At 52.0% G+C, this 50,854-nt stretch carries 80 protein-coding genes, 1 tRNA gene and 1 pseudogene (1 of these 82 cut by a window edge); 40 read left to right on the top strand and 42 right to left on the bottom strand.

Annotation, left to right across the window (positions count from 1 at the left end; translation table 11 throughout):
- The 5 genes from LBW88_RS21085 to tesA all read right to left on the bottom strand — a co-directional run.
- Positions 1–322 carry the 5' portion of an NfeD family protein gene (locus LBW88_RS21085; protein WP_224934250.1) on the bottom strand. 137 nt of this gene lie to the left of the window's left edge, so the window shows 322 of its 459 coding nt (coding positions 1–322); its start codon is at positions 320–322; the stop codon falls past the left edge of the window.
- Complete coding sequence (locus LBW88_RS21080) at positions 322–1,236, bottom strand: SPFH domain-containing protein (protein ID WP_224934097.1); 915 nt, start codon at positions 1,234–1,236, stop codon at positions 322–324. Before LBW88_RS21080 ends, LBW88_RS21085 begins: the two co-directional genes overlap by 1 nt.
- A 63-nt stretch (positions 1,237–1,299) precedes the next feature.
- Positions 1,300–2,154, bottom strand: coding sequence for a thioredoxin family protein (locus LBW88_RS21075; RefSeq protein ID WP_224934096.1), 855 nt, complete (start codon positions 2,152–2,154; stop codon positions 1,300–1,302).
- A gap of 79 nt (positions 2,155–2,233) precedes the next feature.
- Entirely contained in the window at positions 2,234–3,007 is a 774-nt protein-coding gene (locus LBW88_RS21070; protein WP_224934095.1) for an SDR family oxidoreductase, read from the bottom strand.
- A 31-nt stretch (positions 3,008–3,038) separates the two neighbouring features.
- On the bottom strand, positions 3,039–3,665 hold the full coding sequence (gene tesA / locus LBW88_RS21065) for a multifunctional acyl-CoA thioesterase I/protease I/lysophospholipase L1 (RefSeq protein WP_224934094.1): 627 nt from the start codon (positions 3,663–3,665) through the stop codon (positions 3,039–3,041).
- Between tesA and ybbA the strand changes: the two genes are divergently transcribed.
- Together ybbA and ybbP are read left to right on the top strand one after the other, a co-directional pair.
- Positions 3,633–4,319, top strand: coding sequence for a putative ABC transporter ATP-binding protein YbbA (ybbA, locus tag LBW88_RS21060; RefSeq protein WP_224934093.1), 687 nt, complete (start codon positions 3,633–3,635; stop codon positions 4,317–4,319). The genes tesA and ybbA overlap by 33 nt on opposite strands.
- On the top strand, positions 4,316–6,733 hold the full coding sequence (gene ybbP, locus LBW88_RS21055) for a putative ABC transporter permease subunit YbbP (RefSeq protein ID WP_224934092.1): 2,418 nt from the start codon (positions 4,316–4,318) through the stop codon (positions 6,731–6,733). Before ybbA ends, ybbP begins: the two co-directional genes overlap by 4 nt.
- A 142-nt stretch (positions 6,734–6,875) precedes the next feature.
- On the opposite strand, the gene purK is transcribed toward ybbP, so the two are convergent.
- The 4 genes from purK to ppiB form a co-directional block, all read right to left on the bottom strand.
- Positions 6,876–7,940 (bottom strand): 5-(carboxyamino)imidazole ribonucleotide synthase, encoded by a 1,065-nt coding sequence (gene purK, locus LBW88_RS21050; RefSeq protein WP_224934091.1) that lies wholly within the window; start codon positions 7,938–7,940, stop codon positions 6,876–6,878.
- The gene (gene purE, locus LBW88_RS21045; RefSeq protein WP_038648460.1) at positions 7,937–8,446 is read right to left on the bottom strand and encodes a 5-(carboxyamino)imidazole ribonucleotide mutase; all 510 of its coding nucleotides are present in this window, start codon (positions 8,444–8,446) and stop codon (positions 7,937–7,939) included. Before purE ends, purK begins: the two co-directional genes overlap by 4 nt.
- 201 nt (positions 8,447–8,647) lie before the next feature.
- Positions 8,648–9,364 carry a UDP-2,3-diacylglucosamine diphosphatase gene (lpxH, locus tag LBW88_RS21040; protein ID WP_224934090.1) on the bottom strand — a complete coding sequence of 239 codons (717 nt, stop codon included), beginning with the start codon at positions 9,362–9,364 and terminating at the stop codon, positions 8,648–8,650.
- The gene (gene ppiB / locus LBW88_RS21035) at positions 9,364–9,858 is read right to left on the bottom strand and encodes a peptidylprolyl isomerase B (RefSeq protein WP_200679674.1); all 495 of its coding nucleotides are present in this window, start codon (positions 9,856–9,858) and stop codon (positions 9,364–9,366) included. The genes lpxH and ppiB overlap by 1 nt, the downstream gene beginning before the upstream one ends.
- A gap of 218 nt (positions 9,859–10,076) precedes the next feature.
- On the opposite strand from ppiB, the gene cysS reads away from it, so the two are divergent.
- A complete protein-coding gene (gene cysS, locus LBW88_RS21030; RefSeq protein ID WP_224934089.1) occupies positions 10,077–11,462 on the top strand; it encodes a cysteine--tRNA ligase in 1,386 nt (461 codons plus the stop codon).
- Between the two features lie 179 nt (positions 11,463–11,641).
- Here the strand turns inward: cysS and ybcJ are convergent, their stop codons facing one another.
- Entirely contained in the window at positions 11,642–11,854 is a 213-nt protein-coding gene (gene ybcJ, locus LBW88_RS21025) for a ribosome-associated protein YbcJ (RefSeq protein ID WP_224934088.1), read from the bottom strand.
- Positions 11,854–12,720 (bottom strand): bifunctional methylenetetrahydrofolate dehydrogenase/methenyltetrahydrofolate cyclohydrolase FolD, encoded by an 867-nt coding sequence (gene folD, locus LBW88_RS21020; protein WP_034828233.1) that lies wholly within the window; start codon positions 12,718–12,720, stop codon positions 11,854–11,856. The genes ybcJ and folD overlap by 1 nt, the downstream gene beginning before the upstream one ends.
- 176 nt (positions 12,721–12,896) lie before the next feature.
- Between folD and LBW88_RS21015 the strand changes: the two genes are divergently transcribed.
- Positions 12,897–13,400 (top strand): DUF1198 family protein, encoded by a 504-nt coding sequence (locus LBW88_RS21015; protein ID WP_224934087.1) that lies wholly within the window; start codon positions 12,897–12,899, stop codon positions 13,398–13,400.
- A gap of 168 nt (positions 13,401–13,568) precedes the next feature.
- Positions 13,569–13,645, top strand: a tRNA-Arg gene (locus LBW88_RS21010).
- A gap of 15 nt (positions 13,646–13,660) precedes the next feature.
- On the opposite strand, the gene LBW88_RS21005 is transcribed toward LBW88_RS21010, so the two are convergent.
- From LBW88_RS21005 to LBW88_RS20910, 20 genes and pseudogenes are all read right to left on the bottom strand, one after another.
- The gene (locus tag LBW88_RS21005) at positions 13,661–14,824 is read right to left on the bottom strand and encodes an integrase (protein WP_224934086.1); all 1,164 of its coding nucleotides are present in this window, start codon (positions 14,822–14,824) and stop codon (positions 13,661–13,663) included.
- Positions 14,825–14,958: 134 nt separating this feature from the next.
- Positions 14,959–15,030, bottom strand: a pseudogene (locus LBW88_RS21000) (helix-turn-helix domain-containing protein); the annotation flags it as partial.
- 191 nt (positions 15,031–15,221) lie between these two features.
- Positions 15,222–15,599, bottom strand: coding sequence for a hypothetical protein (locus LBW88_RS20995; protein WP_224934085.1), 378 nt, complete (start codon positions 15,597–15,599; stop codon positions 15,222–15,224).
- A 49-nt stretch (positions 15,600–15,648) separates the two neighbouring features.
- On the bottom strand, positions 15,649–16,383 hold the full coding sequence (locus LBW88_RS20990; RefSeq protein WP_224934084.1) for a DNA-methyltransferase: 735 nt from the start codon (positions 16,381–16,383) through the stop codon (positions 15,649–15,651).
- Positions 16,380–16,592: a hypothetical protein gene (locus LBW88_RS20985; RefSeq protein ID WP_224934083.1), complete on the bottom strand. Its 213-nt coding sequence runs from the start codon at positions 16,590–16,592 to the stop codon at positions 16,380–16,382. The genes LBW88_RS20990 and LBW88_RS20985 overlap by 4 nt, the downstream gene beginning before the upstream one ends.
- Before the next feature lie 54 nt (positions 16,593–16,646).
- Entirely contained in the window at positions 16,647–16,925 is a 279-nt protein-coding gene (locus LBW88_RS20980; protein WP_224934082.1) for a hypothetical protein, read from the bottom strand.
- Positions 16,918–17,415: a hypothetical protein gene (locus LBW88_RS20975; RefSeq protein ID WP_224934081.1), complete on the bottom strand. Its 498-nt coding sequence runs from the start codon at positions 17,413–17,415 to the stop codon at positions 16,918–16,920. Before LBW88_RS20975 ends, LBW88_RS20980 begins: the two co-directional genes overlap by 8 nt.
- A 9-nt stretch (positions 17,416–17,424) precedes the next feature.
- Positions 17,425–17,814: a zinc-finger-containing protein gene (locus LBW88_RS20970; RefSeq protein ID WP_224934080.1), complete on the bottom strand. Its 390-nt coding sequence runs from the start codon at positions 17,812–17,814 to the stop codon at positions 17,425–17,427.
- A 2-nt stretch (positions 17,815–17,816) separates the two neighbouring features.
- Entirely contained in the window at positions 17,817–18,134 is a 318-nt protein-coding gene (locus tag LBW88_RS20965) for a hypothetical protein (RefSeq protein ID WP_224934079.1), read from the bottom strand.
- 26 nt (positions 18,135–18,160) lie between these two features.
- Positions 18,161–18,631, bottom strand: a complete 471-nt coding sequence (locus LBW88_RS20960) for a single-stranded DNA-binding protein (protein ID WP_224934078.1) — start codon at positions 18,629–18,631, stop codon at positions 18,161–18,163.
- Entirely contained in the window at positions 18,631–19,503 is an 873-nt protein-coding gene (locus LBW88_RS20955) for an ATP-binding protein (protein WP_224934077.1), read from the bottom strand. Before LBW88_RS20955 ends, LBW88_RS20960 begins: the two co-directional genes overlap by 1 nt.
- Positions 19,504–19,517: 14 nt before the next feature.
- A complete protein-coding gene (locus LBW88_RS20950) occupies positions 19,518–19,673 on the bottom strand; it encodes a hypothetical protein (RefSeq protein WP_224934076.1) in 156 nt (51 codons plus the stop codon).
- A gap of 273 nt (positions 19,674–19,946) precedes the next feature.
- Entirely contained in the window at positions 19,947–20,099 is a 153-nt protein-coding gene (locus LBW88_RS20945) for a protease FtsH-inhibitory lysogeny factor CIII (protein ID WP_414004105.1), read from the bottom strand.
- A 148-nt stretch (positions 20,100–20,247) separates the two neighbouring features.
- Entirely contained in the window at positions 20,248–20,400 is a 153-nt protein-coding gene (locus LBW88_RS20940) for a hypothetical protein (RefSeq protein WP_224934075.1), read from the bottom strand.
- Positions 20,401–20,412: 12 nt separating this feature from the next.
- Positions 20,413–20,700 (bottom strand): hypothetical protein, encoded by a 288-nt coding sequence (locus LBW88_RS20935; RefSeq protein WP_224934074.1) that lies wholly within the window; start codon positions 20,698–20,700, stop codon positions 20,413–20,415.
- A gap of 63 nt (positions 20,701–20,763) precedes the next feature.
- Positions 20,764–21,081, bottom strand: a complete 318-nt coding sequence (locus LBW88_RS20930; RefSeq protein WP_224934073.1) for a hypothetical protein — start codon at positions 21,079–21,081, stop codon at positions 20,764–20,766.
- Between the two features lie 47 nt (positions 21,082–21,128).
- Positions 21,129–21,395: a hypothetical protein gene (locus tag LBW88_RS20925; RefSeq protein WP_224934072.1), complete on the bottom strand. Its 267-nt coding sequence runs from the start codon at positions 21,393–21,395 to the stop codon at positions 21,129–21,131.
- A 136-nt stretch (positions 21,396–21,531) separates the two neighbouring features.
- A complete protein-coding gene (locus tag LBW88_RS20920) occupies positions 21,532–21,897 on the bottom strand; it encodes a DUF2528 family protein (RefSeq protein ID WP_224934071.1) in 366 nt (121 codons plus the stop codon).
- A gap of 2 nt (positions 21,898–21,899) precedes the next feature.
- Positions 21,900–22,145: a hypothetical protein gene (locus LBW88_RS20915; RefSeq protein ID WP_224934070.1), complete on the bottom strand. Its 246-nt coding sequence runs from the start codon at positions 22,143–22,145 to the stop codon at positions 21,900–21,902.
- Between the two features lie 7 nt (positions 22,146–22,152).
- Positions 22,153–22,476, bottom strand: coding sequence for an antitermination protein N (locus LBW88_RS20910; RefSeq protein WP_224934069.1), 324 nt, complete (start codon positions 22,474–22,476; stop codon positions 22,153–22,155).
- Positions 22,477–22,902: 426 nt separating this feature from the next.
- Here LBW88_RS20910 and LBW88_RS20905 point away from each other — a divergent pair, with 426 nt between their 5' ends.
- On the top strand, positions 22,903–23,109 hold the full coding sequence (locus tag LBW88_RS20905) for a hypothetical protein (RefSeq protein ID WP_224934068.1): 207 nt from the start codon (positions 22,903–22,905) through the stop codon (positions 23,107–23,109).
- Between the two features lie 46 nt (positions 23,110–23,155).
- Here the strand turns inward: LBW88_RS20905 and LBW88_RS20900 are convergent, their stop codons facing one another.
- From LBW88_RS20900 to LBW88_RS20885, 4 genes are all read right to left on the bottom strand, one after another.
- Positions 23,156–23,536: a hypothetical protein gene (locus LBW88_RS20900; protein WP_224934067.1), complete on the bottom strand. Its 381-nt coding sequence runs from the start codon at positions 23,534–23,536 to the stop codon at positions 23,156–23,158.
- Positions 23,533–24,060, bottom strand: coding sequence for a type II toxin-antitoxin system MqsA family antitoxin (locus LBW88_RS20895; protein WP_224934066.1), 528 nt, complete (start codon positions 24,058–24,060; stop codon positions 23,533–23,535). Before LBW88_RS20895 ends, LBW88_RS20900 begins: the two co-directional genes overlap by 4 nt.
- 477 nt (positions 24,061–24,537) lie before the next feature.
- On the bottom strand, positions 24,538–24,696 hold the full coding sequence (locus tag LBW88_RS20890; RefSeq protein WP_224934065.1) for a hypothetical protein: 159 nt from the start codon (positions 24,694–24,696) through the stop codon (positions 24,538–24,540).
- 40 nt (positions 24,697–24,736) lie between these two features.
- Positions 24,737–25,420 carry a LexA family protein gene (locus tag LBW88_RS20885; RefSeq protein ID WP_224934064.1) on the bottom strand — a complete coding sequence of 228 codons (684 nt, stop codon included), beginning with the start codon at positions 25,418–25,420 and terminating at the stop codon, positions 24,737–24,739.
- Positions 25,421–25,532: 112 nt separating this feature from the next.
- Between LBW88_RS20885 and LBW88_RS20880 the strand changes: the two genes are divergently transcribed.
- From LBW88_RS20880 to LBW88_RS20860, 5 genes are all read left to right on the top strand, one after another.
- The gene (locus tag LBW88_RS20880; RefSeq protein ID WP_100700138.1) at positions 25,533–25,766 is read left to right on the top strand and encodes a transcriptional regulator; all 234 of its coding nucleotides are present in this window, start codon (positions 25,533–25,535) and stop codon (positions 25,764–25,766) included.
- 134 nt (positions 25,767–25,900) lie between these two features.
- Positions 25,901–26,170, top strand: a complete 270-nt coding sequence (locus LBW88_RS20875; RefSeq protein WP_224934063.1) for a CII family transcriptional regulator — start codon at positions 25,901–25,903, stop codon at positions 26,168–26,170.
- Positions 26,171–26,204: 34 nt separating this feature from the next.
- Entirely contained in the window at positions 26,205–26,912 is a 708-nt protein-coding gene (locus LBW88_RS20870) for a GIY-YIG nuclease family protein (RefSeq protein WP_224934062.1), read from the top strand.
- Positions 26,913–26,924: 12 nt separating this feature from the next.
- Positions 26,925–27,674, top strand: coding sequence for a helix-turn-helix domain-containing protein (locus tag LBW88_RS20865; RefSeq protein ID WP_224934061.1), 750 nt, complete (start codon positions 26,925–26,927; stop codon positions 27,672–27,674).
- Positions 27,671–28,366 (top strand): replication protein P, encoded by a 696-nt coding sequence (locus tag LBW88_RS20860; RefSeq protein ID WP_224934060.1) that lies wholly within the window; start codon positions 27,671–27,673, stop codon positions 28,364–28,366. Before LBW88_RS20865 ends, LBW88_RS20860 begins: the two co-directional genes overlap by 4 nt.
- A 232-nt stretch (positions 28,367–28,598) precedes the next feature.
- On the opposite strand, the gene LBW88_RS20855 is transcribed toward LBW88_RS20860, so the two are convergent.
- Both LBW88_RS20855 and LBW88_RS20850 read right to left on the bottom strand, forming a co-directional pair.
- Complete coding sequence (locus LBW88_RS20855; RefSeq protein WP_224934059.1) at positions 28,599–29,084, bottom strand: NUDIX hydrolase; 486 nt, start codon at positions 29,082–29,084, stop codon at positions 28,599–28,601.
- The gene (locus LBW88_RS20850) at positions 29,077–29,694 is read right to left on the bottom strand and encodes a hypothetical protein (protein ID WP_224934058.1); all 618 of its coding nucleotides are present in this window, start codon (positions 29,692–29,694) and stop codon (positions 29,077–29,079) included. The genes LBW88_RS20855 and LBW88_RS20850 overlap by 8 nt, the downstream gene beginning before the upstream one ends.
- Before the next feature lie 119 nt (positions 29,695–29,813).
- On the opposite strand from LBW88_RS20850, the gene LBW88_RS20845 reads away from it, so the two are divergent.
- The 6 genes from LBW88_RS20845 to LBW88_RS20820 all read left to right on the top strand — a co-directional run bounded on the left by LBW88_RS20845 (position 29,814) and on the right by LBW88_RS20820 (position 32,317).
- The gene (locus tag LBW88_RS20845; RefSeq protein WP_224934057.1) at positions 29,814–30,269 is read left to right on the top strand and encodes a YbcN family protein; all 456 of its coding nucleotides are present in this window, start codon (positions 29,814–29,816) and stop codon (positions 30,267–30,269) included.
- The gene (locus tag LBW88_RS20840; protein WP_224934056.1) at positions 30,262–30,468 is read left to right on the top strand and encodes a hypothetical protein; all 207 of its coding nucleotides are present in this window, start codon (positions 30,262–30,264) and stop codon (positions 30,466–30,468) included. Before LBW88_RS20845 ends, LBW88_RS20840 begins: the two co-directional genes overlap by 8 nt.
- Positions 30,469–30,652: 184 nt before the next feature.
- The gene (locus LBW88_RS26655) at positions 30,653–30,937 is read left to right on the top strand and encodes a protein NinF (RefSeq protein WP_414004104.1); all 285 of its coding nucleotides are present in this window, start codon (positions 30,653–30,655) and stop codon (positions 30,935–30,937) included.
- Entirely contained in the window at positions 30,930–31,220 is a 291-nt protein-coding gene (locus LBW88_RS20830) for a DUF1364 domain-containing protein (protein ID WP_224934054.1), read from the top strand. Before LBW88_RS26655 ends, LBW88_RS20830 begins: the two co-directional genes overlap by 8 nt.
- Positions 31,217–31,582 carry a RusA family crossover junction endodeoxyribonuclease gene (locus LBW88_RS20825; protein ID WP_224934053.1) on the top strand — a complete coding sequence of 122 codons (366 nt, stop codon included), beginning with the start codon at positions 31,217–31,219 and terminating at the stop codon, positions 31,580–31,582. The genes LBW88_RS20830 and LBW88_RS20825 overlap by 4 nt, the downstream gene beginning before the upstream one ends.
- Positions 31,583–31,693: 111 nt before the next feature.
- Positions 31,694–32,317: a hypothetical protein gene (locus LBW88_RS20820; protein WP_224934052.1), complete on the top strand. Its 624-nt coding sequence runs from the start codon at positions 31,694–31,696 to the stop codon at positions 32,315–32,317.
- A gap of 156 nt (positions 32,318–32,473) precedes the next feature.
- Here the strand turns inward: LBW88_RS20820 and LBW88_RS20815 are convergent, their stop codons facing one another.
- Positions 32,474–32,863 carry a hypothetical protein gene (locus tag LBW88_RS20815; RefSeq protein ID WP_224934051.1) on the bottom strand — a complete coding sequence of 130 codons (390 nt, stop codon included), beginning with the start codon at positions 32,861–32,863 and terminating at the stop codon, positions 32,474–32,476.
- 245 nt (positions 32,864–33,108) lie between these two features.
- Between LBW88_RS20815 and LBW88_RS20810 the strand changes: the two genes are divergently transcribed.
- The 3 genes from LBW88_RS20810 to LBW88_RS26520 are packed head-to-tail and all read left to right on the top strand — an operon-like array spanning position 33,109 to position 34,310.
- On the top strand, positions 33,109–33,351 hold the full coding sequence (locus tag LBW88_RS20810; RefSeq protein WP_224934050.1) for a phage holin: 243 nt from the start codon (positions 33,109–33,111) through the stop codon (positions 33,349–33,351).
- A 4-nt stretch (positions 33,352–33,355) separates the two neighbouring features.
- Positions 33,356–33,859 (top strand): lysozyme, encoded by a 504-nt coding sequence (locus LBW88_RS20805; protein ID WP_320442542.1) that lies wholly within the window; start codon positions 33,356–33,358, stop codon positions 33,857–33,859.
- Positions 33,849–34,310: a lysis protein gene (locus LBW88_RS26520; RefSeq protein ID WP_265112782.1), complete on the top strand. Its 462-nt coding sequence runs from the start codon at positions 33,849–33,851 to the stop codon at positions 34,308–34,310. The genes LBW88_RS20805 and LBW88_RS26520 overlap by 11 nt, the downstream gene beginning before the upstream one ends.
- A gap of 23 nt (positions 34,311–34,333) precedes the next feature.
- On the opposite strand, the gene LBW88_RS20790 is transcribed toward LBW88_RS26520, so the two are convergent.
- A complete protein-coding gene (locus LBW88_RS20790; protein ID WP_224934049.1) occupies positions 34,334–34,687 on the bottom strand; it encodes an Rrf2 family transcriptional regulator in 354 nt (117 codons plus the stop codon).
- Between the two features lie 291 nt (positions 34,688–34,978).
- On the opposite strand from LBW88_RS20790, the gene LBW88_RS26650 reads away from it, so the two are divergent.
- From LBW88_RS26650 to LBW88_RS20705, 17 genes are all read left to right on the top strand, one after another.
- Positions 34,979–35,140 (top strand): YnfU family zinc-binding protein, encoded by a 162-nt coding sequence (locus tag LBW88_RS26650; protein ID WP_224934048.1) that lies wholly within the window; start codon positions 34,979–34,981, stop codon positions 35,138–35,140.
- A 51-nt stretch (positions 35,141–35,191) separates the two neighbouring features.
- The gene (locus tag LBW88_RS20780; protein ID WP_224934047.1) at positions 35,192–35,827 is read left to right on the top strand and encodes a putative metallopeptidase; all 636 of its coding nucleotides are present in this window, start codon (positions 35,192–35,194) and stop codon (positions 35,825–35,827) included.
- 30 nt (positions 35,828–35,857) lie between these two features.
- The gene (locus LBW88_RS20775) at positions 35,858–36,325 is read left to right on the top strand and encodes a DUF2280 domain-containing protein (RefSeq protein ID WP_224934046.1); all 468 of its coding nucleotides are present in this window, start codon (positions 35,858–35,860) and stop codon (positions 36,323–36,325) included.
- A complete protein-coding gene (locus tag LBW88_RS20770) occupies positions 36,309–37,604 on the top strand; it encodes a PBSX family phage terminase large subunit (RefSeq protein ID WP_224934045.1) in 1,296 nt (431 codons plus the stop codon). Before LBW88_RS20775 ends, LBW88_RS20770 begins: the two co-directional genes overlap by 17 nt.
- A gap of 9 nt (positions 37,605–37,613) precedes the next feature.
- Positions 37,614–39,092: a DUF1073 domain-containing protein gene (locus LBW88_RS20765; protein WP_224934044.1), complete on the top strand. Its 1,479-nt coding sequence runs from the start codon at positions 37,614–37,616 to the stop codon at positions 39,090–39,092.
- Positions 39,013–39,975: a phage minor head protein gene (locus LBW88_RS20760; RefSeq protein WP_414004103.1), complete on the top strand. Its 963-nt coding sequence runs from the start codon at positions 39,013–39,015 to the stop codon at positions 39,973–39,975. The genes LBW88_RS20765 and LBW88_RS20760 overlap by 80 nt, the downstream gene beginning before the upstream one ends.
- Before the next feature lie 113 nt (positions 39,976–40,088).
- Positions 40,089–40,466, top strand: a complete 378-nt coding sequence (locus tag LBW88_RS20755) for a hypothetical protein (protein ID WP_224934042.1) — start codon at positions 40,089–40,091, stop codon at positions 40,464–40,466.
- Positions 40,467–40,523: 57 nt separating this feature from the next.
- A complete protein-coding gene (locus LBW88_RS20750; protein ID WP_224934041.1) occupies positions 40,524–41,711 on the top strand; it encodes a DUF2213 domain-containing protein in 1,188 nt (395 codons plus the stop codon).
- A 3-nt stretch (positions 41,712–41,714) separates the two neighbouring features.
- Positions 41,715–42,155, top strand: coding sequence for a hypothetical protein (locus LBW88_RS20745; protein ID WP_224934040.1), 441 nt, complete (start codon positions 41,715–41,717; stop codon positions 42,153–42,155).
- A gap of 10 nt (positions 42,156–42,165) precedes the next feature.
- On the top strand, positions 42,166–43,242 hold the full coding sequence (locus LBW88_RS20740; protein ID WP_224934039.1) for a major capsid protein: 1,077 nt from the start codon (positions 42,166–42,168) through the stop codon (positions 43,240–43,242).
- 10 nt (positions 43,243–43,252) lie between these two features.
- Positions 43,253–43,654 carry a hypothetical protein gene (locus LBW88_RS20735; RefSeq protein ID WP_224934038.1) on the top strand — a complete coding sequence of 134 codons (402 nt, stop codon included), beginning with the start codon at positions 43,253–43,255 and terminating at the stop codon, positions 43,652–43,654.
- A 2-nt stretch (positions 43,655–43,656) separates the two neighbouring features.
- Positions 43,657–44,034 carry a hypothetical protein gene (locus LBW88_RS20730; RefSeq protein WP_224934037.1) on the top strand — a complete coding sequence of 126 codons (378 nt, stop codon included), beginning with the start codon at positions 43,657–43,659 and terminating at the stop codon, positions 44,032–44,034.
- A 169-nt stretch (positions 44,035–44,203) separates the two neighbouring features.
- On the top strand, positions 44,204–44,551 hold the full coding sequence (locus LBW88_RS20725; protein WP_224934036.1) for a hypothetical protein: 348 nt from the start codon (positions 44,204–44,206) through the stop codon (positions 44,549–44,551).
- Positions 44,552–44,553: 2 nt separating this feature from the next.
- Entirely contained in the window at positions 44,554–44,922 is a 369-nt protein-coding gene (locus LBW88_RS20720; RefSeq protein ID WP_224934035.1) for an HK97 gp10 family phage protein, read from the top strand.
- A complete protein-coding gene (locus tag LBW88_RS20715; RefSeq protein WP_224934034.1) occupies positions 44,919–45,305 on the top strand; it encodes a hypothetical protein in 387 nt (128 codons plus the stop codon). Before LBW88_RS20720 ends, LBW88_RS20715 begins: the two co-directional genes overlap by 4 nt.
- Positions 45,306–45,326: 21 nt before the next feature.
- Positions 45,327–46,070, top strand: a complete 744-nt coding sequence (locus tag LBW88_RS20710; protein WP_224934033.1) for an Ig-like domain-containing protein — start codon at positions 45,327–45,329, stop codon at positions 46,068–46,070.
- Positions 46,071–46,119: 49 nt separating this feature from the next.
- Complete coding sequence (locus tag LBW88_RS20705; protein ID WP_224934032.1) at positions 46,120–46,791, top strand: DUF6246 family protein; 672 nt, start codon at positions 46,120–46,122, stop codon at positions 46,789–46,791.
- 322 nt (positions 46,792–47,113) lie between these two features.
- Here LBW88_RS20705 and LBW88_RS20700 read toward each other — a convergent pair whose 3' ends face one another.
- Positions 47,114–47,692: a hypothetical protein gene (locus LBW88_RS20700; protein ID WP_224934031.1), complete on the bottom strand. Its 579-nt coding sequence runs from the start codon at positions 47,690–47,692 to the stop codon at positions 47,114–47,116.
- Between the two features lie 234 nt (positions 47,693–47,926).
- Between LBW88_RS20700 and LBW88_RS20695 the strand changes: the two genes are divergently transcribed.
- The gene (locus LBW88_RS20695) at positions 47,927–48,448 is read left to right on the top strand and encodes a hypothetical protein (RefSeq protein ID WP_224934030.1); all 522 of its coding nucleotides are present in this window, start codon (positions 47,927–47,929) and stop codon (positions 48,446–48,448) included.
- A gap of 51 nt (positions 48,449–48,499) precedes the next feature.
- Here the strand turns inward: LBW88_RS20695 and LBW88_RS20690 are convergent, their stop codons facing one another.
- Positions 48,500–48,940 carry an Arc family DNA-binding protein gene (locus LBW88_RS20690; RefSeq protein WP_224934029.1) on the bottom strand — a complete coding sequence of 147 codons (441 nt, stop codon included), beginning with the start codon at positions 48,938–48,940 and terminating at the stop codon, positions 48,500–48,502.
- Between the two features lie 122 nt (positions 48,941–49,062).
- Between LBW88_RS20690 and LBW88_RS20685 the strand changes: the two genes are divergently transcribed.
- Positions 49,063–49,230 carry an Arc family DNA binding domain-containing protein gene (locus LBW88_RS20685; protein ID WP_224934028.1) on the top strand — a complete coding sequence of 56 codons (168 nt, stop codon included), beginning with the start codon at positions 49,063–49,065 and terminating at the stop codon, positions 49,228–49,230.
- A gap of 70 nt (positions 49,231–49,300) precedes the next feature.
- Positions 49,301–50,167, top strand: coding sequence for a Bro-N domain-containing protein (locus LBW88_RS20680; protein ID WP_224934027.1), 867 nt, complete (start codon positions 49,301–49,303; stop codon positions 50,165–50,167).
- 99 nt (positions 50,168–50,266) lie between these two features.
- Here LBW88_RS20680 and LBW88_RS20675 read toward each other — a convergent pair.
- Positions 50,267–50,854: IS3 family transposase (locus LBW88_RS20675; protein WP_224934026.1), on the bottom strand; the 588-nt coding region annotated here is incomplete at its 5' end.

Genomic DNA, 50,854 nt, shown 5'->3' with positions numbered 1-50,854 from the left:
CATCTTTGAGCGTGGAATCCAGGGTCAGGTGCATCCCGATCATCTGCGATCCGCGTTGATTCAGGGTGTTGGGCTGCTGAGAAACCTCACGGTAGCGCATCCAGCGATACCAGAAGTAGACGCACAGCAACGTCAACGCAGCGAACAGCATGCCCTGATGCGTCCACGAGAACGGGAAGCACCACTCAATCAGGCCGACCAGCACCGCCGCTAAACCACTCCACAGCAGATAACCGCTGGTGCCGAGCATTTCAGCGGCCAGCAACAGGCCGCCCAGCGTCAGCCAGAACCAGTGTGGATGGGCAATCAGTTCCATCAGGATCACGGTTTACGCTCCTGACGGCTCTCCTTCAGCAATTCACCGATACCGGCAATGGAACCCAGCAAACTGCTGGCATCCAGCGGCATCATCACCACTTTGCTGTTATGAGATTCACCGATTTTCTGCAGCGCATCGGTATATTTCTGCGCCACAAAGTAGTTCACCGCCTGAATGTCGCCGGCGGCAATCGCCTCCGACACGGCACGCGTGGCGTTGGCTTCCGCCTGCGCCTGGCGTTCACGCGCTTCGGCCTGCAGGAAGGCGGAGGTTCGCTCACCTTCGGCTTTCAGAATCTGCGACTGCTTATCCCCTTCGGCGCGAAGAATCGCGGCCTGACGCACGCCTTCTGCGGTAAGGATGTCGGCACGCTTGGTACGTTCGGCTTTCATCTGCGCGTTCATCGCCGCGATCAGTTCCTGCGGCGGGCGAACATCGCGAATTTCGATACGGGTGATTTTGACGCCCCACGGATTGGTGGCTTCATCGACGATGTGCAGTAAGCGGGTGTTGATGTTATCGCGCTGCGACAGCATCTCATCTAATTCCATGCTACCGAGTACCGTACGGATGTTGGTCATGGTCAGATTGAGAATCGACAGCTCAAGATTGCTGACTTCATAGGCCGCGCGCGCAGGATCAACCACCTGGATAAAACACACGGCATCAATGGTGACGTTAGCGTTATCTTTGGAGATGATTTCTTGCGAGGGAATATCTAGGACTTGTTCCATCATATTGATCTTGCGACCAACACGATCCATGAAGGGGACGATCAAACTCAGGCCTGGCGGTAGGGTTTTGGTGTAACGACCAAAACGTTCCACCGTCCACTGATAGCCTTGTGGCACGATTTTTACACCAGCCCACACCGTAACGAGCGCGAGCACGATAATGACGGGAATCACAGTCAACATATAACCTCCTGGTTGTCAGATTGTCGGGCCGAGTCGTTCGGCCCGTTTCACGCGCGGTACCGATCAGTACAGCAGCGAGTACAGCTGGCGGCGATAGCGGGTGGCGAGGGGATCACCGGTACCCAGCGCAGCCAAAATCTCCTGGAACATTTTACGTACCTGACCTTCGCCGGCACTGAGATCGTTCTTCAGGAAGCTGAACAGCAGATCCAACGCTTCTTCGTTACGGCCCACCTGATGCAGCTGTAAAGCAAGTTTAGCAGCCAGTTCCGCATTCGCGGGCTCGCTGGCCAGCTGTTCCTGCAGTTGTTGAATTTCAGGGGTATCCGCAGCTTGTTTCAGCAGATCAATTTGCGACACCAGACTCTGATAGCGAGTGTCCTGATCCTGCAATGGCACCACCGCCAGCACGGCTTCCGCTTCTTCGCTGCGGCTCAGGGTGATCAGCACCTCTGCCAACAGGAAACCAATTTCACTGTTCTGGTTGCTCAGCGCCCAGGCATCTTTCAGTAACGGCAGCGCATCCAGTGGTTTGCCTTCTTCCATCAGCTGCATTGCCTGATGGGTTTTAATCTCTTCTTCACGCGGCAGCACTTTTTGCAGCAGTGCGCGAATCGCTTCTTCCGGCTGCGGGCCCTGGAAGCCATCTACCGGCTGCCCGTTCTGGAACAGATACACGGTTGGAATCGAGCGCAGACCAAACTGCGATGCCACCATCTGCTCTTTATCACAATCCAGTTTGGCCAAAATGAACTGACCCGCGTACTCCTGCGCCAGACGCTCCAGCACCGGCGTCAGCTCCTGACAGTGTTGGCTGCGATCGGACCAGAAATAGAACAGCACCGGCATCTGCGTGGATTGTTCCAGCGTCTGGTGCAGGTTGGATTCGTTGATGTCGATAATCAAAGCGTGTGACATGAATACGTCTCTTTGCAGAAAGTGTGTTGAGAATATGGGGGCAAGCTGCCCCGCTTCAAGTTCAAATCTAGCTTGTCGATCAGTTGCTGCGCAAGATGCGATCCAGCATCCAGCCCGGTAACAGGCGTTTCAGCAGGCTCATCATCCATGCGACCAGCGTCACTGGATAGCGCAGGCGCGGATGTTTGCTTTCCAGCGCGTGGCGCAACTTGGGCAATATCGCTTCCGGCGGCAGGGTGAAGCGCGCGGCAATGCCCGGATTACGCACCGGTTTGTCCTGCTCGCCCTGATGCACATTGTCGGTGAAGCGCGTGGCAATCGGGCCTGGCTCGATCAAACTCACGCGCACGCCGGCATCGCGCACTTCCATGCGCAGCGCATCGCTCCAGGCTTCCAGCGCCCATTTGCTGGCGGCATAGGCGCCGCGTCCGGGCGTGGAGATCAGGCCCAGCACCGAGCTGGTATTGATAATACGCCCATTACCGCTGGCTTGCAGGGCAGGCAGCAGGCGCATCGTCAGTTGGTGCGTACCAAAGAGATTGGTGGAGAACTGTTTTTCCAGCTGCGCACGCGAGACGCTGCTCAGCGGGCCGTACTGACCAAAGCCGCCGTTGTTAAACAAACCGTGCAGGCGATGCTCGCACAATTCCAGAATGCGGTCGGCGGCGGCATCTACGCTTTCCGCATCATCAAGATCGAGCTGGACGCCAGTAAAGCCCAGCGCCTCCATGCGCGCCACATCATCCGCGCGACGGCAGGCGGCAATCACGCGATAGCCGCGGGATTGCAGATCGTTGGCGGCCGCTAAACCGATGCCGCTGGAGCAGCCAGTGATTACGATTGTTTTTTGCATTTCTTTACCTGTTAAAAATCACACGCCTGCTTTAATTCTGCTTTACTAGCGGAGCCAGTTCGTTGGCCATCAGATTGGCGATAAACGGCTGCGCATCCGGATTGGGGTGAATACCGTCCTGCTGCATCCATTCCGGCTTCAGATAGACCTGCTCCATAAAGAAGGGCACCAGAGGAATGTTGTACTGCTGTGCCAGCTGCGGATAGATCGCGCTAAACGCCTCGGTATAACGACGTCCATAATTAGCGGGTAAACGAATTTGCATCAGCAGCGGCTGCGCTTTGGCGGCTTTGACTTCGTCGATCACTTTACTCAGATCCTGCGCGATATTGGCAGGCGGGAAGCCGCGTAAGCCATCGTTACCGCCCAATTCGATTAACACCCAACGGGGTTGATGCTGTTTTAATAGGCCAGGCAAACGCGCCAGCCCTTGTCCGGCGGTATCTCCGCTGATGCTGGCGTTAATAATCTGGGGCTGCTGTTGCCAGGTTTTATTGAGCAGGCTGGGCCATGCCGCAGTGGCGGACATGCGATACCCGGCGCTCAGGCTGTCGCCCAGCACCAGCAAGGTATCGGCGGCGGCGATGCGGGACACCAGCAGAAGCAATAACAACAGGAAGGGATAATGCCAGCGGAAAACATTGTTGCAGTTCATCATCTTACTAAGTCCGTCGGTCAGGGAGAGCATCAGCTGACCATCCTTACCGGAGTTGAGCTGGTTGTCAAACCAGCTGAGACCATCGCGCTGATTGGCGAATCGGGTTCCGGCAAATCCACATTGCTGGGCATTCTGGCCGGGCTGGACGATGGCAGCAGCGGCGAGGTCAATCTGCTCGGTCAGCCGCTGCATAATATGAACGAAGAGCAACGTGCCGCGTTGCGCGCGCGGGAAGTGGGCTTTGTGTTCCAGTCCTTTATGCTGGTGCCGACGCTCAACGCGCTGGAGAACGTGCAGCTGCCCGCCTTGCTGCGCGGTGACAGCGATCGTGACAGCCGCGCGCAATCAGTCGATCTGCTGACTCAGCTCGGTTTAAAAGATCGTCTGCATCATCTGCCCGCGCAGCTTTCCGGCGGGGAACAACAGCGTGTGGCACTGGCGCGTGCGTTTAGCGGCCGTCCTGGTTTGCTGTTCGCCGATGAACCGACCGGCAACCTGGATCGCAAAACTGGCGATCGCATCGCCGACTTACTTTTCTCCCTCAACCGCGATTTCGCCACCACGCTGGTTCTGGTGACGCACGATGAGCAACTGGCGGCGCGCTGTGATCGTCGGCTGCGACTGCGCGACGGCAAGCTGTGGGAGGAGACATGATTTGGCGCTGGTTCTGGCGTGAATGGCGCTCGCCGTCGCTGCTGATTGTCTGGCTGGCGCTGACGCTGGCGGTGGCCTGCGTGCTGGCGCTGGGCTCGATCAGCGATCGCATGGAAAAAGGGCTGAGTCAGCAGAGCCGTGATTTTATGGCAGGCGATCGCACCCTGCGCAGCAGTGCGCCCGCGCCGGAAGCCTGGTTGAACAAAGCACGCGATGAAGGGCTCTCGGTCAGTCGTCAGCTCAGTTTTATGACCATGACCTTCGCCGATCAAACGCCGCAGCTGGCGGATGTAAAAGCGGTGGACGATGCCTATCCGATGTTCGGCACTTTGCAGACCGATCCGCCGGGATTAAAACCGCAGGCGGGCACGGTGCTGGCCGCGCCGCGACTGCTGGCGCTGCTTAACCTCAAAGTCGGCGACAACGTCGATGTGGGTGACACCACGCTGCGTATTGCCGGTGAAGTGATACAGGAGCCGGATGGCGGCTTTAATCCGTTCCAGACCGCGCCACGCCTGCTGATGAACCTCGCGGATGTCGATAAAACCGGTGCCATTCAGCCCGGTAGCCGACTCAGCTGGCGCTACAAGTTCTCCGGCGATCCGGCTCCGCTGGCGCGTTATGACAGCTGGATCCAGCCGCAGTTAAAAGCCGGTGAGCGCTGGATCAGCGTCGAAAACTCCGAAGATGCGCTGGGTCGCTCGATGCAGCGCGCCCAGCAATTCCTCCTGTTATCAGCACTGCTGACGCTGATGCTGGCGATTGCTGCCGTGGCAGTGGCGATGAGCCATTACTGCCGCAGCCGCTACGATCTGGTTGCAGTGCTGAAAACCCTGGGCGCGACGCGCAACGCCTTGCAACGGCTGATCATCGGCCAGTGGCTGGCGGTGCTGCTGCTGGCGGCCATCGCAGGCAGCGTGCTGGGGCAGGGGATTGAGATCATCCTGCTGGCGATGCTCAAACCGGTGCTGCCCGCCGCGTTACCTGCCGCCAGCTTCTGGCCGTGGCTGTGGGCGATTGGCGCGATGTTTGTGATTTCGCTGCTGGTGGGATTACGCCCGTATCGCCTGCTGATGGCGACTCAGCCGCTGCGTGTGCTCCGGCGCGATGCGGTGGCGAACGTCTGGCCGCTGCGGTTTTATCTGCCTGCGATGGCGCTGGTGGTGGTTGGCCTGCTGGCATTATTGATGGGTGGCAGCAAAATGCTGTGGGCGCTGCTGGCGGGCGTGGTAATGCTGGCGCTGCTGTTGTCACTGCTCGGCTGGGGCACGCTGTTGCTGCTGCGTAAGCTGGTGGTGCGCAATCTGGCGATGCGTCTGGCAATCAACCGTCTGCTAAGACAGCCGGTGATGACGCTGAGCCAGCTGGCGGCATTTTCGCTCTCTTTCATGCTGCTGGCATTACTGCTGGTGATGCGCGGCGATCTGCTGGATCGCTGGCAGCAGCAGTTGCCGCCGGATGCGCCGAACTACTTCCTGCTCAACATGACGCAGGAACAGGTGCCGCAGGTGCGCGACTTCCTCAATCAGCATCAGGTTAAACCGGAATCCTACTATCCGATTGTGCGTGCGCGTCTTACCGAATTGAACGGCAAAGAAGCCGATCCGAAGATGGATAACGCGCTGAACCGCGAACTCAATCTGACGTGGCAATCGGAGCGACCGGATCACAATCCGCTGCTGGCCGGAAGCTGGCCGCCGAAAGCCGGTGAAGTGTCGATGGAAGTGGAGCTGGCGGATCGCCTTGGACTGAAGCTCGGCGATACCCTGACCTTCAGCGGTGATACCCAGCAGTTCAGCGCCAAAGTCACCAGCCTGCGCAAAGTGGATTGGGAGAGTCTGCGGCCGAATTTCTTCTTTATCTTCCCGCCAGGCGCGCTGGACCAACAGCCGCAAACCTGGCTGACCAGCTTCCGCATGGACAGCAATCCGGCGCTGTTGGCCCAGCTCAATCGTGCCTTCCCGACGCTGAGCTTGCTGGATGTCGGCAGCATGCTGAAACAGATCGGTCTGGTACTGGCGCAGGTAAGTCAGGCACTGGAGATCATGGTGGTATTGGTGACGGCCTGCGGTGTACTGCTGCTGCTGGCACAGATTCAGGTCGGTATGCGACAGCGCAGGCAAGAGCTGGTGGTGTATCGCACGCTGGGTGCGAGTAAACGCCTGCTGCGCGGCACGCTGTGGTGCGAGTTTGCCTTGCTTGGCGTGGTGTCAGGGATCGCGGCGGCACTGGGCGCAGAAGCGGCGCTGTGGGGATTACAGCGTAAGATCTTCGATTTCCCGTGGGAGCCAGACTGGACGCTGTGGATTGCGTTGCCTATTTGCGGCGCACTGCTGTTGTCACTGTGCGGCGGCTGGCTGGGCGTGCGACTGCTGAAAGGGAAGGCGCTGTTTAAGCGGTTTGAAGCGGCTTGAAGGTAATGGGCGGCATGAATGCCGCCCCTACGATGGCATCGAATCTGCAGGGGAGTCAAAGGCAGCATTATTTCGTAGGGGACGCATTTATGCGCCCCTGGAAAACAACACAAATTTAAGGCCGCTTGCGCGGCCTTTTCATTCAAAGCTTCTCAACGGCCCAGGCAATTCCGCTGGCATACTCTTCCGGCAGCAGCGGCACCAGCGCGTTCAGCGCCGCCGCAAGGCGTGCCTGATCGCTGTCGGTGAGATTCAAGTGCCCCACCTTACGGCCCGGACGCACTTCTTTGTCATACCAGTGCAGATGCACCAGCGGCTGTTGCAGCCAGGCAACATTCACGTCGGTGCCAATCAGGTTCACCATCACCGATGGCGCAAACACCACCGGCTTCGGCAGCGCCAGACCCAGCACCGCACGCAGATGCAGCTCAAACTGGCTGATGGACGCGCCGTTCTGCGTCCAGTGACCGCTGTTGTGCACGCGCGGCGCCAGTTCGTTGATCAGCAGGCCTTCTGGCGTGATGAAACACTCCATCGCCATCACACCCACGTATTTCAGCTCATGCATGATCGCGCTGAGCATCGCTTCCGCCTGCTGCTGTTGCGCAGCATCGGCCTGTGGGAACGCCACGCTGGTGCGCAGAATGCCGTCCTGATGCAGGTTATGCGTCAGCGGATAGAACACCGTGGTGCCATCCTGACCGCGCGCACCGACCAGCGACACTTCACCGCTGAAGTTGATGCCCTGCTCAACGATGCATTCGCCGTAGCACTCATCCGGCAGCGAATCGGTCTCGTTGGCGCGCAAACGCCACTGACCGCGACCGTCATAACCGCCGGTGCGACGTTTCACAATCGCCAGCTCACCCAGCGAGCTGAACACCTGCGGCCAATCAGCTTTATCTGCCAGCAGCTGCCATGGCGCCGTTGCCAGGTTCAGCTGATCGAGCAGCTGTTTCTGCGTCAGGCGATCGGCCAGACGCGGGAAGATATCGCGGTTCACAAATGCTGGGTGCAACGCCAGCTCGCGCGTTAACGCGGTTTCCGGCCAGCGCTCGATCTCTGCGGTGATCACACTTTCGGCGATCGGCAGGGCAGAAGGTTCGGCATCCAGACCCACCGGATACACCGCGATGCCCAGCGGTTCACCCGCCTGGCGCAGCATACGGCCTAACTGACCGTTGCCGAGTACGCAAACCGGTTTCATGCATCCACCCGCGGATCTGGGTTGTTCAGCACTTCATCAGTCTGGGTTTGACGCCAGGTGGCGAGACGCGCCGCCAGCTCTTTGTCATGCACCGCCAGAATCTGTGCCGCCAACAGCGCCGCGTTAGCCGCACCGGCTTTACCGATCGCCAATGTGCCTACTGGAATACCGCGCGGCATCTGCACGATGGAGTAGAGGCTATCCACACCGCTCAGCGCGGCGCTTTGTACTGGCACGCCCAGCACCGGCACCAGCGTTTTGGCAGCAATCATGCCCGGCAGATGCGCAGCACCGCCAGCACCCGCGATGATCACGTGGAAACCGTTATCTGCGGCAGTTTCGGCAAAGCTGAACAGTTTGTCTGGCGTACGGTGAGCAGAGACCACTTCAACGTGGAACGGAACATCCAGGCTGTTAAGAATTTCCTCGGCGAACTGCATGGTAGCCCAGTCACTTTTAGAACCCATGACGATGGCGATACGAGCCGGGGTGGCGTTGGATGACATGCGGTCAACTCCTGTGAATAGTCAAACGAACCTGGCCGGGCGGGCAGGTAAAGAAGGGCACAGAGAATAGCATGAGAAGAGAGCAAGGAAAACGGTTGCGTAGCCGGAATACGGGCAATGATGCGTCAGGATGGTCAGATGATGAATCTTCATCCCGCTGAGTGTCGAGCCCGGTTGCGCCCGACTATTTAGGATTCGATTTTAAAACGGAAATTCGATCAGCTGCACGCCATCGGCATCGACCTGAATCATCGAGCCATTTTCATGCCAGGCACCGAGCACCACGCGCTGGGCGCTTTCACCTTGCACAATCAGCTCATGCACCGCCGGACGGTGAGTATGCCCGTGAATCAGAATCCGCACCTGCTGGCGCGTCATCGTATCGATCACGGCTTGCTGATTAACATCCATGATGCTCATCGACTTGTGCTGGTTGGCTTGCTTGCTGTCGGCGCGCATACGTGCGGCAATGCGCATGCGAATCCGCAACGGCAGGGCGAGGAACAGACGCTGCAACCAGCGCTGATGCACTTTGGCGCGGAAGCGTAGATAGCCTTCATCGTCAGTACATAAAGTATCGCCGTGCATGATCAGCACGCGATGGCCGTACAGGCTGAGCACTTGCTCTTCCGGCAGCAACGTCATACCGCTTTCACGCGCAAAGCGTTTACCGAGCAGGAAGTCTCGATTGCCATGGATAAAGAATTTGGGGATCGGCAGGGCTTTCAGTGCCGCGGCGATTTCGCGATGCAGCGGATTGGGATCGTCATCACCAATCCAGGCTTCAAACAGATCGCCGAGGATGTAAAGCGCATCGCAATCACGCGCTTCACCCTGCAAAAAATGCAGAAAACCGGCAGTAATTGCCGGTTCTTCTGTGCACAGATGCAAATCTGCGATAAACAGCGTGCGCGACATTACTCGCTAACAGTCACTTTCTGGATGACAACGTCGTCAACCGGAACGTCCTGATGCATGCCGCTGCGGCCAGTTTTCACCGCTTTGATTTTCTCAACCACGTCCATGCCTTCAACCACTTCAGCGAACACGCAGTAACCCCAGCCCTGCAGGCTTTCGTCACGGAAGTTCAGGAAGTCGTTGTCTGCTACGTTAATGAAGAACTGTGCAGTCGCTGAGTGTGGCGCCTGAGTACGGGCCATTGCCAGCGTACCTTTGGTGTTCTTCAGACCGTTGTTGGCTTCGTTACGAATGTCTTCTTTGGTGTCTTTCTGCTTCATGCCAGGCTCGAAACCGCCGCCCTGAACCATGAAACCGTTGATAACACGGTGGAAGATGGTGTTGTCGTAGAAACCTTCACGGCAGTAGTCCAGGAAGTTTTTCACGGTAGCCGGCGCTTTGTCATCGAAGGTTTTGATTACGATGTCGCCATGGTTCGTCTGGAAAGTGACCATTATATTCGTCCTGTTACGGGTGTCGTCAGTATCAACTGCCGCGCCTGCTAAGCGGCGGGGCATTTTTGTAGACGCCTCTTATATCACAAATTCCGATGGCTCGTCAGTAAGGCAGCCACAGAAGGTAAGCGAGCGATGCACAACTGAGAAAAATACGGCACAATACCCAGCTACGCCGGAAAGGCGTATCCCGCAAACGTAAATAACGGAATCGTTCAATGCTGAAGATCTATAACACCCTGAGCCGTCAGAAAGAGGAATTCAAACCGATCCACGCTGGTCAGATCGGCATGTACGTCTGTGGAATTACGGTTTATGACCTTTGTCATATCGGTCATGGGCGTACCTTCGTTGCATTTGATGTGGTGTCACGTTATCTGCGCTATGTGGGCTATCAGCTCAAATATGTGCGTAACATTACCGATATTGAAGACAAGATCATCAATCGTGCCAACGAGAACGGTGAGAGCATCGAAACGCTGACCAACCGTATGATCGCTGAAATGCACAAAGATTTTGACGCATTGGGCATTCTACCGCCGGATCTGGAGCCGCGTGCCACGCGCCATATCCCTGAAATCATCGAACTGGTCGAGCGTTTAATCGAGCGTAAGCACGCTTATGTGGCGGACAACGGCGACGTGATGTTCGATGTGCTGAGTGACAAAGGTTACGGCGTGCTGTCACGTCAGGATCTTACTCAGCTGCAGGCGGGCGCGCGCGTTGAAATCACCGAAATCAAACGCAACCCGATGGACTTCGTGTTGTGGAAAATGTCCAAACCTAACGAGCCCGCGTGGAATTCGCCGTGGGGCAACGGTCGTCCGGGCTGGCACATCGAGTGTTCTGCGATGAACTGCAAACAGCTCGGCAACCACTTCGATATCCACGGCGGCGGATCGGATCTGATGTTCCCGCACCATGAAAACGAAGTGGCGCAGTCAACCTGTGCGCACGATGGCGAGTACGTCAACTACTGGATGCACTCCGGTATGGTGATGATCGACCGCGAGAAGATGTCGAAATCGCTCGGCAACTTCTTCACCGTGCGTGACGTGCTTAAGCATTACGATGCCGAAACCGTGCGTTACTTCCTGATGTCGGGCCACTATCGCAGCCAGCTTAACTATGGCGAAGATAACCTTAATCAGGCACGTGCGGCACTGGAGCGTCTTTACACCGCGCTGCGTCATACCGATGCCAGCGCCACGCCAGCAGGCGGCGAAGAGTTTGAAGCGCGCTTCCGTACCGCAATGGATGACGACTTCAACACGCCGGAAGCTTACTCGGCATTCTTCGACATGGCGCGTGAAGTCAATCGCCTGAAAACCGAAGATAAAGCGGCTGCAGATGCGCTGGCTGCGAAACTGCGTCAGTTGGCGAACGTGCTCGGCATCCTGCAACAGGATCCAGAGCAGTTCCTGCAGAGCAGTGCGCAGGTGAATGATGACGAAGTGGCGGAAATCGAGCATTGGGTCAAAGCGCGTTCTGATGCGCGTGCCGCAAAAGATTGGGCACAGGCGGATATTGCGCGTGACAAGCTGAACGAGCTGGGCGTGATTGTGGAAGATGGTCCGCAGGGTTCGAGCTGGCGTCGTAAGTAATATCGTCGGGTGCGCGTTTATCGGCACCCAGACCGAAAATTGTAGGGTACGCATTTATGCGTACCTGGATTCACCAGCCGCAGATTGTAGGGTACGCAATCATGCGTATCTCATTTTCCAGGCTGCACAATAGCAAAAGGGGCGAACCACAGTTCGCCCCTTTTTCTTTGCCTGAACGCTTAAGCTACAACGGTAATTTTAAAACCGGCGAACTCAACTGTCTGGCCTGCCACAATCTTGCAGCGCTTACGCGTTTCGATTGCGCCATCAACACGCACTTCGCCATCCGCGATGGCCACTTTTGCCTGCGCACCGCTCTGTACCCAACCTTCAAGTTTCAGCAGGTCACACAAATCAACGTGAGCATGTTCGCCCAAAGAAAAACTGGCCATTATGCCTCCTCCACGTCGTGATACTCTTCGCACGCGACTAATGTATTTTGAATCAGGGTTGCGACAGTCATTGGACCGACGCCACCGGGAACCGGGGTGATATAAGACGCACGCTCAGAAGCACTCGCGAAATCCACATCGCCCACCACTTTACCGCTCTCCAGACGATTGATGCCAACATCAATCACCACCGCGCCTGGCTTGATCCAGTCACCCGGAATAAAGCCCGGTTTACCAACCGCCACCACCAGCAGATCGGCATGCTCAACGTGATGACGCAAATCTTTGGTGAAACGGTGCGTAACGGTGGTGGTGCAGCCCGCCAGCAGCAGCTCCATGCTCATCGGACGACCAACGATATTGGATGCGCCAACCACCACGGCGTTCAGGCCGTAGGTATCGATATTGTAGCGCTCCAGCAGCGTGACGATGCCGCGTGGCGTACAAGGACGCAGCTTTGGCGCACGCTGGCACAGACGACCGATGTTGTACGGATGGAAGCCATCGACATCTTTGTCCGGCACGATACGTTCCAGCACTTTGACATTATCGATGCCGGCTGGCAGCGGCAGCTGAACCAGAATACCGTCGATTTCGCTGTCATTGTTCAGCGTATCGATCAGTTCCAGCAGTTCGGCTTCGCTGGTGGTCGCAGGCAGATCGTAAGAGCGGGAGATAAAGCCCACTTCATCACAGGCGCGACGTTTGCTGGCGACATAGATCTGCGAAGCGGGGTTCTCACCCACCAACACCACTGCCAAACCTGGTGCACGTTTACCGGCTGCCAGACGCTGCTGTACTTTTTCGGCAACCTCAAGGCGCACCTGCTGCGCAATCGTTTTACCGTCAATAATTTTTGCTGCCATCAGAGAGGAAATCCATCTGTAGAGAGTTAAATCGGGGATTGGCGCCTATTCTGTCAGAAGCGCGTCCGGCTGTCAGGTAGAGATTCATTTCGCCCGTGCGTTTCACGACTTTCCGCAGTGACGTGAGACCGCCTTAGCGCGTATTATGTCCCTCAGGAAATTATGTGGATGCCGTGATGATTTGGTTAATACTCGCCACGCTGGCGGTGGTGTTTGTTGTAGGGTTTCAACTGCTGACGGCCGGTTCGCGCCATGCTGCGCAAGGGCTGAGTAAAAGGCTGCAACTGCCGCCGGTGCATGTCGAATCGATGCTGTCGCTGATGGGTAAGGATGCGGCGAAAGAGTTCACCGATTATATCGCGGGCGATAATGAAACCCATCTGGCTAACGGCGCAGCGGTGATGCTGATCTGGCAGGTGTTGATTGTCGATGGCAGCGACGAGAACGCAGTGCGCTGGCATGGGATTTTGACCAAAGCTGGATTTTCCGGGCTGATTTCGCGGCAGCAGCTGTTGTTAGCGTTGGGATTTCTGCGGCAGCTGGAGCCGGAGAGTGCGGAGCTGCATGCGTTGCGTGAGCAGTATAATGCGCGGTTTACCCAGCAGGGGATCGAGCTGGAAGGGGAGGCTGGCGAGGTGAGTAACCTGGTGTCGATGAGTGAGTGGCGTAAGCGGCATTGAGGGTAGGGGAGTGTTGGGCATGGGTATTGAGGACGGATGGCGCGCGATATGGGGCGTACTGCTCGGTCTTCAGGACGAATTGTTCAATGATTCAACACTCTGGAGCCGCAGGGCGGCAAAAACGTTGACGCGAGAGCGTGCAAACGTATAATCCGACGCAACCACTATGCGCCCTTAGCTCAGCTGGATAGAGCACCGGCCTTCTAAGCCGTAGGTCACAGGTTCGAATCCTGTAGGGCGTGCCAAGCTAAATCAACGAGTTACCTATCTCGCTCCACTTTCAAATTTTCCCCATGGGACATATTTGGGACACGACTGCCAAAAATCGCATCAATTTGCCTCGCATGCTCCGTTAAATGATTCGGTGCAAGGTGAGCATAACGCTGCACCATTTCGATACTTTCCCAGCCGCCCATTTCCTGCAATGCCGACAATGGCACTCCGGCCTGAATAAGCCAGCTCGCCCATGTGTGTCTCAGGTCGTGGAAACGGAAATCCTCAATGCCTGCCCGTTTTAACGCTGCCCGCCATGCCGTATTGGAATCCACCCGTGTTTTACGCACGGTCGCCGTTGTGGTTCCGTCACTTCTCTTCGCTGATTCGGTGTGAACGAATACCCAGTTGTGATGCCGGCCAATCTGTTTGCGCAGAACGGTCTCGGCTGTGCCATTCAGGGCAACGCCAATTGCTCTGCCTGACTTGCTATCCTCCGGGTAAATCCATGCCACCTTCCTCTGCAGGTCTATCTGCTGCCATTTCAGGTCAACGATGTTAGAGCGGCGAAGGCCTGTTGCCAGCGCAAACTCTACGGTAGACTTGAGGGGTTCGGGGCATTCATCAATCAGTCGCTGAGCTTCAGCGGGTTCGAGCCAACGCACCCGCTTATTTCTTTCCTGTGGCACCTTTATGACAGGTGACTTCTCGATCCACTTCCAGTCACGTTCTGCGGCGCGCATCAGCGCCTTCATCAGCGCAAGGTGCTTGGCCTTGGTCGACGTGGAAACTGCCACCGGCTTATAGGCACCGAGATCCATTCCCTTCTTCGCCATCGTGGCCGCACGCTGGTTCCAGCGTTCCTCTGATTTACGGTTGGTCATTTTGCTGACGGCCGCATAAATCTTCGCTTCGCTGATGTCCTTCAGCAATACCCCTTCAAAATGCATGAGCCAGAATCCGATCCGGCCCTTGTCAGCATCGATAGACTTCTTGTGCGCCTTCTCTTCAAACCAGCGCATACAGGCTTCTTCAAACGTCACATCAGGGAAATCCCCGAGACGCTCTATTCGCCACAACTCAGCCTTTCGGCGGTCGTGTAGCTCCTGCGCTTGCTTTCTGTCCTCTGTGCCAAGAGATTCTTTAATGCGCTTGCCGCCTGGCGTCGTGTAGCTCCCGTACCAGACGGAGCCCCTGCGGAAGATCGACATGTTGATTTCTCCTCATGTGCATCTGCCACGCTCACGGCGACAGTGTGCATTGGATTATTGAGTGCGGCAATACATGCCTGACGCGTGAGTAGGTAGGGTGACTTGGGTTTGGACGGGTCTTTGCGCGTTGCCGCCAGCCTGCCGGTTTTAATCCACTGCTGGCAGGTTGGTCGGGAAATACCTAGGAACGCGCACGCCTCATCCATAGAAAGTGAATAGCTTTCCATTGGCTCTCCGGATGTTGGTATATGACAACAAATAGGGTTAATCGGGTGGGATGTGGCTATATGGCAACATTACTTAGGTTCAGGCCATAGCCAGGCGATGATGATTAAAGCAATTAGGGCAACCCACTGAAGCAGGTCGCCGAGCGTTATGGGTTCGTCGCAGGTGGTGGTCATCCTTCGAACACATGGCTTTTAGGTGCGCCGCGGTATCGTGGTTTTGGTGGATACTTTGGTTTGGCAATGACATTTGCCAATATCAGGTCCCAATTGGCCTTATTGTTTGGAATCCACTTTCCACCTTCGCCATCAAACCAACCAGGCTTGATATCCACTGCTAGCGGCTCTATCAGTTCGCATGGAACGGCTAGCGTGTGATGCCCGGTGTTGTAGTAACCAAGATGCTTCATGACATCTGAGTGTTTATAACGCCCAGAATTTTCGATGCGCCCACGGTACCCGCTATTGTTTGGCCCCCACAGCGTGATGTATGGCTCTCGCCGCTCAGTCCATTTAACTGAAACTACGAAATATTGCTTCTCTTCAGACATAACAACTCCTCACGCAGAGCGCGATAAAGGTTAATTGGGCGAGGGGGGGTTAGGCTGCTGAAACTGCTAGGTTGCGGTACCCGGTGCGATCACATGCCACCTGGTAAATGGTTGGGTCTTTCTCAACACCTATGAAGTTACGCCCTGATTGCTTGCAAGCCACTCCAGCGGTACCGCTACCCATAGTGAAATCCAGGACTGTTTCCCCGGGGTTGCTGTAGGTTTCAATCAGGTACCGTAGCAATGCTACTGGCTTTTGAGTTGGATGGTAATTTCCCTTTTGCTTGTCGCTCGAGAAGAACTGAACATCGCGCGGGTACCGCGAAGTTGAATCATATTCCGTCAGGGTGTAAGCCTTTCCGTAGCATTCTGAATTGACCGACTTCCGCTTACTAGTGCGGCGCTCATGCCCGTGAGTGAATTGTGGGTTGTATGTTGGCTGACGGCGGTAGAAAACCTCAATGTTCTCATGAGCCCGAAGCGGCTGCTTTTTGGAATTAAGGAACCCGGTGGCGTTACCTTTCTCCCAAATCCACTCGCTGCGCCAGTGCTTAAGGTTGCTGGCGACAAGAACGCTTGTGAACGGCTGAGCGGAGAAGATGACGATCGCCGCGTTTTCCTTGGCAACCCGATAAAGCTCTGACCACATGCGCTCGAGGTCGAGAACCGAATCCCATTTGCATTCCGTGGTACCGTATGGAACGTCAGCGCAAACAAGGTCGATACTACCAGTCGCTATGGTGGGCAGAACATCAAAGCAGTCTCCGCAATGGAGTTGAATCATGCCACCCTCCGGTGCCGCTGCGCCCACAACTCCTTGCCATGATCCTCGCAGCATTCCTTACTGCAATAGCTTGCCCCTTCAGGTGATGGCTCGCCGCAATCGCCATTTCGACAAATTTCCGATCGTGGCGCGGGTATCGGGCGATTCTTCACAGCCAAATCGTTGTTGAAGCTTTCGAGGCCTGCTGCTTCATCTGCCATGTCAGACATTTTCATTCTCCACAAAAGAAAAAACCGCTTTCGCGGATATCGGTAGGTGAGCACTCAAGTGGTGCTGTCGGTGGGCTTGCGGTAGAGCGGTATCCATACGCATGATTGCTTTCTGACTTCCTCAATCACGGAGTTTTTAAGCATTGCGCCGGTGGTTTGATGAATCCACGCGATTGGCTGTGTGAATGGTTTACGCAGTGTAAGCAACTCCGTAATTGCACTGGCAGCGTCGCCCATAAGGCGGTGGTTTTCAGCATCAAAAACGGCATCGTAATCTTGCTGCCAGCATTCAAGGTCATGCTGAATCTTTCTTAGGCGCTCATCGCTAATCATCGCTGCCACCTTTAGCTGCATCGGTGCGAAGTTGGCTGGCGAAATCCTCAGCCTGTTTTGTGGTTCCGTTCCAGCCGCCATTGCGACTTGAAATCCATGCTTCAATGCCTTCAGCGCGAATCTCATTGACCATGGCATCAGTAGCTGGGGTTTTTACATCCATATTTAGAGGGTAGTCAGCATCGATCTCTTCAAGGATGAATTCTCCCAACCGCTTGCGACTCTCTTTCATTGTCACGTTCTCCGCCACCACCAACTCCAGCTTCGAGCGCGACTCACGGGAATCATCACGCATAGCCAGCATCAGTGCTTCACTGGCTTCCAGCTTTTGCTGCAAGTCTGCAATCTGCATATCACGCCAGCCGAGTTCAGCGGCGATATCTCCCTTGCCGTGCAATTTCTCTCCTGTCATAGCCATAACGTGGCGCATGTAATAACCGCCCGCCTCATCCAGTGCCATCGCATCGCGCTCAGCATATTGCTTGCTCATACTTTCCCCTTATTCGCCAACCGGCCACAGGCCAGCCCGCTCATTGCATACGCGCACCACTTCAGCGCATTGCTCAACATTGAACATGCCGATGTGGCAATCTTTGAATGGCAAATTTAGGCGCTTGCTCAGCCACTCATATGCACCTCTTCTGCTCTTGCTCCCTGACTTCCATATCGGGTCGAACACTGCGTGTGCAGCGCTCTTGGCCTTGCGTAGTTCAGCATTGGCAAGCCTCCCAAGTGGCACAGCATTAGAGCGTTTATGGCAACCAACCCAGGCTGAACATGGCGAGCATTTCCAGAACTGAAGCCCGAACAAATCCGGACGATGCGGGTACATTTCCTTTCCGCTGACAAGCACGGCATCCTTTCCGCAGTAATCGCAAATAACTGCCATGTTCACTCCTGTCGTGTCGCACCAAAGCGACCTCGTATCGTGTTCGTAAAGTCGCGCCAGTCTTCCAGCGGCTCGGTGACGTAAATAACTGGCAGCAACGGTCGGCGTGATATAGCGTCATTCCATTTAAACTCCAACCGCCCAATGTAGAGCGAAGCCCTTCGCTCAGGTGTCAGCAGTTGAGGGTGATCCTTTCCCTCTTTGCTTGCTGATAAGGCCGCCATGACACCTTCCAGCACTTCCTTTTGGCGGCGCGCTCTCTCGCTGTCAGCTGAATTCAGGCGTGCGAAATACGCCGGTTGTACCGGTGATGAAGTCATGGTGGTGGCCTTATTGGTTGGTTAAATCAGAATGGGATGTCGTCGTCAAAGTCCATAGGCGGCTCGTTATTCGCCTGTGGAGTAGATTGCCCACCCTGTCGCTGCTGCTGCGATTGCTGCTGTCGGTTTCCCGTTCCACCTTCCTGTTTTCCACCCAGCATCTGCATGGTGCCGCCAACATTGACGACAACCTCAGTGGTGTATTTCTCCTGCCCACTTTGGTCTTGCCACTTGCGAGTTTTTAGCTGTCCTTCGATGTAAACCTGAGAGCCTTTACGCAGATACTCACCAGCGACTTCAGCCAGCTTTCCAAACAGCACCACGCGGTGCCATTCAGTTATCTCTTTCTTCTGTCCGCTGGCCTTATCGGTCCAACTCTCCGACGTTGCCAGAGTGATATTTGTGACCGCACCACCGTTGTTCGGCATATAGCGAACTTCTGGATTCTGCCCCAAATTCCCAACAAGGATGACTTTGTTTACTCCACGACTAGCCATTACGCTGCCTCACTTTTGTTATCAAAATCTGATTTGCGCAGGTCGTATATTTCCTTAGCCTTCGCCTGATATTCACTGCCGCGCAGCGTGCGCCATGCTTCCTCAAACAGTGCCTTCAACGATTCCATGTCCGCTGCGGTATGCGCCGCCTCAGTAAATACCTTCAGCGATTCTTCCAGTGGGTTTGCTCCTGACTCCAACCAGTTAAGCAATTGCTTTCCTGTCTCTTCACCGAGCACCACCGGATCTGCGTTACTGAATAGCTTCGTCCTGTCTTTGCTGGCGATCGCATGGTGCGTCTCATGCCCGATATCGAGAACGGTAGTGAATTCATATTCGACGCCGTCACGCTGCTCTGATTTCATGCCAAGCTTCGCCACTTTCTTGCGTCCATTCTCTTCAACCTGTGCTGTTTCTGTCTTGCTTCGCATGGTGGCGATGATGTGCATTGGAGAACGAAGAATTGCGTCCAGGAACAGGCGATGACGCGGGTTAATTTCACTCCACGCCGACCAGGAGTTGCCGCGAAATTTCGCTTTGGCAATCGTGTCTACTAACTCCAGGCAACCGCCTACGCCGCTCCACTCATGCGTGATACTGTCCAGAACCAGCGTGTCATAACCAGCTTGTTCAGCCGCGATAATTGCTTCAATGAATCGCTCAGGTGCGAATGGTGGCTCTAACTCCAGAACGTCAAAATCAGCAACGTCAGAATAGAGAGAGGCGCTACCTTTCTCGGTATCGAGCACCGCAATCCTCCCGCCAATCCCTTTGGCTACCAGCAATGCGCTGTAGGTTTTCCCTGAACCACTCGGCCCGGTAAGTGCCAGCCGTAGCTTGGCTTTCTTTCTCATGGCTTTTTCAAATTTCATCTCACACCTCAGTGTTAGTTATGGGCGCACCATTGGATGCGGTCTTGTTGTTGCTCCGTGCGGAAGTCTGCAATCGCATCCTTTGCGGCTTGCTCGTAAGTCATAGGGGCAGCCAGTTCACCAAGCATTCCCTGCACAAAATCTTTCCAGATGGCTTCTTCTTCGCTCATGCTGCTGCCTTTGAATGAAGGATTGTGATGTGACGGCGCGTGTCTGCTGCCATCTGATTAAGGTGCGCCGCTGATTCGCGATCGCCATTACTGCGACTCTCTTTTGCCAGCACCAGGTAATGCCGGTGCCATGAAATCAGAGCGGTGCGTGATTGCGGGAACTTCATTGGGTAGCCCTCCGTAAAAGCTGCATTGCCATAGCCCACTTCGCTTTGTCGCCGAAGAGATGGGCCTCTCGTGAAAGCTCCTGAGCCTTCGTGAAGTAGCGATTTTTCATGGGTTACCTGGCTGATTCAGAGTGTCCATAATTGAGCGCCAGCCTTTCTTAACGCTGGTGCGGATGCGACCGATAACTCGGTCGAGTTGTGACTCGTTTAACTGAGCAGCGCCCATGCTGACGCCGCCCGCGATGGAATAGCTCATCATGGGTATTGCTCCTGAAAGTGGTTGATTGGTGTTGGAAAAAGAACGGCACTATTGCGGTGCCGATAAGGGATGATACTTTCTGGTTCTGGAAGCCCTCTAAGGCGGTGGTGACTAGCACCGAAATGCCCTCAGCGAAGGCATTGCGCTGCTATTCGTGACTCTCTACTACCTCAACATCAACGCTGAAGCCGGAATAAGACCTCGCATTGTCCAGGTCTTCCAGAACATTGCGCAGTAAGTCCTGTTCGCCTACTTCCATTTCTTCCAGCTCTTCTTGCGTTACCTGCACTAAAATCTTCATCTCACCCTCCTATCAGGTGTTACTGGCACGAGCCGCGAGCATTGCGTCGGCCATGCAGTAATAGACCTCCGCGCGCTTTTTGATTAACTCAATATCAATATCGTTGCCCACCCTGTCGGATTGGCATGCCCAATCGCCTTGCATCGCCTTCGCTGCCAGATAATCGCGCAGTGTCATACCTCCACCGCCCATGCGGTCGCTTTCAAAAATGTCACCATCGCCATCTGTAGCACCACTTTGTGGAAATGCAGGACCACCAGTTGCCTTAAATCCATCCGCACCTTTCAATAATTCACTCATCACTCACTCCCTCATGTCCGGCATTACCGAACTACTGACAAAAAGAAACCCGCTCGGGGCGGGCTAGATGTTGCGGAGCCAGATGCAATAAGGTCCGTCTTCAGTGTCGTGAATCGACCCTATAAACCATCCGTCACCATCAGGTTTTGTCGGTTCCCAAAGCGACACGTCTGCGTCATAATCGCCATCTGCGTACTTCTCGGCGAACTCTTGCTGATTGTGGTCGCATTCAAGAGAGAGCGTGTACGACTCAAGCCCATTACTCTCTAACCACTTTTCAAATTCCCCAAACACACCGAACTCATTACCGTTCGCTGGCTCAAAGTATTTCGGGTGTGTCCAGAACCCCAATTCATCACGCTGAACTTCAATTGCTTGCATACTCACCTCTATAAGTTCTGCTGCGTCCACGCCGTTAACACGGCACCTTACTCAGCAATTAGCCCGCTCAAAACACGCTCAGTCACCTGCTTGGCCTCCAGCAACTTCTCAAGCCTCAAATTGACATTGGTACGCTGAATGGTCAGAGCTTCCATCAGAAACTCCTGGTCAGCATACGAGCGGTATTCGCTGTTATTTGAGGCTGTAATGACAAGGGGCAGCTTATATTTACCTGCTACCTCAATAAGCTCATTAACCTTGTAAATCGCCCGTTCCGTTTCCTGAATCTCATTCAGAAGCTCTTTGATTTCCATGTGATTTCCTAAAATAAATTGATTAACAAGTCGTCGTACTCAGCCAACCAAACACCATAATCACTACAATGACCAGCCAGACTATGGCGTTATCTGTGTTGCTCATGGGTGGCTCCAGAATGAAAAAGGCTGCGGGTTAGGCAGCCTTGATTGTGAAATCGTCTTCGTCGAACACGCCTTCAACATCAATGTTCGTTATTTTGATGCCGTGCGAGCCGTCCATTGGCGGCCAACCTTCCTGACCATTACCATCATCCCAATCGAATAAACTGACCGCGCCGTGAGTGTTGTAGCCAAGCTCATACACCATCGGCATAACATGCCGTGCCAGCATGATTAAAACTGCATTCAGTAGGCCATGGCGCTCTTCACGCCATTCGTGATTGCTCCAGAATTCATTGATGTCGCGTAGCCAGGCATCGTTAACAATGTCATGGTCAATCTCGACAGTTAACTCGGCCTTCCAGTCATAATCTAAGGTGTACGTTTTGATATTGCTCATGCTCAACCTCTCGCCGTTACGATGTCTTTTGATTTGCGATAGCCACGACGACTATTGCGATTTGCTTGCTGCCACGACTCGGCGTCATCCAGCGCAGAATCACCATCGAACACCTGACTTTTCGGATCGTTCTTGGCGATTACTTTCGGGCGCTTTTCATCCATGGCCTGAAATATCCAACTGGTTGGCGTCTCTTCAATGATTTTTCCGCCGATAAGCCAGCCGTTTGATTTGGCGTGTATTGCCACGTTGACCTCACTTAGTGATATGCACCGCGCCCTTGCGGACAGTTCGATAGCCAGCGGCAAAAATCGCGATTTCCGGTAAGCACATCCCATCCTGCACTTCACCGCCGATGTACTTCGCCGCACCCGCCAGAATCTGCTTGTGATACTCCGTCTCGGTGTCTACTGCGCGATTAACGCTTGGTGTCACCTGTCGCTTGCACTGCAGCAAAACGCGATTTGGAGTAGGGCGGTGCATTACTTCTGAACTGTTGCTGACTTCGCTCTGGAGGCCTGCACGGCGTTCCCGGCGACGACCAGCAGCTGAACCAGTGAATTGAGTTCTGCGTGTCATAGATACCTCCTGAGTGAATTTTGGTGATTGGATGTCCGAAGATGTTCTTCGACTTTGCCGTATTTTCACCCCCTGTCGTCGCCTAGGTGAGCTGTTACCTCACCTACCAGCTGTTAGGGGGACTACCGACATTCATCCAATCCCAAAACTCACGCTTTGGTACTAATTGGCTTTTCAGCCACGTAGGTGATCCGTCACCGTTGTTAAAAGAGCTTGCTATCCGTTTCGTTGCTAGCCAGCGTCCTGCTGATGAGATGTAATTTAGCGTTATGCTAAATGCATGGCAATAGCAAAATGCTAAATAATTTCCGGCATGAGTTTAGCAGAATGATTTAGAAGGTTTTTTATTTTTGGATGGGCACATAAAACGCCCGTTCAGTGGCGGTTGTGATACTCTGGATTGAGCAAAAAACATACAGGTGACCTATGGATATCGACGAAGAGCGCGCAATGATGATCACCAACGCTGTAGGCATAGCGGTTCTGGAGCTACGTTTCCGGGATGAACTTGTTACTGAGTACACAATATCAGAGAAGCTGGAGGAGATGCGCCAGCTGGAAACAAACGTGATCGGGAAGGGAGTGTGCCGGGATGCTGCGGAGCTGGTCAGGTCGGGTAGATCGAAGGCATGAAAAACCCGGCGCGGTGGCCGGGTTAGATTGGGATGAAATCCCTGAATCAGTCAAACATTAAAACTGGCAGGTTAATTTTTTCATGTCCAGCAAGCTTCAATGTGGCAATTGCAAATGCCCGAAGGTATGGATAAAGAAGCTGGGCCGATCCAACCGTGGATATAGCTTCCTTTGCTTCCTCCAGATCCATATCCTCTTCAAAATTAACTATTGCCATCTGGCAAGCTTTAAAAATGAATTTCTTGTCTTTATGTAACTCAATAGAAAGGGACAAACGAAAGTCTTTTTTATTCTTGTCGGTATAGTAAACATTTGAAGTTGCATTCATGAAGAACTGCTGACCAGTCTTGGTTGGTTCCTCAGTTGGTGTAAGCTCAAAACTGTCAACCCAGAAATTTTCCAGATTAAACTTTTGCTTGCTAATCAATGGACACTCTCCAAAACGTCGGCTTGAGCAGTCATTGCCTCACCACTTCCAGACCAGGTGAACACCGAATGTTGAACGATCTTTGCCTCAACCTCAATCACCACTGGCTTCACTCCAGCTAAATTGCAAAGTTCTGAAAATACTTGTGGGAATCTGGCTGCCATCCTGATTATTTTGTCCATCGCTTCAGACTGAGAAACATCGTCATTCTCGTATTTAGTAAAAGCGTTTGGGCCACCGCCGAATACTAATGATGCCTGGTCTTGCGTAATACCCAAAGATGTCCTTATGGCAAGAACTTCTCTACCCGTTAGCAAGCCATCAACTTCTTTTTTGAACTCGTTCATGATTCTTTTATTGGCCTTGAGCTCTGTAGCGCCAGCCTGCTCAACGTGGCAATGGTCACAGACGCAGTAATTGGCAGTTACATGCTTTGTCACGCCTTTGTAAACAACCTCATCCATTTCACTCTTTCTGGATAGTTTGCCTACGCCACAGATAGGGCATAAGTTATTATTTTTCATATTCTTACTCCTATTCTATGATGTGTGATAAGAGACCGTAATCACTACGTTACCTGCATTCCCAATGCAAAACTTGATGTAAAAATGACAATCCATTTCTTTGTTTGCAGCTTCAATCCAGCACCTTTCAACCCATTTATATGAGTCACAAGCAGCCCATGTATCAGGCGAGCTTAGTTCACACCATTCCGATTGATGGAACCTTCCATTTTTAACGGCGTGCTCAATTATATCCTTAAGATCATCAGCGTCCTTCGATAGATACCTCAAATCCTTCTGGCATCTTCTTGTGCCAACGACAATTTTTGCAGAATTAATGACATTCAGGATGTCATTTGCATACAAAGGACCACTTGATATCTTGCAGCTTGATCCAGTGAACCCGGCATTGTATCGACTAACTATAGTTACCATTATGGTAAGTTCACCGTGTCTGTGTCAACTTCAATGATTTCACCCAAACGTCTCTTCCGGCCTCTATCCAGCCGTAATAGCAAGCACAGCATTCACAAAGCCAGCAGCCAGCAGGACAAAGCCTGGGATCATGTAGTTTTTGTCGCGCTTCTTACGTGCAAGGATGAACATTGCAAACGCTACGCAAAACATCGGTATTGCTATCTTCGTATAAACTGACATGCCATCTCCTTAGCTAAACGTCTCTTCCGGCCACTGAGCCTTAAATCAGGCTCCCACGCTGCTCAATTGCCACGCCAATGATTTTGCAGTTGCCATTGACCTCGATCCTTTCCTGCTGCGGATTGAGTGGCTGCAAATACTTCTTGCCTATGCCTGAATCGATAACGAGCTTTTTGAAGGTGGCCTCATTTGCATCAGTGAGTTTTGCCACCACCAGGCTTCCGTTTTTTGGCTCTCTACCGGTATCGACCAGAATCATCATCCCTTCAGGGATGCTTTGACCATAGGGCGAGGTCATGGAATCACCCTTAACGCGAAGCCAGAAAGCATCCCCTTCGACATGAGCATTAGACTCATAGCGCTCAAGGATCTCGCTTAGCGTGTATGGCTCTATGGCTTCACACCAAGCTCCAGCACTAACCCAACTGATGAGAGGGTAGCTTGCGCCGCGCTTGAAGGGCTGAGGGCTGGCTACGTTGGCATCAATTGATTCGGCTGTGTGTAATGAGTCTAACCATCCATTAGGTAAACCCAGCGACGCCTCTATCTTGCGCGCCATCTTATCGCCGACATTCCTTACGCTTTTTTCGCCCAGCAACTGGCTGAATTGGGACGCGCTAATACCCAAAAGCTCAGCAAAACTGGCCTTTGTATTACCACTGGTAGCCAGATGCTTTTCCAGCATTTGCTCCAGATTTGCTTTGCGAATGTCTTTATTTTCCATCCACTGATTCTCACATCATTTAGCAATACGATAAATATGCAAAATGCTAAATGATGCTTGCTTGTCATTTAGCATAACGCTAAACTAAATTCGTTATTTTAAGGAGGCACCAATGGGTAACGAATTACTCCGCTGGCGCAAAGAGGCAACCAATGATGATTGGGTTCGCCTTGCAGCTCTGGCCAAAACGTCCGTTGGCTACCTCGATCAGATTGCATACGGATTCCGCCGCGCATCACCGGGCAAAGCATCCGCAATCGAGGAAGCCAGTAAGCACTTCTCCGGTTATGTACCGGTCAACAAAGAAAACCTGGTGTTCGCACCGCAGCGAGCATCAGCAGCCTAAGCAACACCGCTCTCTAACAACGGACTTCCTGTCCTACGTCGCTGAAAAGCGAAATCCAATTAAACAAACACATCAAACGTGGCATCTGCTTCGGCTTTGTCACGTCTATCAACGTCTAAAAGGAATTATCGAATATGGAACACGCAAGAAACAGCAAGTTAATCAACGAAGTGGAAACAGAACTTCGCTCCCGTCTTACGCATAAAGGCCAGCGCGTTCTGGCTGACGAAGCCGGATGGCATGAATCGAAGGTAAGCCGCTTAAACCTGCGCGATATGGCAACGGTTTTCGTGCTGCTGGAGAAGGTGTGGGAAACGAGCCTAATTGCAGAAGTTGCCCGACAAGCGGTGGCAGCTGCGTTGGGAAAAGAAAAGGCTTCTTGCGCTGGAACGCTCGAAGCCTGATGCGAAATGACTGGATCAAATCACAGGAGTAAGTATGCACTTAGGAGCAATTGAAAAGCAACCCAACATGCTTGAAACCATGGAGATCCCTGCGGAATTCAGAATGGCAGGTTGGGTGTATGTTCTAAGCAATCAGTTTATGCCTGGCATATACAAAATCGGCATGACCACAACAAGCCCGACCACGCGAGCAAAAGAATTATCTTCGGCTACTGGCGTTCCTGCGCCATTCAAAATTGAAGCTGCATTCCATTGCGATGACCCCGCAGGATCGGAAGCCTCAATCCACCAAGCGTTAGCTGAACTTAGGGTTAACGAATCCCGCGAATTTTTCCAAGAGGATTTGGAAGAAATAATTTGTGAGGCAGATGCGCATTGTCAGGCAGCTACTAACGCACTTGTTGAGGAGATGGCTGATACATACGACATCATCAGTTTTGAAAGCCTTAACAACCTCAACTTGCCTGACCTTTTCGAAGACATCGGAATCTCTGTTTTTGGCGATCGTCTAGCAGTTGCTGAAAGGCTGATGAGGCTTGGGGTAGAAATGTTGAAGCATCAGTTGTTTGACCACGGGTGCGCTCTGGTACTTCACGACAGCAAAGCTTACGGGATTGAAACTTCAAACCACGCCCACTTTCGCCGAGCTAGTGGGGAGCGAGAAGCCCAACAAAAAGAACTGATAGCAGCTGGTATTTACGGACCACAGCTACCACCAGTTGATGAGCCAATACCTTTCTAATCTGGACTTATTATGAGCATGAATTTGATGGCTAAAGCCATGGGCATCAGAGTTGGCAATCCACTGAGGAAGCTCGTACTGATTAAGCTGGCTGATAACGCCAACGACAAAGGTGAATGCTGGCCTTCTTACCAGCATATTGCTGACCAGTGCGAGATCGGACGGTCAACAGTAAAAAACCATATCAGGGCATTAGAAGATATGGGAATGCTGCGAAGGGAATTCCGCAGAAACGGTGAGTTAAACCAATCAAACCTGTTTTATCTCACCCTTGATAACCCTGTAAGAAATCGAATTGAGAGCGTCAATTCGGATGATGTCCCCGGTCAGGATATGCCCGAGGGGGTGGGTCAGGAGGTGACCGGGGGTGGGGCACCAGATGACCGAGGGGGTGGGGCACCAGATGACCCCATAACCAGTCACTCTTTTGAACCAGTCATAGAACCTAAAGAAACACCAGTCGCTACCGCTCCTCGCCCTGTTGAATTCGAAGAATCCCGATATGCGTTTGAAGGCAATGTCGTGAAGCTCAATCACGATCACTTCTCGTCTTGGAGCAAGCTGTACAAAAACATCGACCTCAAATACGAACTGGAAAAACTGGACATCGAGTTCTCTCATGAGAAGCCGAAAAACTGGTTTATCACTGCCAGCCAAAAACTCAGTTATCAGAACAAACATGCGCGCCCAATGCAGCAGGCCGTGAATGCACCTGCCCAGCACTGGAACAGCCGCGATGCTTGGGAGAATGAATTCCTATGAGAAACCTCGTAACAGCAATTCAGAATCGTGATGCTGGCGCTCTGGCTCGCATCGCTGGTGATGGTCCACAACCTGTCGATCGCGGCGTGCATGAAGACGTTGAGCGCCTGGTCGACGCGCTGTTCAGCAACCTTAAGCAAGTCTTCCCGGCATCGGTCAGTACTGCATGGAAGCGCCCCGAGGACGAAGCAGCAGCCAAGCGCCAGTGGATCGCCGCTTTCGCAGAGAACGGCATTCACAATCGCCAGCAACTTTCAGCCGGTATGCGTGAAGCGCGTGCCAGCGGTTCGCCTTTCCTGCCGTCACCTGGTGAGTTCATCGCATGGTGCAAGAAGGGCTCATTTATCGCTGCTGGGCTGCCAGACGAAGACACGCTGTATTCGCTTGTGATGACCTACTGCGCCAAGCGTGGCGGTTACGTTACGGCAGAAGACTATCCGTGGGGCAGCAACGCCGAATACTGGATGGTCACCGGCCTGTACAGCATGATGCGCGCAAATAACCTGAGTGAACCCGAGCTGCGCGTGAAATGCCGTTCCGAGCTGCGCAAGATGTCACAGCGCATCGAAGCTGGCGAAGAAATCCCGGAGCCGCGCAAGCAGCTACTGAAGCTCTCCATCCCGTCAACCACCGAGAAGGCATTAGAAGGTGTTGCGCTTCTCCGCGCCACCATTAAGCGAGGCAAATCATGACCAAGGGATAAGTATTAGCAGCAGGCTCTTATGGCGAAGTGTGCACGAGAGTTTATCGACATGGTGGCGATTACTACCATAGGGACGATTTTTGACGACAGAGTGCAATGCAGTTGGGATGTAAACCAAATGGGTAACTTAAGTAATAATTAGAATGGTCTGATATTTTATTACATCAGTGTTTCTCGGATTCAGTATTTAAAAAGAAATATTGTCTTAAGGTGTTAACTGATTATTTTTTATTGTTAGCAATCAGCAGCATAAATGCCGCCAGGGTAAAATTATCTTTAATTAACCCCTCTTTAATCATACCAATAATTTCTTCGAGTGAGTGGAAATTACAACAAATCACACCTTCTTCTTTTTGAGGGGTGAGGGAACTTACATCATTAACTTCACAAATTATTGCTTGGATTTTGTCCGATATTAACCCTGAGTCAGTTGAAAGCCTCCCTAGTACATAACTATTGGAGGATTCTAGGTTTAGCTCTTCTTTGAGTTCTCTTTCTCCCCCTATCAAATGGGTTTCTCCAGGCTCAATGAATCCCCGAGGGAACTCATACAAAACCTCACCATTTCTTGAATGTTGAATAATTGCGTATTTATTTTGATAAACAGGTATTATTACAACCCCACCATTTTTTTGAAGGAGCTTGAGGTAACCCAGTTCATCGACCGAGACTGATAGCATGCTGTTTTCGAAAATAACCTTATTCAAAATTGACAATCCAAGTTGGTTGGTTAGCAGAATGGCGTATAATCTTTCGTGTATTATAAAGATAGTATAAGACATACGTACAATAGACCAATACCTTGACGGAGGCAGTCAAAAAATCATTGTTAACCTTCAATAGTGCAAAAATCTCTTTGACAAGTATAGCAGTCGGAAATCCTGAGATTAGAATCATACAAAATATGACTCTATTCTCAATACCTTTTAACATCCCTTCAAAACTCATGTTGCTATATCTTTGGTTCTGTTTTTGGAAGAAATTTCTTATGCTTTGGTTAACGTCGCATAAATCAAGTTTATCCCTTGCAAGTATTTTGTTAAGTGCTAGGGCCGAGTCGGTGTATTGCATTTGCCATGATCGCAACCCAGAGAGGGTTCTTATTGTCATCCCTCCAATCATACATATAACTAAATTTAAAAATATAGCTGAATATTGGCTGGATATCATTTTACTGAAGGAAGTATATGAACCAATGTAAAACGATAAGATAACAAGATAGAAAGCGATGGTTTGATCTCTTTTAGAAGACTGCTCTTTTATGTGTTCATTACATCTTTCATAAACTGACATCAGAAAATCTTTTGATACTGACATTGGAGCTCCTGAAATGTATCTTAAAATGAATTCTCATAAAGTTATTAGTTCTATAGCGCAACGATTAAATGTATTTCATAACCTTAAGTTAGGCAATTACGAATCATATCAGTAATGCTATGAAGATACCAAAAGAGGGCGTTAGACTTCATAAGGCAAACTTCAGCGCTATCGGAAAACAGCTTCAACCTCTGCTCGAATCCGGCGAATGCTACCGTCTTACCCTCAAGCCATGGAAAGAAAAACGCAGCCTATCGCAGAACAGCCTGGCCCATATGTGGTTTGGCGAAATCAGTGAATACCTCATTAAATCCGGACGCAGCGACGCCACACCTGACTGGGTAAAGCGCAACCTCAAGCGAACTTACCTTGGCTGCGAAGAAATCACCTACACCGACTTCGTTACCGGCGAAAAGGTCACCAACTACGAACCACGCCACACATCCAGCCTCGATACCGGAGATATGCATTTCTTCCTGACTCAGGTTGAGCAGTGGTGCGCGCAATTCGGACTGGCGCTGACCATTCCACACGATAGCGAATATCAAAAACTCAAGGACAAACAAAATGCCTAAACGCCACTGGCGCAGAGAGGAAATAGAAATCCTCTGCAACGAATATCCATCAACCCCGACAGCCTTACTCGCCGACCTGCTTGGCAAGAGCCAGATGTCCATCAATGCAAAAGCAACATTCCTCGGACTGAAAAAAACGCCAGCATTGATTTCACAAATCAGGCACCACGCAACTGATAGCAGGAGAAGGGCCAGATGAAATCAACATGGTTCTCACACGAGCCTGTAGACACAGCCACTGCCAACGAGATCATTTCCCGCTACAAATCTCGCAACATCCAAACCCGAAAGACATTAGCAACCGATCCCCGCTTATGGCTGGTCAGCGCGCTGCTGCCTGAAGGTAATTATCCACCCCGGAGAGACCACACCTATGAGCAGAAATGCTGGTCATGAACGCTGCCACCGCTGCCACACCACCCTCACCAGTGAAGACAAGCATTGGTATGGAGTCGCATGTGAGTCCTGTGAAACCGACCTCAAGTGGGAAGAGTATGAGCAACACAACCCCATCAAATCAGCCCACTGGCGCTGGCGAGCAATCTGCTTTGGTCTGCGTGTTCTGTGGCATTACCCTGGCCGATGCAGAGACTTACTGTTGCGAAAGTTGCGTCGAAGAAATATGGGCGTCAGATCCGAACGGACTAATGGGAGTGGACGATGAGTAAATTACGTAAAGAAGCGCGGGGCAGGGAATGCCAGGTCAGGTTAGTCGGTATCTGCAACGGCAATCCTGAAACAACAGTTCTCGCGCATTACCGTATGCCTGGTATTTGTGGCACCGGAATGAAGCCTGATGACCTGTTCGGCGCATGGGCTTGTTCAGCATGCCATGACGAGATTGATCGCCGCACGCGTCACTGTGAAATAACCGAGACACGACTCGCTCACCTCGAGGGCGTAATCAGGACGCAGAGCGCACTACTTGAAGAGGGCAAGCTAAAGCGATGAACGAATACAGGATAACGCTACCCTGGCCGCCAGGAAATAATCACCTTTTCTCAGTCTTCCGCGGTCGAAAGATAAAAAGCAAAAAGGGAAGGGAATACACCTCAGCAGTAACTCAGCAAATCACCGAATCAAATCAGCAATACCAACTGGCCGGCAGGCTCAAAGTAAAAATTCTCGCTTATCCACCTACACGCGCCCGGCGTGACCTCGACAACCTATTCAAAGCTCCCCTCGACTCACTCACCCATGCAGGCGTCATAGCTGACGACAGCCTCATTGATGACGTGCGTATGGTGCGCTGCGAAGTGGTGAAAGGCGGCAGGCTGGAAATCATCATCACTGAGATGGAGCAGGCAGCATGATTGAATCCCTGAAAAAGAAATGGTTCCGGCTAAGGATTATGCGGGTGCCTGGCATGTATGAGAGTAACTACCGACTCCTGAGATTAGAGCTGAAACTGAGAGGGCCAAAGCATGCGCATTGAACGAGACTTTCAGCAAATCGTCAGGCTTGCCGGTGTACGTAGCTCTGCTGACATGCGCCGACTGTTTGGCAATGGCTGGAAGACCATCAACACCTCGCAACAGGCATGGGTTCGTCACATGCTCACCGTATGGGGTCAGCACCTCGGCAATGAAGATTACGACCGCGGTGAAGTGAACGTCATCGGCCGCCTGATGATGCGCTGCGAATGGAGTGAGCAGAAGGGTAAGCAGATAGAGAAAATCGTGTCAGAGCTGCACTGTGAAGGCCTGCGTGGTGAGGAGTTATTTCGCAAAGCCCGCGACCTGCTTATGCCGCAAACCTCAACAGCAAACATCATCGCTCTCGCCAAAGAATCAGATGATGCTGCCTTCGTTGAATCTGTCATGGTGAAGACGTTCGGTAAGGATAACCCGGTTCGAAACGTAGCCAGATTACGATACTGCAAGCGCAAGAGCGTGCAAAATATCGGTTCATCGCTGATTTACTTCACCGGCATCAGCCAGAAGGAAGCACGAAACAGAATGAAATGGGCGCTAGATATCCTCGAAGGAGAAATGTTTTACGCAATTAAGCGCGAAATGGAGAAAGAGATTCCTAAAATGGCAGCGTGAAGAGAATGAATAGCACGAATAGCTAAAGACAAAGGGCATAGTACCTGGCATATTCGTTATACGCTCGGGAAGTAAAGCGTACTGAGCAATTTCCTTCACAGTGAGTGACATAAAGGCGCCGCGGCTACCAACCGAAGGCGCTTTTTTAATATGAATTTACTTCAGTGGCTTGTCCGCATCGATACACATTAGGTCAGCAGTAAATGCAGCAACGCTCGATCCGCCTTTTACGTAATCAAACTTAGCTACCAATCTACCACCTAAGTCATACATTGAGATTTCGCCATACTCGTCCAGGCATGCCTGAACAGGGATGGACACTCGCCTAAACAAAACCTCATCGTTACTGGTTTTTGAGCTAGGAACTTGTTGTATGAGCATTGAGCGCACACCTTGTTTTTGTTTAAGGGTGCCGTTTTTGACATAAAAATTAGAGTTGGCAGTGTTGCTTATATACGTCCAGCCATCAATTGCGTCAGCAGCTTGAGCTTGCTGAGAAAATGCTGAAACAGTCAGTGCAGATATAAGAGTTATTTTTTTTAACATGTTGGGAATCCTTGCCAATCAAAATGTGGGGCATGTTCTCGCTAAGCGCGGATATATGATAATTCCAAACTAGAGTTATCGGCATCATTCGCAGGCTATTTAATCAAAAATATTTATGGGCTCGCCTTGGCGGGCCTTTTCTTTTTTGCGCCATCCCAAAACTTATTCAGACCCTCATTGCTGTGTGGGGATGCGCGCACTTTTCTTACGACTACAGGCGGCACCAAGCGAACAGCGAGGTGTATATGAGTATCGATATGAGCAAACTGGCATCAGGCGCGGCATACGGCGCATCTGCCGGGACCATTGCCAACGGTCTGCTGACCCGGTTAAGTCCCGATGAATGGAGTGCTGTTGGCGTGCTGGCCGGTATTCTGGTTGCGCTATTCACGCTCGGCATCAACTGGTATTACAAGCGCAAGGCCACAATGGCGCAGATTAAAGCGCTTCAACGCTGGCCCACCGCGCCCGACCTCACCGAGGATTAACCCAATGGCAATGTCTAACACACTGCGCAACAGGCTTATTGCTGCTGCCGGCGGCGGAGCCATGCTTATCGCTACGGTATTCCTTGGCGGAAAGGATGGGGTAGAAGGTCGAGTGTACGAGCCTTACAAAGATGTCGCTGGAGTGTGGACTGTCTGCGACGGACATACTGGCAGCGATATCGTGAAAGGCCGCAAATACACCGACCGGGAATGCGATCGCCTGATGTGGAATGATTTGCAGCCGGTTAAGAAGACTGTCGACTCCATGGTCAAGGTGCCGCTGGGTGAATATCCGCGCGCCGCGCTCTACAGTTTCACCTATAACGTCGGCACGTCAGCATTCTCCAAGTCCACTCTCCTGAAAAAGCTTAACGCTGGCGACCAGGCTGGAGCATGCGAAGAGCTTCGTCGCTGGGTATACGCCGGTGGCATGAAGTGGAAAGGCCTGATGAATCGCCGCGACATGGAGCGTTCTCTCTGCCTGGCGGAAAGCGCGAATGACCTTTAAAGCTGAAGCCATAATTATCGCAATTTTGCTAGGGCTCGTTGCTGTGCTGGGTGTGCAGACTGCCATTTATCGCGGCGACGCCATCGACTACAAAGCTCAGCGCGATAAAGCATCTGATGCTCTTAACTTGGCTAACGCCACCATAGATGACATGCAGGTGCGTCAGCGCGACGTTGCTGCTCTCGATGCGAAATACACGAAGGAATTAGCCGATGCTCAGGCGACTATCGATCTGCTGCATGATGATGTTGCTACTGGCAAACGTCGGCTGCAGCTCAACGCAAAGTGTCCCGCGACAAACGCCACCGGCACCGCCGGCGTGGATGATGCAGCCAGCCCCCGACTTGCTGACGCCGCTGAGCGAAATTATTGGACCCTCAGAAGCCGTATCGAAATCGCCGGAAAGCAAATAGCCGGATTGCAGCAGTACATCTCCGAACAGTGCAAATGATACAGAAAGCGCGATTTAGGCCTCTATGCTTGAGACTTAGGAAATTGAATAGAATCCTGCAAATCTCTAAGAGAAACGGATGTAAGAGCCTTGGTCACCGGATGAGGGGGAGTTGCTTTAATGAAGGCAATTAAAATGTCAGCCACGGTAATGCTGGAAGGGCTGCGGGAAAGTGAATAGCCGCCATACATGCCGGCCGTCCCCTTAACCAAACCTTCATTTCTTAGTACTGCGACCATACTCTCAAGGTAACTAACAGAGAGTGAAACAGATGAAGATAAATCTCTGACAGTTGTAATCTCATCCTCATTCAGAGCCATCATGATTTTTAAAGCGTTGTTCTGTTTACTGGTAAGCATCACTTGGCCGCCATTCATTGTTTCTCTTAGAAGAGAATACCACTGCTGAAAGGGACAGTGGTCAAAGTGGAGCGATATAAGCGAATACGCTAAAGATGAGTAGGTGATGCTAGCTCCTGATTATCGCCAGTCATTTTAGGGCGCATTTGCGAGCGCACCCGATGTTAAACATATTTGGCTTCACTGGCTTGAGGGAATGGGAGAGCCCGCCCAGAAAAAGATGTGGTGTAACATCAGTAGGAATCATTTAGATTAAAAAACAACCAATGATGTTATAGTTAGGCTCATTCACAAAAAAGGCCGATTACCATGTCCTACTTCAGTCAAGTAATGGACCGTATCGCCAGAATAAATACTGACGCTAAGTGTCCAAACTGCGGGAAATCTTCCAAGCATCCTATTGCAAAAGTTTCGAGAGAGCAGGCTTTGCTTTGTCCGTACTGTAAATCTCTCTTTGTCATCCACGGATAAGCTATTGAAAAAACCTAAGCCGCCTACGGGCGGTTTTTTAATGGAGTGAATATGGGTAAGCATGATGCAATCATTAGTCGCCCACACCCTCCAGTCGAATTTATAGAAGAGTTCGCACCGTACATCAAACTCATCCCTGCTACTGGCGTCCATGAGTGGGTTGTAGAGCAAATCATCAGTGAAGATGGTGTGCTGCATAACCCGGATCATCTTCACCTGCTTGAGGCTGACATTGCTTTCATGTGGGCAGCAACCGCATTCACCAAACAGGGTCGTACCGTACTAGGTCAGGCTGAAGAGGTAATGATGCGCGCCGGCGGATGGCAGAAGGCCAGAATGGAACAGCAGCTCTATGAGTGGTTTGACCATAAGCCAGATTTCATCATCACGCTGGCTGGTGACTTCTGCTCACAATGCAGCGACCTCGAATTCTGTGCACTGGTAGAGCATGAGCTTTATCACATTACCCAGGCTACCGATGAGTTTGGCGCACCGAAGTTCACAAGGGATGGCGACCCTAAGCTCTGCATGCGTGGACATGATGTGGAGGAGTTCACTGGAGTGGTTCGCAGATATGGTGCAAGCGCTGATGTGCAGGAACTAATTAATGCCGCCGCTCATCCTGCGGAGGTGGCAAAAATCGACATAGCCAGGGCATGCGGAACGTGCCTTATGAAACTGGCATAACTTCAGACTGATTAGGACGGATGGTGAGCAATGGCGACACTGAAACCAGAAGTGAAAGCCTTCATCGTTCAGGCCTTGGCATGTTACGACACGCCGTCTCAGGTGGTCGATGAAGTCCAGAAAGAATTCAAGCTGAAGATCACGCGTCAGCAGGTCGAATCACACGACCCCACAAAGGCTAGCGGCAAAGGTCTGGCAGAGAAGTGGGTCGAACTATTTAAAGCCACACGCACCCGATTTCAGACCGAAATCACCGACATCCCGATCGCCAACAAGGCCTATCGACTGCGCGCGCTTGACCGAATGATGACCAAGGCCGAATCGATGCGAAACATGGCGCTGGCTTCATCCCTGATAGAGCAGGCAGCTAAAGAGGTTGGCGATGCATACACCAACCGGCAGAAGGTTGAGCACACCAGCCCTGATGGCAGCATGAGCCAGCGGCCGACAACAATCAGACTGGTAGGGGTAGAGCCAACTAATGGAAAATCAGGTTGATCTGCCTATCCCCGCCAAGCTAGTTCCTGTCTTCGCTACACCAGATGTGCGTTATCGCGGTGCCCATGGTGGACGCGGATCTGCAAAGACCAGAACGTTTGCCCTGATGAGCGCAGTGAAGGCATACGAAGCTGCGGAGAGCGGTAGGAGTGGCGTTATCCTCTGCGGGCGTGAGTACATGAACTCGCTCGAAGAGTCCTCAATGGAGGAGGTCAAACAGGCGATACGCTCTGTGCCGTGGCTGGATGACTATTTCGATATTGGTGAGAAGTACATCCGCACCAAGAATCGCCGTGTGAGTTACGTTTTCTGCGGCCTGCGCCACAACCTGGACAGCATTAAATCCAAAGCGCGCATTTTAGTCGCCTGGGTTGATGAGGCTGAATCAGTTTCATCCACTGCCTGGAAGAAACTTCGCCCGACCGTCCGTGAAAAGGGTTCTGAAATCTGGGTTACATGGAACCCGGAGAAGGACGGCAGCGCCACCGATAAGATGTTCAGGAAGAACCCGCCAAAAAGCTCAATGATCGTTGAGATGAATTATGGCGATAACCCATGGTTCCCTGAAGTGCTTGAGGAAGAGCGGCTGGAGGATTTGGCTAACCTCGATTACGCCGATTATGCGTGGATCTGGGAAGGCGCTTACCTTGAAAACTCTGACAAGCAGGTGCTGGCTAACCGCTATGTGGTTCAGGACTTCGCATCAGACCTGTGGCAGAAGGCTGAGAGGCTGCTATTCGGTGCTGACTTCGGCTTTGCGAAAGACCCAAGCACGCTGCTGCGCATGTTCATCCTCGATAACTGCCTGTACATCGAGCATGAAGCCTATGGGACTGGCGTTGAGCTTGATGACATGTGGAAGTTTTATGCCGGCAAGGATGAGGCCAAGCCAAGGCAGCTCGAAGAGTGGAAAGTTACCGATGACGCCAAATACCCTGGCGTCCCTCAATCACGCAAATGGCCTATCAAGGCGGATAACTCCCGCCCTGAAACAATCAGCCATATCAAGAATCAAGGCTTCAACATTTCATCCGCCCAAAAGTGGCAGGGGAGTGTTGAGGACGGCATAACCTGCCTGCGCGGATTCAAGCAGATCGTAATCCATTCACGCTGCAAAGAGACAGCCAAAGAGGCTCGCCTTTATTCCTACAAAACAGACCGCGTAACTGGCGAGGTGCTTCCTGTAATTGAGGATAAGCACAACCACTGCTGGGATGCGGCTCGTTACGGGCTGGACGGTTACATCAAGCACAAAAATACCGGCGCAATCTTCTTCTAAGGAGCACCAGTGAGTGAATTAAAACCGGGGGAAAGCTTCCTCGTAAACGCGCTGGCCGCTACCGTGGGGCGTCTGCGCTCCCTTTATGCCGGGGTTAATGGCAACACCAAGCGAACCAAATTATGGGATGAGTTCGGCTATCCCGATCAGATTGGATTTGAGCAGTATTACCGCGCCTACGAGCGCAACGCTGTTGCTCACGCCGCGGTTCATAAACTGCTTGATACCTGCTGGGTTGATCATCCCACTATCATCGATGGCGACGAAGCCAAAGAGGCGACCAAAACCACCGACTGGGAAAAGCAGGTCACCAAGCTGCTGAAGAAGCATTGGCCGAAAATTAAGGATGCAGATCGCCGAAACCTGATTGGCCGGTACTCGGCAATCCTAATCCAGTTTCGAGATGGTCGTGAGTGGAGCCAGCCAGTAGACCGGAACGTTGTCGGAAAGCTCAAAGACAAAGCCATTGTGAAGCTGATCCCCGCATGGGAATCGCAGGTGAAGCCTGGTAACTTTGACACTGACACGATGTCGGAAACCTACAGTCAGCCGCTCAGCTACAACTTCAACGAGCAGCCTGTGGGCGACGATGGCACCTATGGCGTTGTGCGCGGCGTTACGGTGCACCCTGAGCGCATCATCATCCTGAGTGAAGGCTCTGAAGATGAGAACATGCTTTCCGGCATTCCTTTCCTGCGTGCTGGATACAACAAACTTCTCGACTTAGAGAAGGTATCCGGCGGTAGCTCTGAAGGCTTCCTGAAAAACGCCAGCCGCCAGTTGGGCATAAGCTTCGATGCTGCAACCGATATGCAGGCTATAGCGGCGCAGGCAGAAAAGGCAGGCTACGCCAACATCGGCGAGGCGATGAACGAGAAGATGCAGAAGCTGAACCGGGGTACTGATTCAGCGCTGGTAACTCAGTCAGGCACAACCTCTGTTCTATCTGTGGCCGCAGCCGATCCTGAGCCGACTTGGACAGTCACCGCCAACGAATTCGCCGCATCAATTCAATGTCCGTTCACCATTCAGTTTGGGCAGCAGACCGGGCGACTTGCTTCTGACGAAGACAAGGCCGACTGGGCGAAGCGCTGCAATGGCCGCCGGTGGGGGTTCATGACCTCAGTGGTGACCACGCTGCTTGAACGCCTGTGGACGATGGGAGCGATTGAGCCGCCATCATCCGGCGAGGTCACGTTGGCCTGGTCTGACTTACTCGCCCCGAGCGAGAAAGAGAAGATCGCCAACATGCAGGCAATGGCAGACGTTGCACAGAAAACACAGGCCGCTTACGGCACCCCGGCTATTGAACAGAACGAGATTCGCGCTGTTGGAGAGCTTGAGCCGCTGCCTGAATCGAAACAGCCAAACCCTGACGATAAGCTAAACGATAAGGATCCGCTGACAGATGACGACCCTTCAGCTAATCCGAACGCCGGTAATTCCCCGCAACAAGGCAGATCCGACACAATCCGCCAGGCCAGTTAACCGGATGTTCCGCGACATCGACGACCGCTACTACCGAATCAAGGTAGCGTTAAAGCAGTTGTTCGATGAGCGGCTAACTGGCAGGGAGCGTGGCACCAACCAGCAATCACATGCGGTGCACGGAAACGTCATCTACCAGGTGAATGCAGGCGCGTACATCTACGACATGTCCGCAACTCAACTGGCTGACCTGCTGCAGCGCATCCAAATCATCCTTGATGATGCATTGCTTGAGGGGGGCAGCAACAACCTGTGGGCGCTGAGCTACGTTTCTGACGAATATGAGCGCGGCACGCATCAGGCATTTACGAATCTGTCAGTGCAGTCGCCGATTTACGAACAGCAGACCACGCTGGCGCAGCTGCTCAGCAGTCCTGCATATCAAAACCAAGTGGCCGCCGCGTACGTATCAACTTATAGCGACTGGCTTCTGGAGTCCGACAAAGCTCGCGGTGACTTGGCTAATGTGATTTCAGATGCTATTGGCCGGGGCATAAATCCTCGGGAAACATCGCGGATCGTCAGCAAGCGGCTTGATGTATCGATGTCCCGAGCCAAGAACATGGCGCAGACCGAGCAGGTTGGCGCTTTGCGTGAGGCTCAATGGAATGAAACAGAATGGTCAAAGGAACGGCTTGGACTGAATACCGCGTTACTGCACCTTTCAGCCTTAAAGCCAACAACGCGAACAACTCATGCTTTCTGGCACGGGAAAACGCGAACTGTTGACGAGGTGCGTGAGTGGTATAGCCGTGACGGAAACCGCTATCACTGCTACTGCAGCCAGATACCAGTTCTTCTCAACGATGATGGTAAAATTTTCAATGAAGGCCTAAAGGATAGGCTTGCCAATGAAAGGTGTTCATGGGCTGTTAATATGTAAGTTAACTTTCAAAATTGACAACTTGATATCATGATTCTCAGGTGTTAGGTTGTTTCTATCAGCTGATTGGTTTAGCTGGTAGAAACCCTTTCAACTCATTAGAGGATTTAAAAATGTCAAGAATTCGTATCTCTCCAGAGGGCACTGCAAAGCTCATTATTTTGAACCTTGATGAATATGCTAAAGAAAAAAGCAAGGTCATTACCCGATACAAAATCTCTAAAGAGACGATGCGAAGAATATCTAACCGATCCAATATTCACCCGGGCTTCATTCGTGAAGTAGGTAATTCGCTGTGCGAATTTGGTTGGGTTTTAATCGAAAGTAATGACGATCATTACTGCTTTCTAAAGCAGGACGCCATGAACAACTGGGCGAAGTTAACTGCTAAAAGGATTAAAAGCCTGAGAATGCAAGGAGAGCAAGCAATTGCAGAAGCCTACTCTGTATCCTACCCGGGCGATGAATTAGACATAGACTTCGAAGAATGAAAGAAACCCGCTCCGGCGGGTTTTTTATTTCCTTAAATCCACCAATGAGGACACAGCATGTCACGCATCTGCGTAAACGTGCTGTCGGTCATCAACTCCGCTTCAAACATCACCACTGAAACCATTAATGGCGCAGAGCACATCGTCGTGAAAAACGTCGTGCCTGTCCGTGACGGCATTGTGCTGAATGGCGGATTGTACCCGGCAGAAGAAAACACGAAGGGCTACAAGAGCCTTGAAGATAAACCCATGCCTTACGGTCACCCCAAGGTGGACGGTCGCCATGTCAGCGCCAGTAACGTCAGGGCGGTGAACGAATATCACATTGGCGCTTACACGCGAAACGTCAGGAAAGAAAACGGACAAGTTCTGACGGATGCGGTCATTAATCGCCGCTTTGCTGAAGGTTCTGAGAAAGGCAGAAAAGTCCTGCAGCGCCTTGATGATATGGCCGCCGGGAAGTCTGTCGAGCCTATTGGCATTTCCACTGGTTTGCTGCTCAACCGTATTGAAGCCAAGGGAGAGTCAAACGGAAAGCGTTACACGTGGATCGCCACCAATCAGGTTTACGACCATGTCGCCATTCTTCTCGATGAGCCGCCAGCCGGAACGCCAGAAGAGGGCATCGGTATGTTTGTTAATGCCGAGGGAGATGAGGTTCAGGTCGAAACAGTAAACCTCTCGGACTGCGATACGCCAGACCCGCAAGACCCCGCACTTAAGCAGATGTTTAACCACTTCATGGCGTTTTTCAGCGCCAACAATAAGCCTGTCAAAGAGGAAGTAAACCCGATGAAAGAACTCATCACCAATGCGCTGAAAGCGAAAGGCATCGACGTTGAAGGCAATTCCGATGCTGAGCTGATGGACGCTTACAACCAGATGGCCGCCGATGACGCTAAAGCGAAATCTGAAGCCGAAGAGAAGGCCAAAAAAGAGAAGGAAGAGGCTGAACGCAAAGCCAAAGAAACCGCCACCAACAGCGACGAAATGCCAGCATGGGCGAAATTGCTTGCTGATGATCTGGCGGCTGTTAAGTCCGGCCTGGCTGTCAACTCTGACAAAGAGAAAGCCGATAAGCGCGCTGCGGTGAAAGCTAAGTTCCAGCTAGACGATCTGGCTGTGAATGCTCTCGAAGGCGCTGCCCTTGATGGCCTGTATGCACAGTGCCAGACCACCACAGGTCTTAACGGCGGTCTGCGTCAGGTAAACAACACCAATTCATTCAGCGAAATGCCGGAGTAAGAAATGGCTAAAGACGGTAAGCACGTTATCCACGCGGGCGGCATCTTTGCCAACCCGCAACTTCACCGTGAAGGCGCTGCGGCTGCTGACACTAAACCCGGCACCATCGGCTTCTTCGACAACACCACGAAGAAATTCACCGCTTCTGTTGCGGGTAACGAAGAGGCGATTTTGTATGTCGCCAACTACGACTATCTGCGCTGCAAAACGGTGGATGACACCATTCTTGCGGGCGAGTGGGTTGTAGCGATGCACCCAACCCCGGGCGTCTTCTTCAACGTTCCGGCAGCAACAGGCACTTACACGAAGGGCCAGCCGCTGTCGATCGCCAATGGCCGCGTAAAAGCGTTAGCTGCTGACGAATCTATCCGCGCCTTCGTGGAAGAAGATCGCTCAACCACCATCGCGACTGCAGGTGATCTCCTGCGCGTTGTCATTAAGTAAGGAGCACCGAATGTTTGTATTCTCCACCCGAATGGCAACTGAGACGCGAAACCTTGAGGCAAACACTGCTCAGTTCCGCGAACTGGAGTTTGCCCGTAATGCCAGCTCGCAGGCTGTAGCCGACTTTATCGCTCGCGCCCGTGTGCGTGGTGAAGCCGCCAATGCCCCGCAGCTGGATGCAGTGAACGCTGTTGACGATATTCGTCGCCTGTACCGCGCTTATGATCAGACCGTTCTGGCTGAGTTCGAGCCAAACACCGAGTTCACGCTGCTGAACGACCTTATGCCTCTGTCTCGTTCGGTTCGCCTGGAAGAGTCAGTGTATGAGTACGCTCGCACCGGCGGTCGCGGCTGGGCTCACACCTCCATGTCCGGCCAGATTGGCGCGGCGCTGGATGCGAAGTCCTACACCTTCGACGGCACTATGGTTCCTATCCATGATTCCGGCTTCAAGTTCAACTGGCGTGATCCGGTCTTCAATAAAGGCTCCGCGCTGTCATCGCTGGCTGATGCTCAGGCTGGTTCGGTGAATGATGTGCGTCGTCAGTATGTCGACTACATCTGGGAAGGCTTCCGCGACCCGGCAGGTAACTTCATCAACTTCGACGGTAAAACGTGGAAAGGCCTGCGCCATGACGAGCGCGTTGCTCAGGTGACGCTGACCGTTAACTTCGCAACCAGCACCGATGTGAAAGCCATGCGTGCCGGTGCAATCGGCCTGCGTGACGTGATGAAGCTGCAAAACATGCAGTACGGTCAGCAGACCTGGTACGTATCAAGCGAAATCATGTCGAACTGGGAACAGTATTTCGATGTGAACTCTCTGCGCACCGTGCTGGAAGAGATTGCGAAACTGGCTGGTATCTCGGCGATCAAAGAAGATTCCGAACTGTCAGGCAACGAAATCGTGATTATTCCACTGGGTGCCGGTGTTATCGCGCCAATCGTAGGTCAGGCCTTCGGCACCGTGGCTGATCCGCGCCAGTTCTACAACAGCGATTACATCTGGCGCACCTGGGGTGCTGCTGGCCTGATGGTTAAGCAGGACATCAACGGTCACTTCTCTGTCATCCACGCCTCGAGCTAAGGAAAAAATCATGGCACTCGTAAAGATCATTGCAGCAAACCTCTTTGCCGGTGCCAACTTCCAGAAACTGGAGGTTGGCAAGGTTTATGACGTGGACAGCGCGATCGCTGAAAAGTGGGTCGAGCAAGGCAAGGCTGAAGCATCCAAGGAGAAGGCCAGCGAGAAACTGGTATTCGAAGTGGCCACGCCATCAGCGCCGGTTAGCACCGACACTTCTGCGCTTCAGGATCAGTTGAATACCGCGCTGGAGCAGTTGAAAACAGCTCAGTCTGATGCAGAAGCGAAGGATGTGGCTCATGCAGCCGCGCTGGAGCAGTTGAAAACGGATCACGCCACAGAACTGGATGCTGAGAAAGCCCGCGCTGATAAAGCTGAAGCTGACCTGGTGGAAGCAACTAAGAAGGCGAAATAACCATGGCAGCCCAAATCACGCTGGATGACGTCAAACCGCTGATGGCTGAATTGGGCTTCTCGGTTCCTGACGCTGTCCTGCAGTTGCTCCTCGACCAGGTAAACGCCACGTCTGCTTGTATGGACGGGGCGGGCTACTCCGAAAGCCTGCAGAAGCTCATGCTTATCTATGCAGCCGCGAGACTGGCCGCCCTGTCCGGTGCCAGAAAGATTGCTTCTCAGTCAGCCCCGTCTGGCGCATCACGCTCGTTCACATACGACAGCGCTGGTACAGATCATCTGTATAAGCAGTTGCTGGCATGGGACACGAACGGTTGCCTCGCTGGCCTGCCTATTTCTGGCGTGTCGGTTGGCTTCTTCGATGTGGTTGGGGGCTGCTAATGACCTGGCAATCCCCATCATCACCGCCGAAATCATACGACCGCGTCTGGCTGAAAACGTCCACCGGCCGGGAAACTACCGGCTACGTGAATAGCGCTGGTGAGTGGGTGTTCAACTGCAAGCGCATCGCCGCTGAAAAGCCCACTGTAATCGGCTGGAGGGCATAGCATTGAGTTCATTAGCCAACTGGTCATACACAGCGCAGGCGACCGTCTGGCGCAGACTCGGGCTCAATGAGTATGGCGACTCGCTTGGATGGTCGGAGCCGTTAGTCATCGCCTGTGATTATCAGGGCGGCCTGTCTAAACGCCTCGGGGCTATCGGTGTAGAGAAGGTCGTTAAAAACACCATCTGGACTGAATATGCGCTGGCTACCACTGGTGACTACATCCTGATCGGCGCATCGGCTGAGCCTGACCCCATAGCTGCGGGCGCTGACGAAATCATGCAGTCAATTCAGTACGCCGATACGTTCGAGCGTACTGCTGATGACTGGGCGATCATCACGGGAGTGTGACCATGGGCATCAAAATACGTGGAGTTGAGCAGGCTAAGAGAAACCTTGATGCAGTCATCAATGATATTCAGGGGCGGAGGGCTTTGCGAGCTATCCAGAGCGTGCTGATCATCGGTTCGTCTCAGGCGGCACTCTACACGCCAATCGACACATCAACGCTGCTAAATAGCCAGTACCGTGAGGTGACTGCGAGCGGAACACGCATAGTTGGTCGCGTAGGTTATTCGGCCAACTATGCCGTCTACGTTCACGACCCAAATATACCGCAAAACTTCAGGCGCTCAACCTCTCAGAAAGAGTTTCTGACTAAGGGATTTGAGGATTCGCGTGATGCCATCAGTGCAGCGATCAAAAGGGAGATGGCGCTTTGAATCCCCCAATGCACACGCGGGTGCGTAATTACATGGTGGATGCAGGTCTAACGGACGGATTTAAAACGCAGTTGCTTGTCTGGAATGACACTGGCACAGAATCGGATAAGTTCATGGTATTTCGCCCAAATGGTGGTAGCGCGGTACGCAGCCAGCTTGGTGCTGAATATTATGTCCTTCTGGATGTGGTCGGTGCCAAAGGCGGCAACGGTGTAGTTGATGAAGTGGTTCAGTCCATCATCTCCTACGTCCAGCGAAACCCCATGTCTGACAACTGTATCGGCTATCTGCAAAACCTTGGTGGCATACCTGCTCCCGTTCTCACCACCGAAGGCCGTCTGGTCTATCGACTTCAGTTTGTTGCCACTTTCGGCAGCTCCTAAAACGTTAAAGAGGAATTAAACATGGCTGAATGCCAGAACAGCAACGAACGTTTGTTCGGTGGCGCCGTTGTGCTTGAAGTTGCCGATGGCTGCAGCGATGTGCTGCCGCAGGAATCGGAATGGAAAGCACTGGCGGCAGGTACAACAAAAGGTTTCGACTTCAGCCCGAATAGTGTCACCAGTGATGCTGATGACGGCAAGGGATATGTTGAAACTATCGTAACCAACTCGGATTTCACCATTAGTTTTGAGGGTGAAGTTCGTAAGAAGGACAAGCTTGATCAATATGGCGTTGGTCGTTTGATTAAGTATTACCATACTGAAATCTCCAACCGCCGACAGCCTGGTATTTGGGTTCGCCTGGAATACGGTCCAATCACATTCATTGGCTACATGAACATCACTGCTCTTAGCTCTAGCGGTGGGACCAACGACATTGTGCCAATCACCACTGAGTTTAAGGTGGGTGATGCCAGTACCATTCAGGTGATCGACACCGACGAGACCATTCCAGCAACTGGTGTAACTGTTGCGCCGGCGACAGCATCGCTCGCCGTTGGAGCCACGCGTCAATTGACAGGTGCAGTCCAGCCAACTGATGCAACCGACCGCACCGGAACCTGGACAACTTCAGATGCTACTAAGGCCACCGTGAGCAATACAGGCCTTGTCACTGCGGTGGCAGCGGGTAGTGCGACGATCACCTTCACATCTACCGATGGCAGTTTCACCGCCAATTGCGCAGTAACGGTTACCGCTTCGTAACCATTCCAAGGGGTAGCGTGCTGCCCCTGATAATGCTTATGGAGACCATATGACACCATACAAAGAGATTGGCGAGTGCCTGGTCTCAATGGGCGACCATGATTACTTTTTCCGTCCATCCTTCGCAAATATGATGCGTATTGGCGATCCGGAATCGATAGTTCAGGCCTTTTATGACCTGCATAACGACGAGTATACGTCCCTTATTCGGCGCTCTGTCGCGGCTTATGGCGGCATCCCTCAGTGGTTGATGACGTACATTGGCAGGCCGCAATTTAATAAGCCTGTGATTTATTCGGCTATGAATGTGCTTTCCGCATGCTGTGATGACAATGTCAGCTCATTGGTTGGTGAGTTGCGCCCCGGACGCACTGGCCGCTGGTCTTTTGTTTACCGTAAGGGCGCCATGCCATTGGCGGATATGGTACTGATCGCACAGTCGCTCATTCAGCACGGCATAATCGGTAAGGCTAAGGTGAGAAAGCTGCAGCGTCACGAGGGGGGCGAGTCCACGACAGGATTCAACGCCTTTGAATACATCAGCGCCGCGCGTACCGGACTAGAGTTGTCCCGCGATGAGGCTGAAAAGCTCACAATGACTGAGTTCCAGATGCTGCTGGCTGCGAAGTTCCCGGACCAGAAGGGCTTCACTAAAGAAGAGTATGACGCGGTGGCTGATGATTATCTGGCTAGGAAGGCGAGGAAACTGGCAAAGGGGTGAAGAAAACCCGGCCTGAGCCGGGTTTAGCCTCAGATTTCATCGCACCCGCAAATAGGTATTGGGAATACGCGAGAATTCTTCGGGAACCGCTTCTTACCGTTCTTATCAACGATGTAAGGGCGGAAGATCACGTCGCAGCTATTGCCGCATTTATTACAAATTGCTGTTGCCATTTTTGAATCCCTCACTCTAACCGGGTCTCTCGGCTAAAGCTTGATATCAAAATGGGGATCCGTTACCTTACTGGTGACTAAGCAGTGCGGTTGCGGGAGACCATCCCCCAATCTGAGCGGTCACCGGGCATGGTGAGCCGCTCAAATAATTAGGGCCGAGCGTAAATCTTCAGAAATGAAGCGATGCGCTCGGCCTCTTCGTTTGTGAGGTCCAGAGGAAGACCTTTGATTTCAATCGTAAGTCCAGTTTTGGGTCGCAATAGTAATGGGGCGCTAAATGTATGGCTGGACATGACGTTTTGCGTCAATTGTTGCGAATTTGACTCTTGCTGCATTCTTGCCTCCACTACACTTCGGCGAATTCTTGGAAGCGGCTTTTTCTTTACTTCCACCTGGGCATCCTCTCCGATTAAATCCTCTTCATCGTCGGGCGGCAGGTTTACTCCAAGTTGGAAATCGATGAACTTTGAAACAGCACTATTAAATCGACTTTTATAAGCTTGGATGCTTGCTTCTGACGGTTCTGATTCGGCGGTAGAGATGTACTTTTTAATCAGGCCATCAACGTTGAGATTTCTGATGTCGGTGTATTCATTTTCTTCGACAACGGAAAGCAGTAGTAGCGAAGAATTGCGTAGGTTGCGTGCAGTAGCCTCGCCAATTAGATTTAGCTCAGGCAGTTTTTCAATGAACTGTCTGAAGGCCGTGGATGAAAAATCTGCGCTCATTAAGTAACCCTCTTCACTTGATGAATCCATTCTATGATCGAAAGGATTCAACGATCAATCAAAAAGAATCGATCGGTGGATTCTTTTTTCGGATAACTTGATTGCGCATTACGTAAAGATATTAACTTTCCGGAACTACTTTCCTGACAGATGATCAGTGCTTATGGTTCTTGCTTCCCATTGCGCAGTATCCTGGCTAGGATTTATCCCACAACATGCCTTGGGGATAATGGAATGAAGAAGTTACTTATTGGATTTGCTTTGATTGCTTCGCTGGCCGGATGCTCTAACACAAGCGGGCTTGATGCTGTGTCTGGAAAGGATAGATACACTGGTGCAAGAACAGTTTCAGTGCAGCCTCACGGCGCTGCCTGCGAAACATCGCAATGCATTATGGTTGGCGCTTTCTGGACTGAAAGCCATAAAGACATGGCGCTGCTTACCATCTCTCTCGCTAACACCGCCGATATTATTCGCTCAGCAGAAATAGTAATTGATGGCAAAAAATATCAACTGCGCGATGACAGTGACCTGACTCGCTATGACAGCCAAGTAAGCAGGTCATCTGCTTATGTGCAGTCCAGCAAGGATTTTTTGGTCCCGCTAAGCATGGTTAAAGACATTACGAAAGCCAAGAAGGCTTGGATATTCGTCCGAACAGGAACTGGTCAAATGTCGAATGCAATTATCGACGCGCAGGGTGATAGCAAGGCCTATTACGCACTCCAGAGGTTCGTCGAATCTCTGCCAAAATAAGCTAAAAAGTAAATTACGAAGCCCGCCGAGAGCGATTTTTTAATGGCCCACTCAGGTGGGCTTTTTGTTGGGTATTTCAGCGGTAAATCCGTCAACTGTCCAAGTATCCCATAGCGTGTAGCCAAGGTCTTTTAATCGTTGGAATGTTTTTTGGAACACCATCACAAAGTCGTCATCACTCAAGCCATCAAGCTCAAGGTCACTGAGGCTTATGTGAAAAGAAGTGTGCCCAATGCGAACCTTTTTATTAATTTCGTTGAAAGTACGCTTAAAAATTATTCCTGAAAGTTCTTCCTTCGCTTTACCTACCAATAACAATGCATCTTCAGCTGATAACAGTTCGTCCGGGTTAAGCTCGTTGAGGAAGCTGGCATCCAGTCTGAAGACAATTTCTGCATTCAGTGAGCGATTATTATCCTTCGCTGATTCTTCTATTTTTTCTTTTAATTCAGCAGGTAGCCTGATTCTAAACTGCGGGTCTTCTCTACTCATAACTGACCTAAATACTCATCATCATCAATTAATCAAAAGTATGCCCCACGGTGGGGTTGACTTCAATGACGCACGGTGTGACACTGTGTTCGTCCCACGGTGGGGCATCAAGGAGAATGAGAATGGAAAAGGCTAAAGACATGTATCAGCGCAAGATACGCATCCCCGATGACATCAAGCGTGCGATAGAAGTAAATGGCGAGCAGCAAAGTCGCCAATTCAACACAGAGGTAATCTATCAACTGAGAAAGGCGTACGGATTAGTAGGGAATAGAAGTGTTGAGGCGTAAATACGACGAAACCCCGGTGGCTGCAACCAACGAGGTTTCTAATTTGTCAGTAACTTCGAGGAAACTAACAATGAAGATCATAGCAAAAGAAAAATCAGAGTTCACTCTTTTCCGCTTCGGCGACCATGAAATCCGCGTTATCGATAAATCCGGCGAGCCGTGGTTTGTGGCGCAGGATGTTTGTGATGCTCTCCAGTTGTCTAACTCACGCATGTCTCTGAAAGCGCTGGATGATGATGAGAAGGGTGTAAGTTCAACTTACACCATCCAAGGAAATCAAGAGGTTGCAGTTATTTCTGAGTCCGGAATGTACACTCTAGTTCTACGTTGCCGCGATGCTGTGAATAAAGGTTCAGTTCCTCATGCATTCCGCAAATGGGTTACCGCTGAAGTTCTTCCTGCTGTTCGCAAAAATGGGGTTTATGAAAAACCAGCAGCTAAGAAGGATCATCAGTCCACAGCTACTCAACTCACTCCACTTCGCCAAACAGCAGAACGACTGATCGCAACAGGCCTTGGTCGTATCTACCCGGATATTTGGAAGTACGTTCATAGCAAATTTGAGGTGAAGCACATTCACCAACTAACGCCAACTCAAGTTTCAGAAGCGATTGAATACTTGGATGCTTTAGAAGGCGAATATCTCGGAAAAGAACGCGCACAGCTTAAACTGCCATTCTCATACCCGATGGAGTACTTCAATCAATACCGCCATGTTCGCGGCATAAACGAAAACGCTTTGAGCGCGCCTTGGCGTTACCCGGCTGACATGCTGGTGCCAAACGGCGATAACCCTAATCCGCTTGGTCGCATGCTGGGTGAGTTGAAAAACATGGGGTGCGAAGTTGATGCAGCACTTTTTCAGCTGCTATCACTACAACACCACTTGGAATCATTGCGCAGCAAGATAAGCAGCATCCAACGTGCAGTAATGTAATCGGCTAACTCTTCAGCCACTCAACCAGCCCGCCTTGAGCGGGTTTTTTATTGCCCGGAGATCGTAATGGTGACCTGCCCCAAGTATTAGATACAACCTTCAGTTAGTAATGTCGGTTGGTTTTTCTTCATGTTTCCCGTTTCGCCAGCATGCTGCAAATTCAGACGGCGTCTGGTAATTCAGCGATGAATGAGGTCTGGACTCGTTATAGTCCTGCCGCCAGTCACTAATGATTTTCCGGGCATGAAGAATATCGCGGAACCAGTGCTCATTCAGACATTCATCCCGAAAGCGTCCGTTAAAACTCTCAATAAACCCGTTCTGTGTTGGCTTACCCGGCTGGATGAGTCGCAGTTCCACGCCATGCTCAAAAGCCCACTGATCGAGCGCACGGCAGGTAAATTCCGGGCCCTGATCGGTTCTTATCGTTGCCGGATAGCCACGAAACAGCGCGATGCCGTCCAAAATACGCGCGACCTGAACGCCTGAAATACCGAAAGCAGCGGTGATCGTCAGACACTCCTTCGTGAAATCATCCACGCAGGTCAGGCATTTAATCTGGCGGCCGCTGGCAAGTGCATCCATGACAAAATCCATCGACCATGTCAGGTTCGGCGCATCCGGGCGGAGAAGCGGAAGCCGCTCAGTCGCCAGACCCTTACGGCGTCGCCTGCGTTTTACACCCAG

The sequence above is a fragment of the Pantoea sp. alder81 genome, from assembly GCF_020179835.1.
GTDB lineage: Bacteria > Pseudomonadota > Gammaproteobacteria > Enterobacterales > Enterobacteriaceae > Pantoea.
This window is presented reverse-complemented; position numbering and strand designations above follow the sequence as displayed.

Bases quoted from the DNA above. Each gene is read 5' to 3' on its own strand.
- LBW88_RS21080 (WP_224934097.1), bottom strand. From the start codon at position 1,236: ATGTTGACTGTGATTCCCGTCATTATCGTGCTCGCGCTCGTTACGGTG.
- LBW88_RS21075 (WP_224934096.1), bottom strand. From the start codon at position 2,154: ATGTCACACGCTTTGATTATCGACATCAACGAATCCAACCTGCACCAG.
- LBW88_RS21070 (WP_224934095.1), bottom strand. From the start codon at position 3,007: ATGCAAAAAACAATCGTAATCACTGGCTGCTCCAGCGGCATCGGTTTA.
- ybbA (WP_224934093.1), top strand. From the start codon at position 3,633: ATGCCAGCGGAAAACATTGTTGCAGTTCATCATCTTACTAAGTCCGTC.
- tesA (WP_224934094.1), bottom strand. From the start codon at position 3,665: ATGATGAACTGCAACAATGTTTTCCGCTGGCATTATCCCTTCCTGTTG.
- ybbP (WP_224934092.1), top strand. From the start codon at position 4,316: ATGATTTGGCGCTGGTTCTGGCGTGAATGGCGCTCGCCGTCGCTGCTG.
- purK (WP_224934091.1), bottom strand. From the start codon at position 7,940: ATGAAACCGGTTTGCGTACTCGGCAACGGTCAGTTAGGCCGTATGCTG.
- purE (WP_038648460.1), bottom strand. From the start codon at position 8,446: ATGTCATCCAACGCCACCCCGGCTCGTATCGCCATCGTCATGGGTTCT.
- lpxH (WP_224934090.1), bottom strand. From the start codon at position 9,364: ATGTCGCGCACGCTGTTTATCGCAGATTTGCATCTGTGCACAGAAGAA.
- ppiB (WP_200679674.1), bottom strand. From the start codon at position 9,858: ATGGTCACTTTCCAGACGAACCATGGCGACATCGTAATCAAAACCTTC.
- cysS (WP_224934089.1), top strand. From the start codon at position 10,077: ATGCTGAAGATCTATAACACCCTGAGCCGTCAGAAAGAGGAATTCAAA.
- ybcJ (WP_224934088.1), bottom strand. From the start codon at position 11,854: ATGGCCAGTTTTTCTTTGGGCGAACATGCTCACGTTGATTTGTGTGAC.
- folD (WP_034828233.1), bottom strand. From the start codon at position 12,720: ATGGCAGCAAAAATTATTGACGGTAAAACGATTGCGCAGCAGGTGCGC.
- LBW88_RS21015 (WP_224934087.1), top strand. From the start codon at position 12,897: ATGATTTGGTTAATACTCGCCACGCTGGCGGTGGTGTTTGTTGTAGGG.
- LBW88_RS21005 (WP_224934086.1), bottom strand. From the start codon at position 14,824: ATGTCGATCTTCCGCAGGGGCTCCGTCTGGTACGGGAGCTACACGACG.
- LBW88_RS20995 (WP_224934085.1), bottom strand. From the start codon at position 15,599: ATGTCTGAAGAGAAGCAATATTTCGTAGTTTCAGTTAAATGGACTGAG.
- LBW88_RS20990 (WP_224934084.1), bottom strand. From the start codon at position 16,383: ATGATTCAACTCCATTGCGGAGACTGCTTTGATGTTCTGCCCACCATA.
- LBW88_RS20985 (WP_224934083.1), bottom strand. From the start codon at position 16,592: ATGTCTGACATGGCAGATGAAGCAGCAGGCCTCGAAAGCTTCAACAAC.
- LBW88_RS20980 (WP_224934082.1), bottom strand. From the start codon at position 16,925: ATGATTAGCGATGAGCGCCTAAGAAAGATTCAGCATGACCTTGAATGC.
- LBW88_RS20975 (WP_224934081.1), bottom strand. From the start codon at position 17,415: ATGAGCAAGCAATATGCTGAGCGCGATGCGATGGCACTGGATGAGGCG.
- LBW88_RS20970 (WP_224934080.1), bottom strand. From the start codon at position 17,814: ATGGCAGTTATTTGCGATTACTGCGGAAAGGATGCCGTGCTTGTCAGC.
- LBW88_RS20965 (WP_224934079.1), bottom strand. From the start codon at position 18,134: ATGACTTCATCACCGGTACAACCGGCGTATTTCGCACGCCTGAATTCA.
- LBW88_RS20960 (WP_224934078.1), bottom strand. From the start codon at position 18,631: ATGGCTAGTCGTGGAGTAAACAAAGTCATCCTTGTTGGGAATTTGGGG.
- LBW88_RS20955 (WP_224934077.1), bottom strand. From the start codon at position 19,503: ATGAAATTTGAAAAAGCCATGAGAAAGAAAGCCAAGCTACGGCTGGCA.
- LBW88_RS20950 (WP_224934076.1), bottom strand. From the start codon at position 19,673: ATGAGCGAAGAAGAAGCCATCTGGAAAGATTTTGTGCAGGGAATGCTT.
- LBW88_RS20945 (WP_414004105.1), bottom strand. From the start codon at position 20,099: ATGATGAGCTATTCCATCGCGGGCGGCGTCAGCATGGGCGCTGCTCAG.
- LBW88_RS20940 (WP_224934075.1), bottom strand. From the start codon at position 20,400: ATGAAGATTTTAGTGCAGGTAACGCAAGAAGAGCTGGAAGAAATGGAA.
- LBW88_RS20935 (WP_224934074.1), bottom strand. From the start codon at position 20,700: ATGAGTGAATTATTGAAAGGTGCGGATGGATTTAAGGCAACTGGTGGT.
- LBW88_RS20930 (WP_224934073.1), bottom strand. From the start codon at position 21,081: ATGCAAGCAATTGAAGTTCAGCGTGATGAATTGGGGTTCTGGACACAC.
- LBW88_RS20925 (WP_224934072.1), bottom strand. From the start codon at position 21,395: ATGGAAATCAAAGAGCTTCTGAATGAGATTCAGGAAACGGAACGGGCG.
- LBW88_RS20920 (WP_224934071.1), bottom strand. From the start codon at position 21,897: ATGAGCAATATCAAAACGTACACCTTAGATTATGACTGGAAGGCCGAG.
- LBW88_RS20910 (WP_224934069.1), bottom strand. From the start codon at position 22,476: ATGACACGCAGAACTCAATTCACTGGTTCAGCTGCTGGTCGTCGCCGG.
- LBW88_RS20905 (WP_224934068.1), top strand. From the start codon at position 22,903: ATGGATATCGACGAAGAGCGCGCAATGATGATCACCAACGCTGTAGGC.
- LBW88_RS20895 (WP_224934066.1), bottom strand. From the start codon at position 24,060: ATGAAAAATAATAACTTATGCCCTATCTGTGGCGTAGGCAAACTATCC.
- LBW88_RS20890 (WP_224934065.1), bottom strand. From the start codon at position 24,696: ATGTCAGTTTATACGAAGATAGCAATACCGATGTTTTGCGTAGCGTTT.
- LBW88_RS20885 (WP_224934064.1), bottom strand. From the start codon at position 25,420: ATGGAAAATAAAGACATTCGCAAAGCAAATCTGGAGCAAATGCTGGAA.
- LBW88_RS20880 (WP_100700138.1), top strand. From the start codon at position 25,533: ATGGGTAACGAATTACTCCGCTGGCGCAAAGAGGCAACCAATGATGAT.
- LBW88_RS20875 (WP_224934063.1), top strand. From the start codon at position 25,901: ATGGAACACGCAAGAAACAGCAAGTTAATCAACGAAGTGGAAACAGAA.
- LBW88_RS20870 (WP_224934062.1), top strand. From the start codon at position 26,205: ATGCACTTAGGAGCAATTGAAAAGCAACCCAACATGCTTGAAACCATG.
- LBW88_RS20865 (WP_224934061.1), top strand. From the start codon at position 26,925: ATGAGCATGAATTTGATGGCTAAAGCCATGGGCATCAGAGTTGGCAAT.
- LBW88_RS20860 (WP_224934060.1), top strand. From the start codon at position 27,671: ATGAGAAACCTCGTAACAGCAATTCAGAATCGTGATGCTGGCGCTCTG.
- LBW88_RS20850 (WP_224934058.1), bottom strand. From the start codon at position 29,694: ATGTCAGTATCAAAAGATTTTCTGATGTCAGTTTATGAAAGATGTAAT.
- LBW88_RS20845 (WP_224934057.1), top strand. From the start codon at position 29,814: ATGAAGATACCAAAAGAGGGCGTTAGACTTCATAAGGCAAACTTCAGC.
- LBW88_RS20840 (WP_224934056.1), top strand. From the start codon at position 30,262: ATGCCTAAACGCCACTGGCGCAGAGAGGAAATAGAAATCCTCTGCAAC.
- LBW88_RS26655 (WP_414004104.1), top strand. From the start codon at position 30,653: ATGCTGGTCATGAACGCTGCCACCGCTGCCACACCACCCTCACCAGTG.
- LBW88_RS20830 (WP_224934054.1), top strand. From the start codon at position 30,930: ATGAGTAAATTACGTAAAGAAGCGCGGGGCAGGGAATGCCAGGTCAGG.
- LBW88_RS20825 (WP_224934053.1), top strand. From the start codon at position 31,217: ATGAACGAATACAGGATAACGCTACCCTGGCCGCCAGGAAATAATCAC.
- LBW88_RS20820 (WP_224934052.1), top strand. From the start codon at position 31,694: ATGCGCATTGAACGAGACTTTCAGCAAATCGTCAGGCTTGCCGGTGTA.
- LBW88_RS20815 (WP_224934051.1), bottom strand. From the start codon at position 32,863: ATGTTAAAAAAAATAACTCTTATATCTGCACTGACTGTTTCAGCATTT.
- LBW88_RS20810 (WP_224934050.1), top strand. From the start codon at position 33,109: ATGAGTATCGATATGAGCAAACTGGCATCAGGCGCGGCATACGGCGCA.
- LBW88_RS20805 (WP_320442542.1), top strand. From the start codon at position 33,356: ATGGCAATGTCTAACACACTGCGCAACAGGCTTATTGCTGCTGCCGGC.
- LBW88_RS26520 (WP_265112782.1), top strand. From the start codon at position 33,849: ATGACCTTTAAAGCTGAAGCCATAATTATCGCAATTTTGCTAGGGCTC.
- LBW88_RS20790 (WP_224934049.1), bottom strand. From the start codon at position 34,687: ATGAATGGCGGCCAAGTGATGCTTACCAGTAAACAGAACAACGCTTTA.
- LBW88_RS26650 (WP_224934048.1), top strand. From the start codon at position 34,979: ATGTCCTACTTCAGTCAAGTAATGGACCGTATCGCCAGAATAAATACT.
- LBW88_RS20780 (WP_224934047.1), top strand. From the start codon at position 35,192: ATGGGTAAGCATGATGCAATCATTAGTCGCCCACACCCTCCAGTCGAA.
- LBW88_RS20775 (WP_224934046.1), top strand. From the start codon at position 35,858: ATGGCGACACTGAAACCAGAAGTGAAAGCCTTCATCGTTCAGGCCTTG.
- LBW88_RS20770 (WP_224934045.1), top strand. From the start codon at position 36,309: ATGGAAAATCAGGTTGATCTGCCTATCCCCGCCAAGCTAGTTCCTGTC.
- LBW88_RS20760 (WP_414004103.1), top strand. From the start codon at position 39,013: ATGACGACCCTTCAGCTAATCCGAACGCCGGTAATTCCCCGCAACAAG.
- LBW88_RS20755 (WP_224934042.1), top strand. From the start codon at position 40,089: ATGTCAAGAATTCGTATCTCTCCAGAGGGCACTGCAAAGCTCATTATT.
- LBW88_RS20750 (WP_224934041.1), top strand. From the start codon at position 40,524: ATGTCACGCATCTGCGTAAACGTGCTGTCGGTCATCAACTCCGCTTCA.
- LBW88_RS20745 (WP_224934040.1), top strand. From the start codon at position 41,715: ATGGCTAAAGACGGTAAGCACGTTATCCACGCGGGCGGCATCTTTGCC.
- LBW88_RS20740 (WP_224934039.1), top strand. From the start codon at position 42,166: ATGTTTGTATTCTCCACCCGAATGGCAACTGAGACGCGAAACCTTGAG.
- LBW88_RS20735 (WP_224934038.1), top strand. From the start codon at position 43,253: ATGGCACTCGTAAAGATCATTGCAGCAAACCTCTTTGCCGGTGCCAAC.
- LBW88_RS20730 (WP_224934037.1), top strand. From the start codon at position 43,657: ATGGCAGCCCAAATCACGCTGGATGACGTCAAACCGCTGATGGCTGAA.
- LBW88_RS20720 (WP_224934035.1), top strand. From the start codon at position 44,554: ATGGGCATCAAAATACGTGGAGTTGAGCAGGCTAAGAGAAACCTTGAT.
- LBW88_RS20710 (WP_224934033.1), top strand. From the start codon at position 45,327: ATGGCTGAATGCCAGAACAGCAACGAACGTTTGTTCGGTGGCGCCGTT.
- LBW88_RS20705 (WP_224934032.1), top strand. From the start codon at position 46,120: ATGACACCATACAAAGAGATTGGCGAGTGCCTGGTCTCAATGGGCGAC.
- LBW88_RS20700 (WP_224934031.1), bottom strand. From the start codon at position 47,692: ATGAGCGCAGATTTTTCATCCACGGCCTTCAGACAGTTCATTGAAAAA.
- LBW88_RS20695 (WP_224934030.1), top strand. From the start codon at position 47,927: ATGAAGAAGTTACTTATTGGATTTGCTTTGATTGCTTCGCTGGCCGGA.
- LBW88_RS20690 (WP_224934029.1), bottom strand. From the start codon at position 48,940: ATGAGTAGAGAAGACCCGCAGTTTAGAATCAGGCTACCTGCTGAATTA.
- LBW88_RS20685 (WP_224934028.1), top strand. From the start codon at position 49,063: ATGGAAAAGGCTAAAGACATGTATCAGCGCAAGATACGCATCCCCGAT.
- LBW88_RS20680 (WP_224934027.1), top strand. From the start codon at position 49,301: ATGAAGATCATAGCAAAAGAAAAATCAGAGTTCACTCTTTTCCGCTTC.